Source organism: Periweissella beninensis (assembly GCF_016908275.1).
GTDB lineage: Bacteria > Bacillota > Bacilli > Lactobacillales > Lactobacillaceae > Periweissella > Periweissella beninensis.
Map to the genome: position 1 here is coordinate 1 of NZ_JAFBDN010000006.1, position 57,671 is coordinate 57,671.

General features: G+C 33.3%; 54 protein-coding genes, 9 tRNA genes and 1 pseudogene (1 of these 64 running past the window's edge). 59 read left to right on the forward strand and 5 right to left on the reverse strand.

Features of this window, described 5'->3' with window-relative positions; translation table 11 throughout:
- Positions 1 to 38: 38 nt before the first annotated feature.
- From JOC59_RS03460 to JOC59_RS03680, 45 genes are all read left to right on the forward strand, one after another.
- Positions 39 to 112, forward strand: a tRNA-Asp gene (locus JOC59_RS03460).
- Positions 113 to 116: 4 nt separating this feature from the next.
- Positions 117 to 189, forward strand: a tRNA-Phe gene (locus JOC59_RS03465).
- Positions 190 to 218: 29 nt separating this feature from the next.
- Positions 219 to 289: transfer RNA gene (locus tag JOC59_RS03470), tRNA-Gly, on the forward strand.
- A 6-nt stretch (positions 290 to 295) separates the two neighbouring features.
- Positions 296 to 369, forward strand: a tRNA-Ile gene (locus JOC59_RS03475).
- A gap of 36 nt (positions 370 to 405) precedes the next feature.
- Positions 406 to 493 (forward strand) — tRNA-Ser (locus JOC59_RS03480).
- Between the two features lie 38 nt (positions 494 to 531).
- Positions 532 to 603, forward strand: a tRNA-Glu gene (locus JOC59_RS03485).
- A 32-nt stretch (positions 604 to 635) separates the two neighbouring features.
- Positions 636 to 725, forward strand: a tRNA-Ser gene (locus tag JOC59_RS03490).
- A gap of 415 nt (positions 726 to 1,140) precedes the next feature.
- Positions 1,141 to 1,212, forward strand: a tRNA-Glu gene (locus tag JOC59_RS03495).
- A 169-nt stretch (positions 1,213 to 1,381) separates the two neighbouring features.
- Complete coding sequence (locus JOC59_RS03500; protein WP_205143413.1) at positions 1,382 to 2,164, forward strand: DUF4422 domain-containing protein; 783 nt, start codon at positions 1,382 to 1,384, stop codon at positions 2,162 to 2,164.
- Positions 2,164 to 4,074: an HAD family hydrolase gene (locus JOC59_RS03505; protein WP_205143414.1), complete on the forward strand. Its 1,911-nt coding sequence runs from the start codon at positions 2,164 to 2,166 to the stop codon at positions 4,072 to 4,074. Before JOC59_RS03500 ends, JOC59_RS03505 begins: the two co-directional genes overlap by 1 nt.
- A 12-nt stretch (positions 4,075 to 4,086) precedes the next feature.
- Positions 4,087 to 4,842, forward strand: coding sequence for a LicD family protein (locus tag JOC59_RS03510; protein WP_205143415.1), 756 nt, complete (start codon positions 4,087 to 4,089; stop codon positions 4,840 to 4,842).
- A gap of 22 nt (positions 4,843 to 4,864) precedes the next feature.
- Entirely contained in the window at positions 4,865 to 6,304 is a 1,440-nt protein-coding gene (locus JOC59_RS03515) for an oligosaccharide flippase family protein (protein WP_205143416.1), read from the forward strand.
- A 21-nt stretch (positions 6,305 to 6,325) separates the two neighbouring features.
- The gene (locus JOC59_RS03520; protein ID WP_205143417.1) at positions 6,326 to 7,114 is read left to right on the forward strand and encodes a RecX family transcriptional regulator; all 789 of its coding nucleotides are present in this window, start codon (positions 6,326 to 6,328) and stop codon (positions 7,112 to 7,114) included.
- Between the two features lie 107 nt (positions 7,115 to 7,221).
- Positions 7,222 to 7,773, forward strand: a complete 552-nt coding sequence (gene ntdP / locus JOC59_RS03525) for a nucleoside tri-diphosphate phosphatase (protein ID WP_205143501.1) — start codon at positions 7,222 to 7,224, stop codon at positions 7,771 to 7,773.
- A 76-nt stretch (positions 7,774 to 7,849) separates the two neighbouring features.
- The gene (locus JOC59_RS03530) at positions 7,850 to 8,653 is read left to right on the forward strand and encodes a LicD family protein (protein ID WP_205143418.1); all 804 of its coding nucleotides are present in this window, start codon (positions 7,850 to 7,852) and stop codon (positions 8,651 to 8,653) included.
- Between the two features lie 63 nt (positions 8,654 to 8,716).
- Positions 8,717 to 9,109, forward strand: coding sequence for a glycerol-3-phosphate cytidylyltransferase (gene tagD / locus JOC59_RS03535; protein WP_205143419.1), 393 nt, complete (start codon positions 8,717 to 8,719; stop codon positions 9,107 to 9,109).
- A gap of 335 nt (positions 9,110 to 9,444) precedes the next feature.
- Positions 9,445 to 10,374 carry a glycosyltransferase family 2 protein gene (locus tag JOC59_RS03540; protein WP_205143502.1) on the forward strand — a complete coding sequence of 310 codons (930 nt, stop codon included), beginning with the start codon at positions 9,445 to 9,447 and terminating at the stop codon, positions 10,372 to 10,374.
- A 102-nt stretch (positions 10,375 to 10,476) separates the two neighbouring features.
- Positions 10,477 to 11,631 carry a UDP-galactopyranose mutase gene (gene glf / locus JOC59_RS03545; RefSeq protein ID WP_205143420.1) on the forward strand — a complete coding sequence of 385 codons (1,155 nt, stop codon included), beginning with the start codon at positions 10,477 to 10,479 and terminating at the stop codon, positions 11,629 to 11,631.
- A 111-nt stretch (positions 11,632 to 11,742) separates the two neighbouring features.
- The gene (locus JOC59_RS03550) at positions 11,743 to 12,879 is read left to right on the forward strand and encodes a D-alanine--D-alanine ligase family protein (RefSeq protein ID WP_205143421.1); all 1,137 of its coding nucleotides are present in this window, start codon (positions 11,743 to 11,745) and stop codon (positions 12,877 to 12,879) included.
- Positions 12,880 to 12,965: 86 nt separating this feature from the next.
- The gene (gene cls / locus JOC59_RS03555) at positions 12,966 to 14,420 is read left to right on the forward strand and encodes a cardiolipin synthase (protein ID WP_205143422.1); all 1,455 of its coding nucleotides are present in this window, start codon (positions 12,966 to 12,968) and stop codon (positions 14,418 to 14,420) included.
- Between the two features lie 18 nt (positions 14,421 to 14,438).
- Positions 14,439 to 15,704: an EF-P 5-aminopentanol modification-associated protein YfmF gene (gene yfmF, locus JOC59_RS03560; protein ID WP_205143423.1), complete on the forward strand. Its 1,266-nt coding sequence runs from the start codon at positions 14,439 to 14,441 to the stop codon at positions 15,702 to 15,704.
- The gene (gene yfmH / locus JOC59_RS03565) at positions 15,691 to 16,962 is read left to right on the forward strand and encodes an EF-P 5-aminopentanol modification-associated protein YfmH (RefSeq protein WP_205143424.1); all 1,272 of its coding nucleotides are present in this window, start codon (positions 15,691 to 15,693) and stop codon (positions 16,960 to 16,962) included. The genes yfmF and yfmH overlap by 14 nt, the downstream gene beginning before the upstream one ends.
- Before the next feature lie 102 nt (positions 16,963 to 17,064).
- Complete coding sequence (locus tag JOC59_RS03570; RefSeq protein WP_205143425.1) at positions 17,065 to 17,955, forward strand: helix-turn-helix domain-containing protein; 891 nt, start codon at positions 17,065 to 17,067, stop codon at positions 17,953 to 17,955.
- A 1-nt stretch (position 17,956) separates the two neighbouring features.
- On the forward strand, positions 17,957 to 18,538 hold the full coding sequence (pgsA, locus tag JOC59_RS03575; RefSeq protein ID WP_205143426.1) for a CDP-diacylglycerol--glycerol-3-phosphate 3-phosphatidyltransferase: 582 nt from the start codon (positions 17,957 to 17,959) through the stop codon (positions 18,536 to 18,538).
- Positions 18,539 to 18,840: 302 nt separating this feature from the next.
- Positions 18,841 to 20,103: a competence/damage-inducible protein A gene (locus JOC59_RS03580; protein WP_205143427.1), complete on the forward strand. Its 1,263-nt coding sequence runs from the start codon at positions 18,841 to 18,843 to the stop codon at positions 20,101 to 20,103.
- A gap of 99 nt (positions 20,104 to 20,202) precedes the next feature.
- Positions 20,203 to 21,261 (forward strand): recombinase RecA, encoded by a 1,059-nt coding sequence (gene recA, locus JOC59_RS03585; RefSeq protein ID WP_205143428.1) that lies wholly within the window; start codon positions 20,203 to 20,205, stop codon positions 21,259 to 21,261.
- Positions 21,262 to 21,376: 115 nt separating this feature from the next.
- A complete protein-coding gene (locus JOC59_RS03590; RefSeq protein ID WP_205143429.1) occupies positions 21,377 to 22,237 on the forward strand; it encodes a bifunctional 5,10-methylenetetrahydrofolate dehydrogenase/5,10-methenyltetrahydrofolate cyclohydrolase in 861 nt (286 codons plus the stop codon).
- On the forward strand, positions 22,237 to 23,577 hold the full coding sequence (gene xseA, locus JOC59_RS03595; RefSeq protein ID WP_205143430.1) for an exodeoxyribonuclease VII large subunit: 1,341 nt from the start codon (positions 22,237 to 22,239) through the stop codon (positions 23,575 to 23,577). Before JOC59_RS03590 ends, xseA begins: the two co-directional genes overlap by 1 nt.
- A complete protein-coding gene (locus JOC59_RS03600; RefSeq protein ID WP_205143431.1) occupies positions 23,577 to 23,801 on the forward strand; it encodes an exodeoxyribonuclease VII small subunit in 225 nt (74 codons plus the stop codon). Before xseA ends, JOC59_RS03600 begins: the two co-directional genes overlap by 1 nt.
- Positions 23,801 to 24,664, forward strand: coding sequence for a polyprenyl synthetase family protein (locus JOC59_RS03605; protein ID WP_205143432.1), 864 nt, complete (start codon positions 23,801 to 23,803; stop codon positions 24,662 to 24,664). The genes JOC59_RS03600 and JOC59_RS03605 overlap by 1 nt, the downstream gene beginning before the upstream one ends.
- A gap of 4 nt (positions 24,665 to 24,668) precedes the next feature.
- Positions 24,669 to 25,493, forward strand: coding sequence for a TlyA family RNA methyltransferase (locus tag JOC59_RS03610; RefSeq protein WP_205143433.1), 825 nt, complete (start codon positions 24,669 to 24,671; stop codon positions 25,491 to 25,493).
- Between the two features lie 22 nt (positions 25,494 to 25,515).
- Positions 25,516 to 25,968: an arginine repressor gene (locus tag JOC59_RS03615; RefSeq protein WP_205143434.1), complete on the forward strand. Its 453-nt coding sequence runs from the start codon at positions 25,516 to 25,518 to the stop codon at positions 25,966 to 25,968.
- A 22-nt stretch (positions 25,969 to 25,990) separates the two neighbouring features.
- Positions 25,991 to 27,682 carry a DNA repair protein RecN gene (recN, locus tag JOC59_RS03620; RefSeq protein WP_205143435.1) on the forward strand — a complete coding sequence of 564 codons (1,692 nt, stop codon included), beginning with the start codon at positions 25,991 to 25,993 and terminating at the stop codon, positions 27,680 to 27,682.
- Positions 27,683 to 27,987: 305 nt separating this feature from the next.
- On the forward strand, positions 27,988 to 28,485 hold the full coding sequence (infC, locus tag JOC59_RS03625; RefSeq protein WP_205143503.1) for a translation initiation factor IF-3: 498 nt from the start codon (positions 27,988 to 27,990) through the stop codon (positions 28,483 to 28,485).
- Between the two features lie 58 nt (positions 28,486 to 28,543).
- A complete protein-coding gene (gene rpmI / locus JOC59_RS03630; RefSeq protein WP_205143436.1) occupies positions 28,544 to 28,741 on the forward strand; it encodes a 50S ribosomal protein L35 in 198 nt (65 codons plus the stop codon).
- A gap of 71 nt (positions 28,742 to 28,812) precedes the next feature.
- Positions 28,813 to 29,172 carry a 50S ribosomal protein L20 gene (gene rplT / locus JOC59_RS03635; protein ID WP_205143437.1) on the forward strand — a complete coding sequence of 120 codons (360 nt, stop codon included), beginning with the start codon at positions 28,813 to 28,815 and terminating at the stop codon, positions 29,170 to 29,172.
- 136 nt (positions 29,173 to 29,308) lie between these two features.
- Positions 29,309 to 29,839: a YqeG family HAD IIIA-type phosphatase gene (locus tag JOC59_RS03640; protein WP_205143438.1), complete on the forward strand. Its 531-nt coding sequence runs from the start codon at positions 29,309 to 29,311 to the stop codon at positions 29,837 to 29,839.
- Positions 29,832 to 30,968 (forward strand): ribosome biogenesis GTPase YqeH, encoded by a 1,137-nt coding sequence (gene yqeH, locus JOC59_RS03645; RefSeq protein ID WP_205143439.1) that lies wholly within the window; start codon positions 29,832 to 29,834, stop codon positions 30,966 to 30,968. The genes JOC59_RS03640 and yqeH overlap by 8 nt, the downstream gene beginning before the upstream one ends.
- A gap of 23 nt (positions 30,969 to 30,991) precedes the next feature.
- Positions 30,992 to 31,306: a ribosome assembly RNA-binding protein YhbY gene (gene yhbY, locus JOC59_RS03650; RefSeq protein WP_205143440.1), complete on the forward strand. Its 315-nt coding sequence runs from the start codon at positions 30,992 to 30,994 to the stop codon at positions 31,304 to 31,306.
- A 30-nt stretch (positions 31,307 to 31,336) separates the two neighbouring features.
- The gene (locus JOC59_RS03655; RefSeq protein ID WP_205143441.1) at positions 31,337 to 31,963 is read left to right on the forward strand and encodes a nicotinate-nucleotide adenylyltransferase; all 627 of its coding nucleotides are present in this window, start codon (positions 31,337 to 31,339) and stop codon (positions 31,961 to 31,963) included.
- Entirely contained in the window at positions 31,956 to 32,555 is a 600-nt protein-coding gene (gene yqeK / locus JOC59_RS03660; RefSeq protein WP_205143442.1) for a bis(5'-nucleosyl)-tetraphosphatase (symmetrical) YqeK, read from the forward strand. Before JOC59_RS03655 ends, yqeK begins: the two co-directional genes overlap by 8 nt.
- A gap of 68 nt (positions 32,556 to 32,623) precedes the next feature.
- Positions 32,624 to 32,983: a ribosome silencing factor gene (rsfS, locus tag JOC59_RS03665; protein ID WP_205143443.1), complete on the forward strand. Its 360-nt coding sequence runs from the start codon at positions 32,624 to 32,626 to the stop codon at positions 32,981 to 32,983.
- Positions 32,984 to 32,985: 2 nt separating this feature from the next.
- Positions 32,986 to 33,726 (forward strand): class I SAM-dependent DNA methyltransferase, encoded by a 741-nt coding sequence (locus JOC59_RS03670; RefSeq protein ID WP_205143444.1) that lies wholly within the window; start codon positions 32,986 to 32,988, stop codon positions 33,724 to 33,726.
- A 117-nt stretch (positions 33,727 to 33,843) separates the two neighbouring features.
- Positions 33,844 to 34,413, forward strand: coding sequence for a 3'-5' exonuclease (locus tag JOC59_RS03675; RefSeq protein ID WP_205143445.1), 570 nt, complete (start codon positions 33,844 to 33,846; stop codon positions 34,411 to 34,413).
- Positions 34,414 to 34,466: 53 nt separating this feature from the next.
- Positions 34,467 to 34,550, forward strand: a tRNA-Leu gene (locus tag JOC59_RS03680).
- Between the two features lie 159 nt (positions 34,551 to 34,709).
- Here the strand turns inward: JOC59_RS03680 and JOC59_RS03685 are convergent.
- Positions 34,710 to 35,885: a phosphoglycerate dehydrogenase gene (locus JOC59_RS03685; RefSeq protein WP_205143446.1), complete on the reverse strand. Its 1,176-nt coding sequence runs from the start codon at positions 35,883 to 35,885 to the stop codon at positions 34,710 to 34,712.
- Positions 35,886 to 35,897: 12 nt separating this feature from the next.
- Positions 35,898 to 36,977, reverse strand: coding sequence for a 3-phosphoserine/phosphohydroxythreonine transaminase (serC, locus tag JOC59_RS03690; RefSeq protein WP_205143447.1), 1,080 nt, complete (start codon positions 36,975 to 36,977; stop codon positions 35,898 to 35,900).
- Positions 36,978 to 37,288: 311 nt separating this feature from the next.
- Here serC and JOC59_RS03695 point away from each other — a divergent pair, with 311 nt between their 5' ends.
- Positions 37,289 to 37,921: a histidine phosphatase family protein gene (locus JOC59_RS03695; protein WP_205143448.1), complete on the forward strand. Its 633-nt coding sequence runs from the start codon at positions 37,289 to 37,291 to the stop codon at positions 37,919 to 37,921.
- Positions 37,922 to 38,029: 108 nt separating this feature from the next.
- Here the strand turns inward: JOC59_RS03695 and JOC59_RS03700 are convergent.
- Together JOC59_RS03700 and JOC59_RS03705 are read right to left on the reverse strand one after the other, a co-directional pair.
- Positions 38,030 to 39,403, reverse strand: a pseudogene (locus JOC59_RS03700) (glycoside-pentoside-hexuronide (GPH):cation symporter); the annotation flags it as partial.
- 84 nt (positions 39,404 to 39,487) lie between these two features.
- Positions 39,488 to 41,542 carry a beta-galactosidase gene (locus JOC59_RS03705; protein WP_205143449.1) on the reverse strand — a complete coding sequence of 685 codons (2,055 nt, stop codon included), beginning with the start codon at positions 41,540 to 41,542 and terminating at the stop codon, positions 39,488 to 39,490.
- A 240-nt stretch (positions 41,543 to 41,782) separates the two neighbouring features.
- Between JOC59_RS03705 and JOC59_RS03710 the strand changes: the two genes are divergently transcribed.
- Complete coding sequence (locus tag JOC59_RS03710; protein ID WP_205143450.1) at positions 41,783 to 42,790, forward strand: LacI family DNA-binding transcriptional regulator; 1,008 nt, start codon at positions 41,783 to 41,785, stop codon at positions 42,788 to 42,790.
- Positions 42,791 to 42,895: 105 nt separating this feature from the next.
- Here the strand turns inward: JOC59_RS03710 and JOC59_RS03715 are convergent, their stop codons facing one another.
- Positions 42,896 to 43,873, reverse strand: a complete 978-nt coding sequence (locus JOC59_RS03715) for a LacI family DNA-binding transcriptional regulator (protein ID WP_205143451.1) — start codon at positions 43,871 to 43,873, stop codon at positions 42,896 to 42,898.
- A gap of 405 nt (positions 43,874 to 44,278) precedes the next feature.
- Here JOC59_RS03715 and mutS point away from each other — a divergent pair, with 405 nt between their 5' ends.
- From mutS to JOC59_RS03775, 12 genes are all read left to right on the forward strand, one after another.
- Positions 44,279 to 46,897 carry a DNA mismatch repair protein MutS gene (gene mutS, locus JOC59_RS03720; protein WP_205143452.1) on the forward strand — a complete coding sequence of 873 codons (2,619 nt, stop codon included), beginning with the start codon at positions 44,279 to 44,281 and terminating at the stop codon, positions 46,895 to 46,897.
- A 16-nt stretch (positions 46,898 to 46,913) separates the two neighbouring features.
- Positions 46,914 to 48,935, forward strand: coding sequence for a DNA mismatch repair endonuclease MutL (mutL, locus tag JOC59_RS03725; RefSeq protein WP_205143453.1), 2,022 nt, complete (start codon positions 46,914 to 46,916; stop codon positions 48,933 to 48,935).
- Positions 48,936 to 48,951: 16 nt separating this feature from the next.
- Complete coding sequence (gene ruvA / locus JOC59_RS03730) at positions 48,952 to 49,554, forward strand: Holliday junction branch migration protein RuvA (protein WP_205143454.1); 603 nt, start codon at positions 48,952 to 48,954, stop codon at positions 49,552 to 49,554.
- Between the two features lie 32 nt (positions 49,555 to 49,586).
- On the forward strand, positions 49,587 to 50,606 hold the full coding sequence (gene ruvB, locus JOC59_RS03735; RefSeq protein WP_205143455.1) for a Holliday junction branch migration DNA helicase RuvB: 1,020 nt from the start codon (positions 49,587 to 49,589) through the stop codon (positions 50,604 to 50,606).
- A gap of 8 nt (positions 50,607 to 50,614) precedes the next feature.
- A complete protein-coding gene (gene queA, locus JOC59_RS03740; protein ID WP_205143456.1) occupies positions 50,615 to 51,649 on the forward strand; it encodes a tRNA preQ1(34) S-adenosylmethionine ribosyltransferase-isomerase QueA in 1,035 nt (344 codons plus the stop codon).
- 25 nt (positions 51,650 to 51,674) lie between these two features.
- Entirely contained in the window at positions 51,675 to 52,820 is a 1,146-nt protein-coding gene (gene tgt / locus JOC59_RS03745; RefSeq protein ID WP_205143457.1) for a tRNA guanosine(34) transglycosylase Tgt, read from the forward strand.
- A 98-nt stretch (positions 52,821 to 52,918) separates the two neighbouring features.
- On the forward strand, positions 52,919 to 53,290 hold the full coding sequence (gene yajC, locus JOC59_RS03750) for a preprotein translocase subunit YajC (protein WP_205143458.1): 372 nt from the start codon (positions 52,919 to 52,921) through the stop codon (positions 53,288 to 53,290).
- Between the two features lie 128 nt (positions 53,291 to 53,418).
- A complete protein-coding gene (gene dinB / locus JOC59_RS03755; RefSeq protein ID WP_205143459.1) occupies positions 53,419 to 54,495 on the forward strand; it encodes a DNA polymerase IV in 1,077 nt (358 codons plus the stop codon).
- Between the two features lie 75 nt (positions 54,496 to 54,570).
- Positions 54,571 to 55,533 carry a DHH family phosphoesterase gene (locus tag JOC59_RS03760; protein ID WP_205143460.1) on the forward strand — a complete coding sequence of 321 codons (963 nt, stop codon included), beginning with the start codon at positions 54,571 to 54,573 and terminating at the stop codon, positions 55,531 to 55,533.
- 4 nt (positions 55,534 to 55,537) lie between these two features.
- A complete protein-coding gene (locus JOC59_RS03765; RefSeq protein WP_205143461.1) occupies positions 55,538 to 56,899 on the forward strand; it encodes a DEAD/DEAH box helicase in 1,362 nt (453 codons plus the stop codon).
- A 71-nt stretch (positions 56,900 to 56,970) separates the two neighbouring features.
- Positions 56,971 to 57,537: an elongation factor P gene (efp, locus tag JOC59_RS03770; protein WP_205143462.1), complete on the forward strand. Its 567-nt coding sequence runs from the start codon at positions 56,971 to 56,973 to the stop codon at positions 57,535 to 57,537.
- 102 nt (positions 57,538 to 57,639) lie between these two features.
- A protein-coding gene (locus JOC59_RS03775; RefSeq protein ID WP_205143463.1) for an Asp23/Gls24 family envelope stress response protein crosses the window boundary here: on the forward strand, positions 57,640 to 57,671 show its start. The gene runs 412 nt beyond the window's last position; only the first 32 of its 444 coding nucleotides appear in the window; the start codon lies at positions 57,640 to 57,642; its stop codon lies beyond the right edge, outside the window.

A 57,671-nucleotide genomic window follows, 5' to 3' on the forward strand; every position in this document is an offset into this window, starting at 1 on the left:
AAGGTCGTTGGTTCAAATCCAGCTCCCGCAATAGCAATGGTCGCATGGTATAGTTGGTTATTACGCCCGCCTGTCACGCGGGAGATCACGGGTTCGAGTCCCGTTGTGACCGTTTTGGCTCAGTAGCTCAGTTGGTAGAGCAATGGATTGAAGCTCCATGTGTCGGCGGTTCGATTCCGTCCTGCGCCATAGATAGCAAAGCTATCGATTCAGAATATGCGAATGTAGTTCAATGGTAGAACGCTAGCCTTCCAAGCTCGATACGCGGGTTCGATTCCCGTCATTCGCTTTATATGGGCCTATAGCTCAGCTGGTTAGAGCGCACGCCTGATAAGCGTGAGGTCGATGGTTCGAGTCCATTTAGGCCCATGAATACTCTAATAAAGGGTATGAAGATTGGATTTTGGGGAAGTACTCAAGAGGCTGAAGAGGCGCCCCTGCTAAGGGTGTAGGTCGTGAAAGCGGCGCGAGGGTTCGAATCCCTCCTTCTCCGTAAGATCTGTTTAGTTTTTAAAATTTCTAATTAAATTTGTCCCGTTGGTCAAGTGGTTAAGACATCGCCCTTTCACGGCGGTATCACGAGTTCGAATCTCGTACGGGACATACTAAGTGAGAAGCTTAGTATTGTTTTTTGTGGAGGATTACCCAAGTCTGGCTGAAGGGAATGGTCTTGAAAACCATCAGGTCGTGAAAGCGGCGCGAGAGTTCGAATCTCTCATCCTCCTTATTAGTAATTACTAGTTAAGTTATTTGTATAAATATAATTTAATTAATAAGCATCGAATAAAAATCCAATTGAAAATGAAAAACATTTTCAATTGGATTTTTGGCTCTTTGTCAAATGGTACTGATAGACTAAATAATTAAATTAATTTATTAAGCAACTAATTCATAATTTGAATTAGTTATTTTTTTGTAATTTATCGCAAAATATGAATTTTTAAAGCTAATTAAAATACTCTTTAAAATAAGCTATCTTAAATTTTCAAAATTTCTAAAACCATATGCGATACGATCGATGACATTTGTGTTATTGTTTTCGATGAAATTGTTAAATTATAATTTTCGCTAATCTTTTGATAAATATATATAAAAAAGGTTGACTATTTTGTATATGATACTATAATTAATACTTGTAATGGCCTGTTGGTCAAGTGGTCAAGACGTCGCGTTCTCAGCGCGGAATCCTGAGTTCGATCCTCAGACAGGCTATAATGTTATATACCTAGTTAGTATAATGTAAAATATTAAATATGATTTACAAAGTAAAATGGTTGGGAAATTTATTTTTCCAGCCATTTTACTATTTTTTTAGATTATTTTGTATCAATTAAAAAATTTTTGATAAAATAATATTATGTAATTGAAACGAGGCAAAATAATGAAAGTAAAAGTATTAGTAGCTACACATAAAGCATACGCAATGCCAAAAGATAAAGAGTTATATGAACCAATTCAAGTTGGGAAAATCCTTCATCCAGAATTGAACTTAAAATGCATAGGTGATGATACAGGTGATAATATTTCTAATAAAAATCCTTCATATAATGAGTTAACAGCGTTATATTGGGCATGGAAAAATCTCACTGAATATGAGGCAATTGGTTTGGTGCATTATCGTCGATACTTATCTCTAAACCGAAAGAAAAGTTTGGTAACTATTTTAAATCAACAGCAAATTGAAACATTATTTCAAGAAGCAGATATTATTTTACCGAAAAAAAGACGATATTACATTGAATCAAACTATTCACACTATGCGCATGCGCATCACATAGAGCCCTTAGATCTTACAAGAGATATCTTGGCAAGCAAGTATCCGACGTATCTAGCCACATTTGATATTGTAATGAATAGGAAATCAGCGCACATGTTCAATATGTTTATTATGAAGAAAAATAAATTTGATCAATATGCAGAATGGCTCTTTGACATTCTTAATGATGTGGAAAAGCAAATCGATACTACTAATTGGTCTACTTATGAACAACGCGTATATGGGTTTATTAGTGAACGATTACTTGATGTATGGCTAGAAACAAATCATTATGCTTATAAAGAAGTGAATTATGTGCATATGGAAAAACAAAACTGGCCTAAAAAAATTGGAAGTTTTCTATGGCGAAAATTTAGAAAGCCAAGTAAAGAATTGGGAGCAAAATAATGGTGCTTAGCCAACTTAAAACGTATATCAATACATATCCCCAAATTAATTATGAAAACGTAGTTAATAGGTTAGTTAGTAGTGAATATATTAGTTTTGACATATTTGATACTTTATTAAAGCGTGATGTCAAGCATGTTCAGGACGTGTTCTTTTTTGTAGAAAAAAAATGGAATGAAAAAAATCCTAACAATCAAATTAAAAACTTTACAAAAAAACGTATTAATGCGGAAAAGAAAGCATATGAAAAGTATGGCAAGAGTACAACAATAGAAAATATTTATGAATTTTTAAATGTTGATACGGCAGTTAAAAATTTAGAAATGAAAATAGAATATGACTTGAATATTGCTAATCAACCATTTTTGGAAATATTTAAAGAATTAATTGCTTTAAAAAAGAAAGTATATCTTATTTCAGATATGTATTTACCAAAACAGGTAATAAAAAAAATGCTAGATAAAGCTGGCTTTATCGGCTATCAAGCGCTGTTTGTTTCTTGTGAAATGAGTAAGGATAAAATTAGTGGTGACTTATTTAAATACGTAATTAAACATGAGAATATAAACGTTAGAAATTTAATTCATGTAGGTGATTCATGGAAGGCTGATTGGTTGGGTGCTAAAAAAATAGGTCTTAAAACTTATCATATTCCTAAGTATGTGGTGAATATTAAAAAATATACTACTAAGAAGAGCTTACTTGATGATACTATAGATAGCTTCATAAATAATCGTATTGAAAATTATGAATATGATAAATATCAAAAATTTGGCTATCAAGTATTTGGACCAGTACTATTAGGATTTATACAATGGCTAAATGAAAGCTTAGATGAAAATAAAAAACTTTACTTCTTAGCACGTGATGGCTATATCGTAAAGTTAGCTTATGAATTATTATTTTCTAATCAAAATAGTGGTACATATCTTTATGGTTCAAGGCGTGCTTTTAAGGTTCCCTTATTGCAATATGCGCAAACATTAAAGGAAATTGCTGAAGTAATCAATTTACCTAGTACCTATACAGCTGATGAACTATTAGATGCAGTTGGGTTAGCTAAATATGAAATTAAACATCAATTGGGATCAATGGTTTATACAGAGTTTTATTTTGAAAATATTCCGGAATTGAAGCAATTAATACAAAATAATTTAGCATTAATTAAGAAAAATTCTAAACTAGAAGGTCATAATTTATTACAATATTTAAAACAAGTAGAATTTGAAGGTGAGATAAATATTGTTGATATTGGTTGGCGCGGTAGTATGCAAGCATACTTAGAAGAGTTTACTAAGTTGAATCAAGTGAATGTTAAGCTTCACGGTCTATATGTTGGTTTGACCGCGGATGCACAACAATATGGTATCAACGCACAAGGATATTGGTTTGATATGCTTAAAAATACAACGGATATTGATCTAGCAACACCATTTAAAGGTTTATTAGAATTTTTATTTTCGGCAAATCATGGAACTACTTTATATTTTGAAAATAAAACCTCTTTAGTTGAACCTAAATTAGCACCATATGAATACGATGGTACGCATAATTTAAAAATTCAAGGTGAATTATTAAACTCAATTCGAGGTGCTGCTTTGCAATTTATTAAAGATTTTAAAGAAAGTGGCCTAAATAATAATTTAATTATCGATGTTAAAACTGCATTTAATAGATTAGAGGACGTTGGATTAAAACCAACAATGGTCGACGTTAATTATTTAGGTGATTTTATCTTTGTTGATCAAAATATAAATGCCTTAGCTAAACCAAAAAGGTTAATCTACTATATGGTACATCCTAAGCGTTTAAAATATGATCTATTGGCTTCACGCTGGAAAATTGGTTTTATGAAACGTCTTGTAAAATGCCCAATTAATTATTATTATCTCTATAAAATGTTAAAATAGGAAGAATAAAATATGAATAGCATGCAGGAAGCTAATTTAAAATTGTTTCAAGAAATTATCATATTATGTGAACAGTATCAGATACCGTACATTCTATTGGGTGGAACCTTATTAGGTGCTGTTAGACATGCGGGATTCATTCCATGGGATGATGATATGGATATTGGCTTTACTAGGAAAAATTATGAAAAATTTTTAGATTGTGCCGAAAAATACTTTGAAAATACACATTATAATGTGCAAAGAGATGGCACCGATGCAATTCATTTTGGTTTTAGTAGAATTGTTAATACACACTTTAAAATAAAAGCAAAAGATCATTCTGCTAATAATTTGTTTATCGATATTTTTCCGTTAGATCAGTTACCGAATAAGCCAAAATTAGCGTTTAATAAATTTCGCTTTATAAATATTGCTATTAACAATCGCTGTAAAGTGGCACTACATCAATCTGTAAAAAGAGCTATAATTGCTAATTTGATTGGTTTAACAACGATGTTTTTGTCAGTTAAACAACTTAAAAAAATTAGATATAACCTAATGACAAAATATCAAGGCAATAATACGGATAAATATTATAATTTAGCATCACCATATCAATTTGGAACTGAATATTTTAACGGTAATGAATTAGAAAAGTTTAAAAATGCTCGTTTTGAAGAAGTACAAATAAAGATTCCAGTTGGAGCTAAATCTTTTTTAAAAAGATTATATGGTGAATGGCAAAAAGAACCATCATTAGCACAAAGAAGAACTCACTTGGAATAAAGTTAGGAGAAAATAAAAATTTATGAAAGTTATTCGAAATTACTTTATAAATTTAGGTTATCAATTATTAATATTAATGGCACCGCTACTGACAATTCCTTATGTATCAAGAGTTTTGGGACCTGAAAATGTAGGAATCAATGCATACACTAATTCAGTAATGACTTATTTATTAATTTTTGCTACATTTGGTTTAAATATGTATGGCACAAATAAAATTAAGCAAGAAACTAAAGCTGATAGAAGAGCTAAATTATTTTGGGAAATTGAGCTATTACAGGTTTTAATGGTTGTGATTGCCCTTTCGCTTTATATGATATTGACATCTTTTGCAGCCCGATTTAGACCATATTTTTGGGCTCAAGGTATTTCAATTTTAGCAGTTGCATTTGATATCTCATGGTATTTTACAGGGACCAATGAATATCGAAAAACATTGTTTAGAAATACCATAATTAGAGTTTTAGGAATTGTTTTTATTTTAGTATTAGTAAAAACAAGTAGTGATTTATTACTATATATTCTAGTTACTGCCTTAGCTGGTTTATTGGGTAATCTATCACTATGGCCAGCACTAAAAGATCATTTAGTTAAAATTAATATGGGAACATTAATATTTTTACCACATGTTAAGCCAGCCTTTTTGCTATTGTTGCCCACGGTAGCAAGTCAAATTTATTTAATGATTAATCGCACATTGTTAGGTAAGTTAGATGCAATTAGTGCTTCCGGTTATTTTGATTATGGTTCAAAGTTAGTTATGGTTTTGATAGCGATGGTAACAGCATTAGGCTATGTTATGTTACCGGTAGCATATAAAAGTGCAAAAAAAGGGAATGATGCACTATTGTATGAACAATTAAAAACAAGCATGGATATTACGACCAGTCTAGGTACTGGGTTAGCATTTGGAATTGCGGCAATTGCTAGTCAAATGTCAACATGGCTTTTAGGTAGTGGGTATGAACCGGTAACACCATTATTAATGATTATTGCACCGGCGGTGTTATTAATTGGTTGGAGTAATGTATTAGGCCAACAGTATATGATTTTAAAAAGGAAAACAACTGTATATACGGCTATTTTATGGGCTGGGGTAGTATTAAATATTAGTTTTGATTTTCTTTTAATTCCTTGGTTTGGATTAAACGGAGCAGCGATGGGATTGGTTATTTCGGAAATAATTATTGTAATATGGCAACTGGCAGTCTTACAAAAAGAGGTGGCCATTGGTGGCTTATTTGCTGAAATTTGGAAATATCTATTTTCGGGAGTCGTTATGTTTGGAATTGTTTTTTATTTAAATAATACTCAGTTTAAAAACGCGCATCATTTACTATTGCAAATAATTTTAGGGATTATTATTTATGGTGGATTGTTAATTTTCTTTGAAACTCCAATTGTCCGTAGAGCACGCCAAATCCTTAAGGATGCAATGATTGAACCAGAAATTAGAGCCTAATAATAAAGGAGCCAAGTATAATTGATAAAAATTACTAAAGTTAAACGACAGGCAAAAAAAACAAGATATAATTTATATGAAAAAAATGAAATATTTATCTGTGCCGTTGCAGAAACAACTTTAATTAAATTTAATCTATTTGTAGGTACAGAATTAACATCTGAGAAATTGGCAGAAATAATTACGAGTGATACCCAAGTAAGGGCCTATCAAAGTGCCTTAAATTATTTAAGTTATGCAATTAAATCTGAATATGAAATTAAAAAAAAATTATTGGATCTGGGATTTACAACTAATATAACTGATTCAGTGATTAATAAATTAAAAGATAAAAATTTATTGAATGATTTAGTTTATGCTAAGGAGTACGTTCGAACAAAAACTTTAATGGGGACTGATGGCCCAATTAAGTTAAGAAATGCTTTGATGAAAAAACAAATAGCAACAGTAGACATCGAAGATGCTTTGGCTAAATACCCAGTAGCAAAACAATTGGACAATGGGAAGGCATTGGTTGAAAAACTAAATTATCGATATCGAAAAGAGGCTGTATTAAAGAAACGGCAAAAAATTTATCAACAACTTATTATGAAAGGATATCCAGCCAATATTATTGATAAGTTATTAGTAATGATTGATCAGGACGAAAGTAATGCTGAACTGAATAATTTGCTAACACAAGCAAATAAATTATGGACACGTAATCAAAAATATGCCGATAATGAACGACGATTGAAAACAAAGCTAATGTTAGCTAATCGTGGCTTTAAATTTGATATGATTGAAGAAGTGTTAGATAAGTTAAATTAATTATAATTAGAAATAAAAATTATTTGCTTAGATAATTCACACAACTAAGTTTTTTGAGTGTATAATGAATAATGAAATTCGATGTTGATTCAGAAAGTTGGTTGGTTATGGTCAAGGAACGCGGACCGCGGGAGGGCGACTTTATTACCATCAAAAGCTATAAGCATGACGGGAGTTTACATCGAACTTGGCGTGATACCATGGTGCTTAAAACAAGTGAAAATGCAATAATTGGTGTTAATGACCATACTTTAGTTACAGAGGATGATGGTCGAAGATGGGTGACTCGTGAGCCAGCAATTGTTTATTTTCACAAGCATTATTGGTTCAACATTATCGCAATGATTCGAGATAATGGTGTTTCATATTACTGTAACTTGGCATCACCATTTGTTTTAGATAAAGAGGCTTTGAAATATATCGATTATGATTTGGATGTTAAAGTTTATCCAGATGGTGAAAAACGATTGTTGGATGTAGATGAATATGAAGCCCATGGTAATCAATGGCATTATTCTAAGGAAATTGATAAAATTTTAAAAGAAAATGTCAAAGTCTTAGTTGATTGGATTAATAACGGTAAAGGGCCTTTTTCAAAGGAGTATGTAGACCTTTGGTATAATAGATATCAAGAGTTGTCTCGTCGTGCAGACAGCTAAGTCGCTGTAGATATATAAAGGGCGGAAGACTGTAAAGTTTCCGTCTTTTATTTTTATTTAAATAAAGGATTATAAAATGAAAGAATATTTGACACTCCAAGAAATTCAAGCGCGAATGCTAGAAATAATCAAAGACATAGCAAAATTTGCGATTGAAAATAATCTTAAATTTGTTTTGACAGGAGGCTCAGCCTTAGGCGCAGTTAGACATCAAGGCTTTATTCCATGGGATGATGATGCAGATTTAGCATTACCTAGAGAGCAGTATGAATTTTTTTTAGCAAATTATCAACCTAAAATAAAAGATGTGGAACTACTATGGCATACTACTGATAGGGAATGGAATTATCCATATGCGCGAATTGCTGATACGCTGACAGCACCAGAAATAATTTATGCACAAGTTAAAAATGGTATTTTTGTGGATGTTTTCCCAATTGATCATATGAGTGATAATAAATTTATGCAAAAAGTCGAATACTATCAATTAAAAACAATTGATATTTTACGAAACATGGTGCGTAAGCAACATTGGAATCCGAATGAACCAGGTTTAAAAATTAAAAAATTAATTGCTCCAATTGCAAAATTAAAATCAGTTGGTTTTTATGCAAAATTAATGAACGCTAAAGCCTATCAGATTAATAAAAAGCACCAGTCTTCAAAAACAGCGGGATTGCTAACAGTTATTGGGGTAAATGGTATGCGCGAATTTGGCGTTGCTAAGTGGTATACAAGTACAATTTGGGTGCCTTTTTGTGATACTAAATTACCTATAGTTAAACAGTATGATGCGTATTTAACTAAAATGTATGGTGATTATTTACAAGAACCACCAGTTGAAAGTCGAAAACATCATTGGAATATTTATCGATTATAATAGTGTGTTATAATTATTGTTTGTGGTACAACTATTAATGTTAAAAAACAAGGAAATTTAAAAATGAAAAAAGTAATTACGTATGGAACATTTGATTTATTGCATAAAGGCCATATTAACCTTTTGAAACGAGCAAAAGCATTAGGAGATCATTTAACTGTGGTAGTTTCAACTGATGAATTTAATGCAATTAAAGGTAAAAAGGCCTATACACCATTTGTTGATCGTAAATATATCTTAGAAGCAATTCGCTATGTTGATGAGGTATTACCTGAAAACAATTGGGAACAAAAAATTGATGATGTTAAAAATAACAATATTGATACGTTTGTGATGGGTGATGATTGGCAAGGAAAGTTTGATTTTTTGGCCGATTACTGCGAGGTTGTTTACTTACCAAGAACAGAAGGTATTTCAACAACTAAAATCAAAAATGATTTAGGAATGAATAAATAAAGCACTAAGTATTACTAAATTAAATAATTTAGTAATACAATTAAGCAATTGTAATAAGTAACGGTGGTTATAAGATTTATTATCTAATTTTTGTAAGCATAAAAAGGGCCGGATTTTGCAAAATCCGGTCTTTTTTATGCTTTTTATCACAAATTTGATTGGCCGTTTGGTAGTTAATTGCAATTCAAAGGAAAACCATTTCAATTGATTAGCATAATTAAGATGAGTAATTATTTTTTAGGAAAGATTTAGCATAATGTGTTAAAAAGGGTAGTTAAAAAGTTAAAATAAGAAATGGTATGATAAAATAAATAGGAAATTTACTTTGGAGGAAAATTAGTTTGAAATTATCAATAATAGTTCCCTCGTATAATGAAGAAGAAACAATAATGCTTTTTTATGATGCACTTGAAGAAGTACATAAAAGTTTAACTGATATTGAATATGAATACTGGTTCATCGATGATGGATCAACCGATAAGACGCTTGAAATTTTAAATAATTTACATAATATAGATGAACATGTACATTATATTAGCTTTTCAAGAAATTTTGGGAAAGAAGCAGCCTTATATGCAGGGTTAGAGAATGCGACAGGTGACTTAATAACAGTGATGGATGCAGATTTACAAGATCCACCAACACTATTACCAGAGATGATTGCTGGAGTTAGATCAGGTGAGTGGGACTCAATTGGTACTAGACGAATTAGTCGCGATGGTGAGTCAAAAATTCGATCATTATTTGCTAAAACGTTTTATTGGCTGATTAATAAAATATCATCTGTAGAAATGGTTGATGGGGCTCGTGATTTTCGGGTGATGTCACGCCAAATGGTAACGGCAGTGTTAGCAATGCCTGAATATAACCGTTTTTCAAAAGGAATTTTTAGTTGGGTGGGCTTTAGAACTAAATATTTGGAATATAAAAATATTGAGCGTGTTGCGGGAAACACATCATGGTCATTTTGGCAATTATGTAAATATGCAATCGAAGGAATTGTTACTTTTTCAGAAATACCCTTAGTTATTGCATCATCATTAGGGGCATTCATGGCTATTTTTTCAGGTCTTTCATTATTAGTAGTTGTTTTACGGGCTTTAATTAATAATACGAGTGTTGCTGGTTGGCCATCAATGGTGGCAATCTTTTTATTTATTGGCGGAATTCAATTATTTGTATTGGGGATTATCGGACGCTATATTGGCAACATTTATCTTGAAGTAAAGAAACGGCCAATATATTTAGCAAAAGAGCGTGTTTGATAGACTAGTAAATTGATATAATAGTAAAAGAAATTTTATATTAATTGAAAAATAGTAACAGCTATTTGAAATTTAGCATGATTTAAAAGAAAAGGTAATACGATGACAAATCAAAAGAAATATGATTATTTAGTTGTTGGTGCAGGACCGTTTGGGGCAATCTTTGCACATGAAGCAGCGCGGTTAGGAAAACGTATTTTAGTTATTGAAAAGCGACCATTTATTGGCGGTAATTTACATACACATGAGCAATATGGTATCCATATTCATGATTTTGGAGCCCATATATTCCACACAGATAATAAGGAAGTTTGGCAATATATTAATCAGTTTGCTGAATTTAATAGTTATACTAATCAAGTTATTGCTAATTATAAAGGCGAATTGTATAATCTACCATTTAATATGAACACTTTTTATCAAATGTGGGGAGTAAAGACGCCCTTGGAAGCGCAACAAAAAATTGAACAACAAAAACAAGCAAGTGGTATTACCGGGACACCTAAAAATTTACAAGAACAAGCAATTTCATTGATAGGAACTGATATTTACGAAAAATTAATCAAAGGTTATACTGAAAAACAATGGGGTCGTTTAGCCACAGAATTGCCGGCGTTCATCATAAAAAGATTACCCGTTCGTTTTACATTTGATAATAATTATTTTGATCACCGATATCAAGGGGTACCAATTGGTGGTTATACCCAAATATTTGATAATTTACTAGCTAATGAATTAATTGATGTTCAACTTAATACTGACTTTTTGGCAAATAAAGTAAAATATTTAGCAGAATTCCCGAAAATCATTTATACAGGGATGATTGATCAATTTTATGATTACTCATATGGTGAACTAGAATATCGTTCATTAAAATTTGAAACTGAAGTTTTAAACATGGATAATTATCAAGGTAATGCTGTTATAAATTATACCGAGCGTAAAGTACCATATACCCGGGTGATGGAATGGAAACATTTTGAATTTGGCAAAGGGCAACAAGATAAGACCATTATTACACGTGAGTTTCCACAAAATTGGGATCGAACAAAGGAAGCATATTATCCAATTAATGATCAAAAAAATACGGAGCTTTATAAAAAATATCGCCAACAAGCACAAACTGATCAACAAATTTTATTTGGTGGTCGATTAGGAAAGTATCGCTATTATGACATGGACCAAGTAATTCATGATGTCCTATTAACTATAAAAAAAGAATTTAGCTTACCAGATAATTATCAGTTTGTCAGATAATATTTAAAGGCGAAAGCATGTTAATTTCAAACGTTATGCTATAATTAATTAGTTAGTAGACTAATTCTTTAGTGCTAATATAATTCAATAATAAAAGGATGGAATTAAAACATGGCGAAAAAAACTCACGTAGCCTTGCTATTTGGTGGTAATTCTTCAGAGCATGATGTTTCAAAGCGATCAGCTCATAATGTCTTCGATGCCCTAGATAAAGAAAAATATGAAATTAGTATTTTTATGTTTTCTAAAGATGGTATTTTATTAGGAAACCAACCTTCACAAAGAATTTTTGATGGTGAATCGGAGGAAGTTGTTGTTGCTGAAGAAATGGAAAAAATGGATTTGAGTAATCCATTAGCCCCAATTGCAGCTTTAAGTGAAGTTAGGGATATTGATATTTTTTGGCCGGTTATCCATGGTAATTTAGGTGAAGATGGAACGGTACAAGGGTTATTCAAGCTCTTAAACAAACCATTTATTGGAGCCCCTCAAACTGCTTCAGGAATGGCGTTTGATAAAGAACTAACAAAAAGAATTTTAAATCAAGCGGGCGTTAGAAATACTGAATATGTATTAGTAACACCTGAAAATAGAGCTAATTTTCCTTATGAACAAGTTGCTAAAAAGCTAGGTGAAGTATTATTTATTAAACCTGCTAAACAAGGATCATCTGTAGGAATGGCTAAGGTTAAAACAGCTAGTGAATATGATCAAGCATTAACTGAAGCACTCCGTTATGATTTTAAAGTTTTGGTAGAAAAAACAATTAAAAATCCACGTGAAATTGAAATTTCAATTTTAGGGAATGAAGAACCGAAAGCGTCGAAACTAGGGGAAGTTATTGTACCGTCAAATGATGAATTTTATGATTACAATAATAAATTTGTTGATGCTTCAGGCGTTGTTTTTGATTTACCAGCTGTGGTCGAACCGCAGTTAGCCCAAGAAATTACACAAATGTCATTAAAAGCATATGAAGCATTAGAACTAAAAGGGCTAACCAGAATTGACTTTTTAGTTGATGAAAATAATGTGCCTTACTTAGGGGAACCAAATACGTTACCAGGGATGACTAATATTTCATTATATCCACAGATGTGGGAAGTATCTGGTATCAGTTATTCTCAACTTTTAGATGAAATTATTAAGTATGGTTTTGCTGAATTTGATAGAAATTCAAAAATTAGTTATGCGTTCCAATCATTAGGTGAGGAGCATGTTGGGGAAAAACGGTATACACAAGATTAATAATTAAAGAGGGACTAGTAATAGTCCTTTTTTTTGTTATTATGAATAGATGAAGATTAATAATATTAATTAAAGGGAAGTTACTTATGGATATAACTATTATAGTTGAAATTATTTCAATAATAGTCATCTTAAATGCTGTGGGGGCGATTATTACTGTATTTCATGAAAAAAGAGATATTGCAGCTATTTGGGCATGGCTAGTATTATTAATTGTTTTTCCAGTAATCGGATTTATGATATTTGCAATTTTTGGCCGAAAATTAACTAATAAGAAAATTTTTAATGTTAAAACCCAAATTCGATTAGGAATTGATACAATTGTCAGTAATCAAAAAGAGCGATTAAAACATGGTGATTTGCCGGTTGCTAATGAAATTACTAATAATGCTAAGGAAATGGTCAATATGTTTTTACGTACAGACAAAGCAGTTTTGACGCATAAAAATGATGTTCAGATTTATACTGATGGTAAGCAAAAATTTGCGGCTTTAATTAACGATATGCAAAAAGCACAACATCATATTAATGTTGAATACTTTTCAATTATGGACGATGAAATTGGTAATAAAATTGTTAGTGTGTTGGAAGAAAGAGCAGCAGCAGGAATTCATGTACGGGTTATATATGATCAATTTGGTTCACATGGTAAGAATAAAAAGTTATTTCAACGTCTTGTTGAATTAGGGGGCCAAGTTGAACCATTTTTAGCAAATCGTTTTCAGATTTTAACTTTTAGAGTTAATTTTAGAGATCATCGTAAAATGGTAATTATTGATGGAAATATTGGATATATCGGTGGCTTTAATGTCGGGGATCAATACTTGGGAAATTCTAAAAAATTTGGTTATTGGCGTGATACGCATTTAAAAATTCAAGGGGATGCAGTTTTAGCATTGCAGTCACGTTTTTTTATGGACTGGAATGCAACGCATAAAATTGGAACCGTTGAATTTAGCAAGGATTATTTTCCAAATCCAAATATTCAAGGAACCACTGCAATGCAAATTGTTTCATCTGGGCCAGACAGTGATTTAGAACAAATAAAACGAGGATATATGCAAATGATTGCCACGGCGCGCAAATCAATTTTGATTCAAACACCATACTTTATTCCTGACAGTGGTATGTTAGAGGTGTTGCAAAATGCAGCGTTAGCAGGTATAAAGGTACATTTAATGATTCCTAGTATGCCTGATCATCCATTTGTTTATCAAGCAACAAAATACTATGCGAAAGAATTACTAGCCCGGGGTGGTAAGGTTTCGACATATGATAATGGTTTTTTGCATGCTAAAATGATGGTTGTCGATGGTAAAATTGCTTCTGTTGGTTCTGCTAATTTAGATATTCGTTCATTTAAATTAAATTTTGAAGCAAATGCATTTATGTATGATAAAGAACTTGCACAAAAATTAGAACATATCTTCAAAGAAGATTTAAAACACTCATCTAGTTTGACATTAATGACATATGCTAAGCAGTCTTTATGGCAGACTATGAAACAAAAATTTAGTCGGCTACTTAGTCCGATATTATAAAAGAAAGAGGAAGAATTGTTGGATTACAGTTTACGGCCAGGAGTAAAATTACATATTATTCCAACTAATCAATTTAAAACAACCCAAATTGTCGTTAATTTAACAACGAAACATGAAAAAAAGAGTAGTACTTACCGGTCATTACTAGCAAATGTTTTAGAATTAGCATCGATGAAATATCCAGATCAAAATAAAATTGCCAAACAAATGGCGTATCTGTATGGTGCTAGATTTGGAACTGATTTGGAAAAGTACGGCCAAGTACACTGCTTTAGGTATATGTTGCGCTTACCTAATGAAAGATACATTGACGCTGATCAATCATTAGTAGTAGCAGGTTTTGACTTTTTAAAGGAAATTATTTTTAATCCATTAAAAAATGGAGACCAGTTTAATAAAGCACTGTTTATACGTGAAAAAAATAATATGATTGCTGATTTTAAAAGTATAAAAGAAGACCGCCAAACCCATGCAATGCAACAGTTAGTAGATTTGTATTTTAATAATGAACAAGCAACTCCCAGTTATGGACAATTAGATGAACTAAAAAAAATAACTAATCAATCATTAACAAGATATCATCAAAAAATGCTAGCAGAGGATCAAGTCGATATTTTTGTGCTAGGAAATGTTGACAAAGAAGTCATTATTGCTAAAGCATCTGAATTACCATTTATGGAAAGAACCGGTGAAAATTTAAAACTATTTTATCAACAAGCTTTGAAGGATGAAGTTTTGGTAAAAACGGAACAAGCCAATTTAACACAGGCTAAGTACAATCTAGCGTATCACTTTGATGTTAATCAACAAAGTGATGAAAAATATGCAGCAATTGTTTTTAATGCACTATTAGGTGCGACACCACTATCAAAATTATTTGTAAATGTCCGAGAAAAAGCCAGTTTGGCATATTATGCATCTAGTAACTATAGTCCAACAAATCAATTGCTAACGATTCAAACAGGAATTGATAATACTAACTTAGTAAAAGCTAAAAAAATTATTTTGCAACAAATTACTGATATTCAAGCTGGAAAGTTTAGTGATTTAGAGTTAAATAGTGTAAAAAAGTATTTAGTAAATACTTTTGAAGCCTCATTAGACTCACCACGTGCAATCTTAAATAAAGCAATTTTAAATGCATTATTAGGTAGAAATGCAAACCAATTAGAATGGATCAAAAAGGTTAAAGATGTAACAAAAATAGATGTAATTAATATTGCTAAAAAACTAAATTTACAAGCAACATTTTTATTAGCAGGAGAACCTGATGGAAAAAATTGAATATAAAAAATTGGAAGAAGTTCGGTATCAAGAAACACTAAGTAATGGGCTAGACATTAATTTGTTACCAAAAAACGACTTTCATAAAACATATGCAGTTTTAACAGTTGATTATGGGGCGACGGATTTAACTTTTAAGCAGAACGGAAAACTAAAAACACTACCAGCTGGCCTTGCCCATTTTTTGGAGCACAAGTTATTTGAAAAAGCTGATTATGATGCATTTGAGCTTTTTGGTAAGTATGGTGCAAGTGCAAATGCTTATACTAGCTATACAAAGACGAGCTATTTATTTTCAACAACTAGTAATTTTGATGAAAATTTAGAAATCTTACTAGATTTTGTACAAAAGCCATTTTTTGATAAAAAATCGGTTATTAAGGAACAAGGGATAATTGGGCAAGAAATTAAAATGTATCAGGATGAACCGCATTGGCAACTTTATACTGAATTACTTGGCACAATGTATCCTAAACAACCATTAGCACAAGATATTGCCGGAACGATTGATTCAATTACTAAAATTTCCGCAGAATTATTATACGAAAGTTATAACTATTTTTATCGACCAAATAATATGAATTTATTTATTGTCGGTAAATTTGATCCAACAGATGTGATAACAAAAATTAAAAATAATCAAAGTAACAAAGTGTTTGAAAATGCAAAAATTGTGCATCAACCTATGCAACCAACGAATGTTGAGAAACCACATAAACTATCTTTAGATGTAGAACGCCCAAAAGTAGCCTTTGGTATTAAGGGAATGGATCAACGACCACAAGGAGTGGAAGGATTAAAGTATAGTTTAGCTATTAGTATGGCTCTTGACTTGATATTTGGTGATACTGAGCCGCGGTACCTAAGGTTGTATAACGAAGGAATTATTGATGATAGTTTTAGCTTTGATTTTGAGTTACAACGTAATTATCATTTTGCTACGATTACAGTAGAAACAGACGAGCCACAAAGTTTTATTAATGAGATTCAGGTTGTTTTGAATAATGCTAATTTGGCATTACTTGCAAGTGAGTCAAGTTTTGAATTAATTAAAAGGGAAACAATTGGTGCGACAATTGGGATGCTAAATTCACTGGAAGGCATTGCTAATCAATACGATGGTGATTTATTTGATGGTGCAACATTGCTTGATGAACTAGCAATATTAGAAAATATATCTTTTGACGATATTAAAAGATATTTTAATAACTTTATTAGGGTTGCACAAATTACATATGTTTGTGCTGAAAATCAATAAGTTAAGAGAGTTTAAATCAATTTTTTTAAAGCGTGATAGCACTATGGAATATGATATACTGTAGAAAGTATTTGTAAATGATGATGGAGAAAATTTAATAATATGAGTGAACAACGTAATATTGAAATTGGCGAAAAGTTACGTGCTGCTCGTCAAGCTAAAGGTTTTACTTTAGACGACTTACAACAAAAAACGAAGATTCAAAAAAGATATTTAAATGCGATTGAAAATGGTGATTTTAAGCAGTTACCGGGTGATTTTTATGTGCGTGCTTTTACAAAACAATTTGCGATGGCCGTTGATATTAACCCGGATGAGCTATTAGCAAATGCTCCAGAAAAGGTTATTGAACCAACAACCGATTTAAGTAATTCTCGGACAGATGCAGACAATGTTACTCGGACAGGCATTGATAATGAAGTAACATCAACCGATAAATTACAAGCAATTGTACCTAAGGTCATTATTGGGATATTAGTAATAGTTGTGTTGGTGGTTGTTTGGTTTATTGCTCAGTCAGTATCACCAAATACAAGCAGTCAAAAAAGTGCCAATTCTTCAAATGTCTCAGTCTCAAGTAATAAAGTTACTAAAAAAGCCAAGGTAACAAAAAGCACTGCTACTAAAAAGAAAGAAAACCAATCCCCAAAAACTAAGACAGTTAAAACAACAATTGGAACAGGGACAACTAGTGGTACTACTACTAGTTTTACGGTAACTACCGCTAATAAAGCACGTAAGGTTAAAATTAGTTCAAAGTATCGTACATGGTTAACAGTTACAAACAATGCTGGTTCTACATTAGCTAGTGAAATGATGCAAGCAAATTCAACAAAAACAATAACTGTCGCTAAGGATGTAACTACACTAACTATTAGATCAGGGTATGCTTTAGGGACTACGATAACGATTAATAAGGTCGCTGCTAATATTCCAACAAGTACCTTAACAACACGTAATTATCAATTTAATTTTGAAAAGAGTGCTAAATAAGATGAATTTACCAAATAAATTAACTGTTTTTCGAATGTTATTGATTCCGATATTTATTATTTTATTAGTAATACCTACCTATTCAGCTGTTAATATAATGGGAGCAATAGTCCCAATAACTCATGTATTGGCTGCAATTGTTTTTATTATTGCATCTTTAACTGATTTACTTGATGGTAAAATTGCTCGTGCGCGTCATTTGGTTACTAATTTTGGCAAATTTGCGGATCCGTTAGCTGATAAATTATTAGTGATGACCGCCTTAATTTTTTTAGTACAATTTAACAAAGCACCAGCTTGGATAATTGCAATTATTGTCATTCGAGAATTAGCAATTACTGGATTACGATTATTAATCGTTGAAAATAATGGAAAAGTGTTGGCTGCTGCATATCCAGGCAAAATAAAAACCACCACGCAAATGATTGCAATCATTTTCTTTTATTTAAATGATGCTTTTTTTAGTCCGTTGCATGTACCATTTGCAACTATTATGTTGTGGATTGCCTTAATCTTCACGATATATTCAGGAATTGATTATTTTGTTCAAAACAGATCAGTATTTTCAGATGGTTTTAAATAAGTGATTGTATTAAAGAAAACAGTATAAAAGTTGCTCGTCGTTGAGGAATAGCTACTTTTATAGTAGGTGGTTATGATCAAAATAAGGTTTAAAAGATATACATAATAAAATTAGAAAGGGCTGGATTTTTTTAAATTCAGCCCTTTCTAATTTTATCAGCGCTATAATTAACTATTATCGGATCTTACTGTTATTTGTATATTAAATAAGCATCTTTTATCCCAATGACTAATGTTTTTTGCTAGAATAAAAAGAAGATACATACTAGTAAGTACGTATAATATATTTAGGGGGCATGAGCCATGCAAGCTGAAATCATCGCTGTAGGAACAGAGTTACTTTTGGGACAAATAATTGATACTAATAGTCCGAAAGTGGCACAAAAATTAGCAGAATTAGATATTAACGTATTTTATCAAACAACGGTTGGTGATAATGAACCCCGCCTAATTGATGCATTACAAATTGCTAGTGAAAGAGCCGATTTAATAATAACAATTGGTGGATTAGGACCAACTGTTGATGATTTAACTAAACAAACAGTTGCGAAATTTTTAAAACAAGAATTAGCTGCTGATGAACAAGCATTGAAAAAAATAATTGACTATCATGATACTACAAGTAAACCAATGTCAGAAAATAATAAATTACAAGCTTTGTACTTGGCAGCGGGGCAGTCTCTAAAAAATGATAATGGTTTTGCTGTTGGGTCCTTCTATAAAAATCCTAATGGACCTGATGTGTTACTTTTACCTGGACCACCATGGGAATTAGAACCAATGCTAACTAATTATACAGTGCCCGTATTACAAAAAGAATATAAAAACACTGGAATGTTGATATCAAGAGTTTTACGTTTTTTTGGAATTGGGGAATCTCGTTTAGCAACTAAACTAGCTGATTTAATCGATGAGCAATCTAATCCAACAATTGCCCCCTATGCTAAAAAGCATGAAGTAACTTTACGATTAACTGCGCAAGCTGATAATCGCGAAAGTGCAATTAAAATGTTGGATCTTGCTGAAGATAAAATAATGGAACGTGTTGGTATTTATTTTTATGGTTATGGTGATGATAATTCACTAGTAAAATGTTTAGCCAATTTACTAATTGGCCAGCAGTTAACAATATCAGCTGCTGAGAGTTTGACTGCTGGATTATTTCAAAGCACATTAGCGACGTTTCCTGGCATTTCAACGGTTTTTCCGGGAGGAGTTGTTACTTATAACCCAACTGCAAAAAATAAATTAGCTAAGGTACCTGTTGATGTTATCGATACATATGGTGTAGTTAGTCGGGAAACTGCCATTGAAATGGCAAAGGGAATTAAGGAGCGGCTAAGTACAAATATTGCAATTAGCTTTACTGGTGTGGCATCTGGTGAATTAGAGGGGCATAAGGCAGGCATGGTTTGGATCGGTTTAGCTTATGAAGATCAGCCAGTTGAGGCTTATTTATATCAATTTGGGCAAGATCGACAAAAAAATAGAGAAAGGGCTGTTTTAACTGGATTAGACTTGATTCGACGTAAAATTTTAAATCAAACAATTCCAGAACAAATATAAACAGAAACACATGTTCGTGTTTTTGTTGCATATTGGTAGTAAAAATAGTATGATTACTGATACAGAATTGTTCGGTTAAACCCTTAAGGAGGATTAGAATTGGCAGATGAACGGAAAGCAGCTTTAGATGCTGCACTTAAGAAAATTGAAAAAAACTTTGGTAAAGGTTCGATAATGCGTTTAGGGGAAAATGCACAAACGCAAGTTTCCACAGTTCCTTCTGGTTCTTTAAAATTAGATATTGCTTTAGGCGTGGGAGGCTATCCTAAGGGAAGAATTATTGAGGTCTATGGGCCAGAGTCTTCTGGTAAAACAACGCTAGCATTACATGCGGTAGCTGAAATTCAAAAGTTAGGTGGAACAGCTGCCTATATCGATGCTGAAAATGCCTTAGATTCAAAATATGCTGCAAATTTAGGTGTTAATATTGATGACCTATTGCTCTCGCAACCAGATACTGGTGAACAAGGTTTAGAAATTGCCGATGCTTTGGTTTCTTCTGGGGCAATTGATGTATTAGTGGTTGATTCTGTAGCTGCTTTAGTACCAAGAGCTGAAATTGAGGGTGATATGGGTGATTCGCACGTTGGATTGCAAGCGCGACTTATGTCACAAGCACTTCGTAAATTATCAGGATCTATCAATAAGACAGGAACAATTGCGATTTTTATTAACCAAATTCGTGAAAAGGTCGGGGTTATGTTTGGAAATCCCGAAACTACCCCCGGCGGACGAGCACTTAAATTCTATGCGACTGTTCGATTAGAAGTAAGACGTGCGACTCAAATTAAAGATGGTACTGATGTTATTGGAAATAACACGAAAATAAAAGTTGTTAAAAATAAAGTTGCGCCACCATTTAAGGTAGCTGAAGTTGATATTATGTATGGTGAAGGGGTTTCCCAAACGGGCGAATTAATTGACTTAGCGGTAGAACAAGAAATTGTCGATAAGTCAGGTTCTTGGTTTGCTTATAATGGTGAACGAATTGGCCAAGGTCGTGAAAATGTCAAAAAGTATCTTGATAGTGAAGAACATGCAGCAATGCGACAAGAAATATACGACCGTGTTAGAAATGCGTATGGGATTGGTGATGGCACAGATGAACCAAGTGCTACAACGATGAGTGAAAAAGAAGCGTCAGATGACGTAGAATAAGAATTAAATTAAAAACTGGATACTTGTCCAGTTTTTTTAATATCATTATTCTGGTAAAATGGGCATTAGCAGATAAAAAGATAATGAAACTAAATTAATTAACGAGGATTAAAAAATGACAATGATTGATGGACAAATGGTAGCAACACAAATTAAACAACAAATTGCTAAACAAGTGAATGAATTAGCTGAGTTAGGAGTAACACCAGGTTTAGCAGTAATTATGGTCGGAAACGATGCTGCGTCTGAAATTTATGTCAAAAATAAACAACAAGTAGCAACGGATTTAGGTATCGAAGCAAATACAATAAAAATGCCAGCTGATACTACTGAGTTAGCGATTATTAAAAAAATCCAAATCTTAAATGCAGACCCAGCTGTTGATGCAATTTTAGTACAATCACCAATGCCAACACATATTAATGAACAAAATATTCAAGCCGCAATTGATCCAAGTAAAGATGTTGATGGCTTTCATCCATATAATTTAGGACAGCTGGTAACGGATGCTAATGAATATTACCCAGTTGCTAATACACCAAGGGGAATTATGCGACTTTTGAAATGGTATGATGTCAAGACAACAGGTAAACTTGCACTCGTTATTGGCCGTTCAATTTTAGTCGGGAAACCAATGGCCGCTATGTTAACGAATGCTGACGCAACAGTAATTACTGCTAATAGCCAGACTAAAAACCTAGATGAATTAATAGCCATCGCAGATATTGTAGTGGTGGCCATGGGTAAAGCAAATGCGATTGACGCACAAAAAATGAAGGCAGGGGCAACTTTAATTGATGTTGGAATTAATCGTTTAGCAGACGGTACACTAGTTGGTGATGTTGCTAATAAAAATAATACTAATTTGGCTTTTGCAACACCAGTTCCTGGTGGTGTAGGGCCAATGACAATTGCGACATTAATGGAAACGACCGTTGAATTAGCACAACAACATGTGGCTCATGGAAATGACTAATGGTACAAGAAGACAGTTATTTGACAGTAACGGCACTAACTAAATATTTGAAAAGAAAATTTGATGTTGATCCTTATTTAGAACGGGTATATTTAACTGGTGAAATATCTAATTGGCGTAAACGGCCTAATCATCAATATTTTAGTTTAAAAGATAATGGTGCCAAAATTAGTGTGACGATGTTTAAAACGGCTTTTGCTAAAATTAAGTTTGAACCAGAAGAAGGAATGAAAGTTTTAGTAACTGGTAGAGTAAGTTTGTATGAACCGCAAGGGACATATCAAATCATAATTGATAGTATGCAACCTGATGGGGTTGGTGCATTGTACCAAGCATTTGAGCAATTGAAAAACAAATTAGCCAAAGAAGGATTATTTGATAGAGTAAAAAAGGCTATACCAAAGTATCCTAAACGAATAGCAGTAATTACTTCGGCAAGTGGTGCAGTAATTAGAGATATTATAACAACTAGTAAACGACGGTATCCATTGGTTGAAATTGTTTTATTTCCAGCCGTTGTACAAGGTAACCAAGCTGCTGTAAGCTTGGTAAAACGACTCCAACAAGTGAATAGTGGTGATTTTGATACGATCATTATCGGGCGTGGTGGGGGCTCAATTGAAGATTTATGGCCATTTAATGAAGAAAATGTGGTGCGTCAGATGGCAGCAATGGAGATACCAATTATTAGTTCAGTTGGTCATGAAACTGATATAACAATTGCTGATATGGTTGCTGATGTCCGAGCAGCCACGCCAACTGCCGCAGCAGAATTAGCGACCCCTAAGCTAGATGATTTGATGATTAAGATAGAGCAACTCAAAGATCATTTAATAACTAGTACACAAAATAAAATAGCGTTAGTACAAGCACAGCTAGCTAAACAATTGAATAGTTATGTGCTTACACAACCCAATCGCTTATATGAAGGTTATTTACAACGTGTTGATCAAGCGACTAATCGCTTAATTGAAAATCAACGTCAATTAATTAATAATAAACGGCATACGGTAAGTCTAGTAACACAACGGTTACCGTTACATCTTTATGAGGCAAAACTAGAACAAAAAACGCAAAAATTGCAGCAGTTAGAGGATATATTAAACAAAGCGATGCAACAATTGATACTTAAAAAACAACAAGAGCTGCAGACCTTAGCTAAGAATTTACAATTAGTGTCTCCTTTAGACGTTTTAACACGTGGTTATTCGATCACAAAAACTGAAAAGCATGTTATTAAATCAATTAATGATGTTTCCTTGAATCAAAACATTACAATTAAATTAGTAGATGGTACGATTGAGGCGAAAGTCATTGGTAAGAAGGATGGAGGAAGATAATGGAAGAACCGACATTTGAAGAAAATTTAGCACAACTTGAAGAAATTGTTAAACACTTAGAGAGTGGTAATGTACCTTTAGAAGAAGCGTTAGAGCAATTTAAAGTTGGCGTCGGATTGAGTAATAAATTACAAAAGACATTGCGTAATGCTGAAAATTCTTTAACAAAAATAATTGATGATAATAACCAAGAATTACCTTTTAAACCAGAGGAAGGTAAGTAATGGATAAAACAAAATATAATAGTTTTATTGAACAGTGGCAACCAATTATTGAGGAAAATTTAGTTTTAAATATTAATAACAGTGTTACTAATGCAGAATTACAAAAGATAATGATTTATGCCGCAACAGCTGGTGGAAAAAGACTAAGGCCTTTATTAACATTAGCGTTTTACCAAGCATTTGGTGGCACGATATCTGATGAAACTGTGAAAGTTGCTAATGCATTGGAGCTCATTCACACTTATTCATTGATTCATGATGATTTACCGGCAATGGATAATGATAATTACCGGCGAGGTAAATTAACTAGTCATAAAAAATTTGGCGAAGCTAATGCAATCCTAGCTGGTGATGCGTTCCTAACATTAGCTTTTAGTTGGTTAACTGAAAATGATCTAAAGCCAGAGTTAAAGGTGGCACTAATTAGCAAATTAGCGTTAGCAGCTGGAGCTAATGGGATGGTATCAGGTCAAATCTTAGACATGTTAGGTAATAATCAACAATATACTATAAGCCAATTAAAGTTGGTTCATAGAAAAAAAACAGGAGATTTAATCAGTTATGCGTGTATTGCAGGTGGTATTTTAGCCAATGTAGATGATATGACGATTGATCTTTTGACCAAATTTGGTTATGACTATGGCATTGCATTTCAAATTAAAGATGACTTATTAGATGATGGAGATCAAGTTGATACGATTAAGAATACTTATCCACATTTATTAGGGATGCAACAGGCACAAATTGAATTGAAAAACACAGTTAAGATAGCACGTAACTTATTAATAGATTTGAATAAACTTAATAAAAAATTTGATTTTCAATTAATTGAGGGCTTTCTAACATATTTTGAAAGGGATTAGAAAAATGGCTGAAAAAGAACGTGTTGACATATTACTGGTTCAACAAGGAGTTTTTCAAACACGCGAACAGGCAAAACGGGCTATCATGGCTGGTCAAATTTTAGGAATCAATGAAGAAAGATTAGATAAGCCAGGTGTTAAAATACCAGTGACAACTGAACTACATTTAAAGGGTAAGCCGATGCCCTATGTTTCAAGAGGTGGTTTTAAATTAGCAAAGGCGTTAGATGTTTTTGAGATTGATGTTAAGGATGCAATCGTTTTGGATATAGGCTCATCTACGGGTGGTTTTACAGATGTAGTCTTACAAAATGGGGCGAAACAGTCCTATGCTTTGGATGTAGGAACTAATCAATTAGCTTGGAAATTACGATCTGATGAACGTGTGATTGTTATGGAAAATACTAATTTTAGATATGCAAAATTAGCTGATTTTACGCAAGGGCGGCCTACTTTTGCAACGATAGATGTTTCATTTATTTCACTCCATTTAATTTTACCACCGTTACGTTCAATTCTTGCGGACAATGGTGAAGTCGTGGCTTTAATAAAACCGCAATTTGAAGCTGGTAGAGAAAATGTAGGTAAGCATGGAATCGTGAAAAATAGTGCTGTGCATCAGCAAGTTTTGCAAGATATTATAAAATTTTCAATAGATACAGGTTTTAGTGTTAAACATTTGAGTTTTTCACCGATAAAAGGTGGGGAAGGTAATATTGAGTTTTTGATCCACTTACAAGCAACAAGTGAAGCAACAGTTGCCCCTAGTGTTGATGTAGCCGGTGTTCAAGAATCAGCCTACCAACAGTTAAATCGAAAAGAAAATTAGTACACAGGGAGACAATGTAGTAATGAGAAAAGCAGAGCGACATGAATTAATTCGACGATTAGTCCGCAGTCAAACTTTTGAACGACAAGATCAGTTAGTAAGTGCGATTGAAGAAAAAGCTGGAAAAAAAATAACCCAAGCAACGATTAGTCGGGATTTAAAAGAGATGCATTTGGTAAAAGTACGACTTAAGGATGGTGGCTTTGCTTATCAATACTCATTGAATGATTTTTCTATTGATGAGACACGGTTATCAAGATTATTAAAAAGAAATATTGAATCACTTGCAATCCAAGATACTTTAGTAATGATAAAAGTGGTTCCAGGTACTGGTGAAGTAATTGGTAATTTACTTGAAGCAATGGAATTCGAAGAAGTTTTTGGTGTGTTAGTTAATGATGCTAAAATAATGCTGTTTATTAAAGATGATTTTAATGGGCAAGAGTTAGCAGTTAAGATTAGAGAGCTACTTTAATTAGCCTGTAAGGAGGGGGAATATGTTGCGAGAACTTGTAATTGATAATTTTGCAATTATTGCACATTTACAGTTAGCATTTAATGAAGGTATGTCCGTGTTATCTGGTGAAACAGGTGCTGGTAAATCAATTATTATTGATGCAGTAGGCTTGTTGGCTGGTGGGCGAGGTTCTCAAGAATTTATTCGTACAGGTAGTGACAAGGCGATTTTACAGGGCTTATTTGAAATTAATGCGGAAAATGCTGGCCTAATTTTTGATTTAAATGCATTAGGAATTAATTTTGAAGATTGGCAATTGATTATTCAACGGGAAATGCATCGTAATGGCCGCAATATTATTCGTGTTAATGGGACTTTGATTAATTTAGCAACATTAAAAAAAATTGGAAGTTGGTTAGTTGATATTCATGGTCAAAATGAGCACCAAGAATTAATGCAGACTGAAAAACATTTAGGTTTACTTGATGCATATGGCGGCTCAGGGATTGAGCAAAAGATCAAAGAGTATCAAATTATTTATGCGGAATATAGTGTAATAAAAAAGCAACTAGTGCAACAACAAAGTGGTGAACAACAATGGGCTCAACGACTAGACATGTTGCAATTTCAAGTTGAAGAATTGGAAAATGCTAATTTAGATGTTAATGAAGAAGAAGTGTTACTAGTTGAACGAGAGCGATTAAATAATTTTCAAAAAATTAGTGCTGCTTTAGCAACTGCTAATCAATGCTTGACTAGTAGTGATAATAGTGTGATTGATAACTTAGGGCGTGCTTTACAAGCACTACAGCTAGTAGAACATATTGATGCTAACTTAGGTGAATTAAGTACTAATTTAGGAAATATTTACTACACTTTACAAGATTTAGCTCAGGATGTTGAACGTGAAAGTGACTTATTGGAATATGATGAGCAACGCTTAAATGAAATAGAAGAACGTTTAAATTTAATACAACAGCTTAAACGTAAATACGGAACAACAGTACGAGAAATTTTGATATATTTTGAAAAAATTAAAGTTGAGTATCGAAAAATGCAAGCCAATACTAATTCTAGTGAAGATATTAGTCAAAAATTAGGAGCCCTACAAGACAAACTTAAATTAAAAGCGACTGAATTACATGTTTTAAGAAACAAAAATAGTGAAAAGCTAGTAATAGAAATTCATGAACAGTTAAAAGAATTATATATGGATAAAGCAATTTTTTCCGTTAAATTTAATGAAACTTCCCAATTTACAAAAAATGGAACTGACAATATTGAATTTTATATTCAAACAAATCCTGGGGAAAATGCTAAACCGCTAGCAAAGGTAGCGTCAGGCGGTGAATTGTCACGAATAATGTTGGCTTTAAAGACAATCTTTGCAAAAAATCAAGGGATAACATCTATTATTTTTGATGAAGTAGATACTGGCGTTTCCGGACGTGTTGCACAAGCAATTGCCGAAAAAATTGCCAAAATAGCTAGTTATTCGCAAGTATTGACGATCACTCATTTACCACAAGTGGCTGCTATCGCTGATAATCATTTTTTAATTGTCAAAAATGTAATTGATGGTCGGACGAAGACAAGGGTAAACCTATTATCAGCAAAGGATCGAATACATGAATTAGCACGGATGCTTAGTGGGACCACAATCACTGAACTTGCATTAGCTAATGCACAAGAAATGTTAAAATTATCAAGAGAAATTAAAGTAAAACTGTAGTAAATAATAATGTAGTGTAATTAATAAATAAATGTGGTAAAATTGATTTTATTGGTTGTAAAAAGTTAATTTAGGTTGACTTAATTACCAAAAAGCGTTATCATATTATTTGTTGAGAAAACAAAGTAGGAGCTCCCGCTTCTCGCCTCAGTAATAAAAGATTGCTAGGCTAGATATTTTAAAACCATGATGAATGATTTTATAAGCGGGTTTACGTGTTTTTAAAAGACGTAAACCTCTTTTGTTTTCACTAAAAATAAAATTTGGAGGACAAAACCATAGCACAAGCTCGACCACAACAAGATTTGGTAAATGACAAGATTCGCGCACGTGAGGTTCGTTTAATTACTGATGCTGGTGATCAAGGTGTAATTTCAACATCTAAAGCCTTAGAATTAGCAACTGAACAAGACTTGGACCTAGTATTAGTACAAGCTAATGCAAAGCCACCAGTAGCCAAAATTATGGATTATGGTAAGTTTAAGTTTGACGCTCAAAAACGTCAACGTGAAGCTCGCAAAAATCAAAAAATTGTTACTGTTAAAGAAGTTCGTCTTTCACCAGTTATTGATGAGAATGATTTTAATACCCGTTTAAGAGCAGCTAAGAAGTTCTTAGGTCAAGGTAATAAAGTTAAGGCATCAATTCGTTTTAAGGGACGTGCAATTACCCACAAAGAAATTGGACGTGCAGTCTTGGATCGTTTAGCTGAAGCCACTGAAGACATTGCTAAGGTGGAACAACGGGCTAAGATGGACGGTCGGAGCATGTTCTTGGTGCTTGCACCCAAAGATAACAAGTAGAGTTGCGTCTACTCTTTTAATTAAACAAGCTATTAAATTATTCGGAGGAAATTCTATTATGCCTAAGCAAAAGACACACCGCGCTTCAGCAAAGCGTTTTAAGAAAACTGCTAACGGTGGTTTGAAATCAGCAAACGCCTATACTTCACACCGTTTTCACGGTAAAACTAAGAAGCAACGTCGTCAACTTCGTGGTACTTCAATGATGAATCGCACTACTTTGAAGACTTACAACAAGCTTCTTTCAAACATTTAATAGAAAATTGCAGTAAGCAATATAACAAGACAAGTAATTATATCAAGATAGTATTTTAGGAGGAACTTCCCATGCGTGTTAAGGGTGGAACAGTGACGCGTGCTCGTCGCAAAAAAATGATTAAGTTGGCTAAGGGTTATCGTGGTCAACGTCACATCAACTTTAAGGTTGCTAAGCAATCAGTAATGCAATCATACTACTACGCATTCCGTGATCGTCGTAAGACTAAGAGTAACTTCCGTAAGTTATGGATTGCACGGATTAATGCTGCTGCACGTTTGAACGGTATGTCATACAGCAAGTTTATGCACGGTTTGGCACTTACTGGTTCAACATTGAATCGAAAGATGTTAGCAGATCTTGCAGTTAGTGATGAAGCATCATTTGCTAAGTTAGCTGATGCAGCTAAAAAAGCTATTGAAGCTAAGTAATTAAAAAGAGTTGCAGTTATTTTTAACTGCAACTCTTTTTAATTAACATGCTAAAATGGATAAGAACTTTGTCAAAAAAGAAACTTGAATTTATGCTATATTAAAGATAATAAAAAATTTTTAAAAGGAAAAAAGTATGTTAAATAAATTTAAACCAACTTGGATGGTTAATGTAATTTATAATGTCACACCTGAACAATTAAAAATTCAGGGAATTAAAGCAGTCTTAGCTGATTTAGATAACACTTTAATTGCTTGGAATAATCCTGAGGGTTCACCTGAACTAAAAAAATGGTTAGCAGATTTAAATGCTGCAGGGATTCCTTTATTAGTTGTTTCAAATAATTCACATGCTAGAATTGGTCGTGCAGTGGCGCCATTAAACGTGTCCTTTGTGTCTAGAGCATTTAAACCATTGACTCGAGGAATAGATAAAGCAGCTAAAAAATTAGCTGTAGACAAATCAGAGATTGTTATGATTGGAGATCAATTAATGACTGATATTTGGGCAGCAAATAATGCTGGAGTACGTAGTATTTTAGTCAAACCGCTTTTAGAAACAGATCAATGGAACACACGCGTTAATCGTTTTATTGAAAAACCTGTAAAAAAAGCAATGCTCAAGAATAACCCAAAATTAAAATGGATGGATAATATTAATGACTGATGATGAAATAAAAAAAGAATTACTAGATGGTATTTTTTGTGTTGGTTGTGGAGCCCAAATTCAAACTAATGCTAAAAATGAATTAGGATATACTCCGATGAGTGCCTTAAAAAAAGGCCTCGAAACGGATGAGGTTTATTGTCAACGTTGTTTTAGATTACGGCACTACAATGAAATTCAACCAGTTTCGTTAACTGATGATGATTTTAGGCGGTTATTAGGGCAAATTGCTGATACTAAAGCATTAATTGTATATGTTGTAGATATTTTTGATTTTACGGGTTCACTAATTCCCGGATTGCATCGATTTGTTGGTGATAACCCTGTACTTCTTGTTGGTAATAAGGCCGATGTTATGCCTAAGTCTTTAAAACGCACAAAGTTAACGAATTGGATGCGACAACAAGCAAATATTAATGGGATTCGGCCAATCGACGTGACACTTGTATCTGCCAAAAAAGGTCATTCAGTGGCTGACTTAATGAGCAAAATTGATAATTATCGTCAAAATCGGGATGTATATGTTGTTGGTGTGACTAATGTTGGCAAATCAACGCTAATTAATGCGATTATTAATTCGCAAACGGGCATTCATAATTTAATAACGACATCTCGCTTTCCAGGAACAACCTTGGATAAGATTGAAATACCGTTTAATGATGGGGCAAAATTAATTGACACGCCAGGAATTATCCATCAAGATCAAATGGCTCATTATTTAGGAGCTAAGGAATTAAAGTATGTTTCACCACAAAAAGAAGTGAAACCAATTGTTTATCAATTAAATGAACAACAAACACTATTTATGGGTGGATTAGCAAGATTTGATTTTATTCAAGGTGATAAAAGTTCATTTGTCTTATATTTTGAAAATAATCTAATGTTGCATCGAACAAAATTGGAAAAGGCAGATACTTTTTACCTTAAGCATGCAGGAACATTGTTAGTGCCACCAACAAGTGAAGCAATGGAGCAGTTTCCCGAACTACAAAGGCATGAATTTCGAACTAGAGAAAAGTCTGATGTGGTAATTAATGGTCTTGGATGGATAACTGTACCAGCTAATGTAACTATTGCTGGATGGGCACCTAAGGGTGTATCAGTGATAATTCGTACAGCAATGATTTAATTATGAGAAAATAGGAAGATGATATGACAACTTTACGTGGAAAACAAAAACGCTATTTAAGAGCACAAGCACATACTATGAATCCCATTTTTAGTGTTGGGAAAAATGGTTTATCAAAAGTATGGTTAAATCAATTGACAGATGCAATTGAAAAACGCGAGTTATTTAAAATCTCGTTACAACAGAATGCTGATGTTGATGTAGCAGAGGTAAAAGAATATATAGAAAATAATTCAGCACTTACAGTCGTTCAAACAATTGGGCACGTGTTGGTTATTTACAAACGTTCAGATAATCCGGAAAATCGTAAATTCTCACTAACAATTGATGAAATTTAACTAAGGTAATATGAGTTGAGGAAATTGGTAATGGAAAAGGTACAAGTATTAACGGCAACAACACGCGATTTAGAAGCTACGAATATTAAAAGAATTGGTATTATGGGCGGAACATTTAATCCTATTCATAATGGCCATTTAATTATTGCTGAGCAAGTAGCTAGTCAATTAGCTTTAGATCAAGTACTTTTTCTTCCTAACAATATTCCACCGCATGTTGATAAAAAAAAAGCTATTGAGGGTAACGTGCGTGCAGAAATGGTCAATTTGGCAATTGAAGATAATTCACATTTTAAATTAGAGACCATTGAGTTAGCAAAGGGTGGAGTAAGTTATTCATATAATACTGTTTTAGCGCTTAAAAAAAAGTATCCAGCAACGAGCTTTTACTTTATCATTGGGGCCGATGAGGTTGAATATTTACCAAAATGGTACCAAATTGATGAGTTGATAAAAGAAGTTATTTTTGTGGCTGTGCGACGTCATGGTTATCAAGGAAAAACAAAATACCAAGTCATTTGGGTTGATGCACCACTAATTGAAATATCATCAACTGACATTAGAAAACGTATTGAGCAACACACATCAATTAAATATCTTGTACCACAAAAAGTTGCCAACTTTATTGAAGACAGGAGATTATATCAAAATGATTGAAATTAACTATACTAATCATTATTTTAATTTAAGTCGCGAAAAATTATTAGAAGTATTAAAAAATAAGCTTTCTAATTTTAGATTCAATCATGTTTTACGTGTGGAGAAAAAAGCCTTAGAATTGGCTACTAGGTATCAATATGAAAATATAGAGCAGGTTTCGATTGCGGCGTTGGTGCATGATTACGCGAAAGAATTTGATGATGAGTTATTTATAAATAAGATTAAAGATAAAGCATTAGATCCTGATTTATTAAATTGGGGTAATATGATTTGGCATGGAGTTGTTGGCGCTGAATTTATACATGATGATCTAAAAATAACTGACGAAGATATTTTAAATGCCGTTAGACATCATACGGTTGGGGCAACATATATGACGTTATTAGATAAAATTATTTATATGGCTGATTATATTGAAGATGGTCGTGATTTCCCTGAAGTTGCTAAGGTTCGTGAAATTACTTTTAAAAATATCGATGAGGGTGTTGCTTGGCAAACACTACATACGATAGAATATCTATTGAATAAAAAAGTTCCAATTTATCCACAAACAATAAATACCTATAATGTATGGGTAGCTAAAAAATAAAATAGAAAATAGTTGGGATTTTGCGCTGCTGATTTAAGTATTCAAAATTACAATTAGGAGAAATAATAATGGATTCACAAAAAATGTTAGAAATTGCGGTAATGGCCGCTGATTCAAAAAGAGCTGAAGATATTGTTGCTTTAGATGTACAGTCAGTATCATTGCTGGCAGATTACTTTGTTATTATGCATGCTAGTTCAAAACGACAAGTAAAAGCGATTGTTGATGAAATTGAAGATAAGTTGAATGAAAATCAGATTTTTGTTAAACGTATTGAAGGTAAAGTCGAAGGAAGTTGGGTTTTAATGGACTTTGGTGATATTATTGTTCATATTTTTGATGAAGATAGTCGTGCCCATTATAATTTAGAAAAATTATGGGGTGATGCACCATACGTTGATTTAACAGATATTTTAGTTGAGGAATAAAGATGAGTAATTATCAAACATTTGCAAAATTATATGATGAGTTGTTTGATGAAACTATGTATGAACAATGGTATCAATATGTTAAACAAAACATCAAAAATACCAATGGGAAAATCTTAGAATTGGCTGGCGGTGCAGGGCGATTGGCTGTTTTATTAGCACAAGGAGGGTATGATATTTCGGTTTTTGATTTATCACCTGAGATGCTAACACTAGCAATGCAACATGCACAAGCAGCAAAAGTAAACCTCCCTTTAATTGAAGGCGATATGACGGAATGGTCAGATTTAACAGTTAAGTATCAGACGATTACTTGTTTTGCTGATTCATTAAACTATTTAAGAAATCAAGCGGATATTGAAGCAACATTTCAACAGGTATATGATCATCTAGTTGATAATGGCCAGTTTATGTTTGATGTCATTACACCTTATCAGGCCAATGAAGTTTATCCCGGCTATATGTATAATTGGCATGATGATGAAACGGCCTTTATGTGGACATCATATTTTGGTCCAACGGCTGATTCAGTTGAGCATGAATTAACTTTTTTTATTTATCAAGAAGATATTGACGGCTATCGCCAAATACAAGAGGTTCATTTAGAGCAAACCTATAATTTAGCAGTTTATAAAAAATTACTGGCAAAAATAGGCTTTAATGATATTAAGATAACTGCTGATTTTGGTAATGCAGATATCAATGAACAAACGACACGTTGGTTCTTTGATGTTACTAAATGATTCATAATTAAGTGTAATTTTTTAGAACCTTAATTAAATAAAGTTTTGACATTGAAATGATTATCAAAATATTGATAATCATTTTTATATATTTTGTATATATGTCAGGGGGAAGCAATGATTAATGATTTTGTAGCACTAGACTTTGAATTTGGTGAAGTAAAAAAAGATAGAATTTCAATTGTGGAAGTTGGTATGCAAAAGGTTCAGGATCAAAAATTGACTGATAAGTTGTCAATGCTAATTAATCCAGAATCTAACATTGATAGCTATGCTTCAGATAATATTCATCATATTTATCAAAGTGATGTCGTTGCGGCACCAAAATTTGGGGATGCTTGGGCGATCATTACAAACTTTATTGATGATAACCATGTTGTTGTGCATGATGCTAAAAATGAAGGTAGGGCAATTTTATCAAATGCTACTTTTTATAATTTAAAGGTAGATAATTTAGTTATATACGATACTTTAAAATTAGCTAAATGTATATTGCCACAGCATCAAAAGTATAACATTGCAGCTTTATCAAAATATTTTGATTTACCCAAATTGATTGCACATGATGCTTTAGATGATGCTCAAGAAACAGCACAGTTATTTATTAAAATGCAAAACTTAATATTTGAAAAGCAATTGCAGTATCATCAAATAATGCATAATGTAAAAATAAATGTTAATTTTTAAACGATAAGTCTTTATATTTCTATATAAAAGTAGTAAAATAATAAATGTTTATTGCCTACATGGCGGAATTGGCAGACGCGCTACGTTCAGGTCGTAGTGAGAGTGATCTCGTGCAGGTTCAAGTCCTGTTGTAGGCATTAATATTTTTGATGTGCTAGGGTGTGTGATATAGTACAATGATCGCGTAATAAAAAAGGGTGCAACTGGAAATGGGTTTCATTTCTGGCTACACCTTTTTTAGTTATTCATATTCAGGCCAAAGTCACTGATACAACAAACATCTTAGCTGTAATTAATTATTTAGGGTTATCTAAGAGTCGGACCCGATAAATGGCGGGAATAGCCATTAATGTAGCTAAAATCTTATCTTTCGGCAGTAATAGTGTTTTATTAATATCAATAATGGTGTAGGCAACCGCTCCCCGAGCATTATTCGCCATCCCTTCAATATTGATATTATGTTGAGCAAGATAGGTCGTAATTTGGCCGACCATATTAGGAATATTTTCGTGAATTATTGTTAGGCGATAGTCACTATTAAAAGGAACTTGCATATTGGGTAAATTTACAGAATTAATAACATTACCAGTTTCTAAAAAAGTCATTAAGGTATGAGCTGCTTGTCGGGCGCCATTGACCTCAGCTTCTAATGTTGAACCACCTAAGTGCGGTGTAATGATTACATCATCTCTATTTAAAAGTGCCTCCTCACCAAAATCAGTTAAATATAATTTGAGTTGTTTAGCATTTAAAGCGGTTAAAATAGCACTATTATCAACAATTCCAGCACGGGCAAAATTAAGTAAGATCGTATTGTCTTTTAAGTGAGTAAGAGCATCAGCATCAATTAAGTTTAAAGTATGTTCATTTTTAGGAACGTGAACTGTGACATAATCAGCATTTTCAAGTGCAGTTGCTAAACTATCAGCACGTTTGACATCAGTAGAAATTTGCCAAGCTGCATCAGCTGATAAGAATGGATCGTAGCCAATAACTTGCATTCCTAAACTTAGGGCAGCATTAGCAACTAAGGAGCCAACATGGCCAACCCCAATAACTGCTAAATGTTTATTAATTAATTCACTACCATTAAATTGTGTTTTGTCATTTTCGGTACGTAATGAAATATCAGCGCCACTATTATTGGCAGCATACGTAGTTGCAGTAAATAAATTACGAGAAGCAGCAATTAGCATACCAATAACTAGTTCTTTAACAGCATTCGCATTACTACCAGGAGTTGTAAAAACAGCAATACCATTATTAGTAGCGCTAGCTAAAGGAATATTATTAAAGCCTGCCCCAGCGCGAGCGATTGCTTTAAGTGATGTGGGCCATTGATGATGATGTAAATCAACGGACCGAATAATATAACCATCTGGTTGTGTATGCTCATTATTAATTTGATAATTATGAGTAAAATCAGCCAAACCAACGGGGGCAATGGCGTTAAAAGTTTTAATGTTATACATTTAAAAACGCTCCTATCTGTTATTTTCTTCAAAAGTAGTTAAAAAATCAATTAATGCTAATACACCTTCTAAAGGCATTGCATTATATAAACTAGCTCGTAATCCACCAAAACTTCGATGACCTTTTAGGTTTAAGCAACCAGCAGCTGTTGCAGCTTGTATAACCTTTTCATCAAGACTAGAGGACCCAGTCGTAAAGGTAATATTTGTTAATGAACGGTCTTTTTTATTAATGTTATTAGTATAAAATTTAGAATTATCGATAAATTGATATAAAAGCTGTGCTTTCTTTAGATTTTTTTCATAGATAGCTGCAACTCCCCCTTGAGCTTTAAGCCATTTTAAAACTAAACCAACGGTGTAAATAGCAAAGACTGGTGGGGTATTAAACATCGAATTTTTCTGGGCCGTTAAATGATAATTCATGACACTGGTAATATTAGAGTATGATACTAGGAGCCTTTTTTTAATAATTACCACACTAACACCAGCTGGTCCCAAATTTTTTTGTGCTCCAGCATATACAAGGTCAAAGTCGTTAATGTTATACGGTTCTGCTAGAAAATTTGATGACATATCGGCGACTAATGGTATTTTAAGGTTGTTAGGTATTGCATGTATGCTGAGGCCTTCAATTGTACTATTAGTAGTTAAGTGAAGATAAGCATAATCATCTAAGGGAGTCGATATGTCTAATTTTGGAATATTTGTATAGTTTTGTTTTTGACTTGAGGCTAAAATAGCGGTAGTAAAGCCTAGTGTCTGTGCTTCTTGAATTGCCCGCATTGACCAGTAACCTGAATCAATAAAAGCAATTTTTTTTGAATGGGTTACTAAATTTAATGGCACGGCGGCAAATTGTGCAGTACCGCCACCTTGCATAAATAAAATTTCGTAATCAGATGAAATATTAAGTAAAGCACGTAAATCTGCTTTAGCAGTATTCAAAATATTTTCAAATAGTTTTGTACGATGAGATATTTCTAAAATACTCATACCACTATTGGCGAGAGAAGGTAATTCTGCTTGAATTTGGGTAATAACTTCGGGCGGTAACATAGCTGGACCAGCTGAAAAATTATAAATAGGCATAAAGAATCTCACTTTCAATAATCAAATAAAAAACCCACAATTTAGACTCAAATTGTGGGTTTGTCGGTGAATTAATTAGAAGACTGTGCCCCACAATCGGTATAAACCATGTGAGAACACAACAAAGTTGATCTACATGGAGTATCGTGTAGACCCAAAGGAAGAATTAAAGTGGTTATTTAAAAATGTCATAATTAAATACATCTCCTTTTAATTTAATCGAAGTTTAACAATTTTTAGAATGAATGTCAATACTAGACATTTTGAATTTAGATATGCGATAATGACTAAAAAATATATGAGGTAATTTAATGACAGATTTTTATTTAATTCGTCATGGTCAAACTGCTGCTAACGCAGCAGGGTTGAAGCAGGGAATAATCAATACCGAAATTACAAAATTAAATAAGTTGGGAATTAAGCAAGTAGAATCTTTGCAAGCTGTATTTGATATTTCCTTTGCTAATCAAATTATTGCGAGTCCCCTAGATCGAACGCAACACACAGCTAACATCTTAAATAAAAGTGCAATGTTGCCTTTTACGACAGACGAACGATTGTTAGAAATTTCATATGGTAGTTGGGACGGAAGGCCTAATCAGGAGCTTGAAAAGGCTTATCCTCAAGTATTTGATAGGACGTTACATGATGTTTTGCCTACCTATGTCACTATTGCTAGTGATGGTGAAACATTTGAGATGGTAATGAAACGTATCCAAACATTATTGCTAGAATTAACTAAGAAATACCCAACGCAAAAAATTATTTTAGTAACACATGGCTTTACAATTAAAGCCGCAACTTTAGTTTGTTTAGCAATGACGAATAAATTGATGACGTTACCAGAACCAAATAATGCAAGTGTTACTAAAATTAGTGTTAATCCGCAGACGAAAGAAGCCTATCTTTGGTATTACAATCAAAATGCAAATAATCAGTTTTGATGGTTTGAGATATGGAATAAGATATTAAAACAGCACCCTTAAGTTAACTTAAGGGTGCTGTTTTAATATCTTAGGATCGCATTGAGTTAATAATAAATTAGGTTATTCTTTATTATTAACTAATTTGAGGTTAAGTTCTTCAACAATTTCAGCATGTTTCTTTTCAGTTAGTTTAACTTTAAATAAAAATATGAATAAGGAAATAACAGACAGGGTGAGTGGCGTATAAAAAGCAAATAATTCAAAAGTATGAATATTTTTAGCTGTCATATCAGCGGCTGTGGCACTTCCAGTCATACCTGCTAATAAAGCAATTGAGCCAACAATCCCATTTGAAAGTGCACCTGAAATTTTATCGATCATGGGCCGAATGGTTAAAGTAACAGCTTCATTACGATTACCATTTTTTAATTGACCATATTCAATCGCGTCAGTTAGTGTTAAAACAGTCACTAATTGAGCAAAAGTAAAGTTAAATAATACGAGACCAATAATAATTAAAGTGATATTTGCTTGGCCAAAGATAAACAAAACATATGATAAAATCATTGAAATTTGACCAACAGTAAAGAGAACTTTTCTAGTAATAAATTTATTTAGAATAGGATAAAGGGGGGCGGTTGCAAAGCCAACAATAGTGGCAACTAAGCCAGCTATCCAAAATTCACCAGGTTTACCAAGCACAAATTTGAAAAGATAGAAAAGGACACCATTAGTTGCAACATACGCAATAGAATACATTAGATAAGCTAAACTTGCCCAAAGAATTTGATCATTATGCGCAATTCCAAGGAACACATCTTTAATTGTTGTTTTTTCATTAGCAGCTTCTCGAATTATATTATGCTTTTCAGTTGTACCCATGGCAACTATTAGGGCAGAAAGGAGTGCAACAATGGCAACGAGTATACCAAATGCAAGCCAACCTTGTGGCCCTTGTTCATGTTTACCGGTTGCAGTGTATGTGAAATAAGTTGTTACTGGAACCACAATCATAGCAAGTCCATTCCATCCAATCGAGCCAGTAAATGAACCAAGAGCTGTAAAAATACCACGCTCACGACTATCAGCACTAATAGCAGGCACCATTCCCCAATATGACACATCAACTAGTGAATAGACTATATCAAGGATAACAAACAAAATGACAAAGATAATTGCAAATAGCAACCAATTAGTTTTTGCTAAACCAAAAATCCCAGTAAACAAAATGATTAATAGTAATGAACTAATAATTCCACCAAAAACTTGCCATGGCTTAAACTTGCCCCAACGAGTATTGGTATTATCGACAATATTACCTAAAATAGGGTCAATAACAACCTCGGCTAGTCTGATAATAACAACTAGGCCAGTTATAATACCAATTAATTTATTGGCAGTTTGAGTAGGGACACCAGCAAACATACCACTAGTCACATAGACAATAAAATAAGTACTCAAAGCCCCATAAAAAGCTGAGTGTCCTAAATTACCTAACATAAATGATATCCGCTCAATCCATTGATTTTTACTAATGTGTTTTGAACCGATTTCTTGTATATTTTCCATAATCGATCTCCATTGTTATTTATTTTCTTTTAAAATTTTGACAGCGTAGGCGTCTAGTGTATATTTACCAGCTAAAAGATCATGTTCCGCATTAATGTCAAATAAAGTTTTTTGAGTTTTTATAGTCTGGGGTGTTTCACTAAAATTGATTATAAAATAATAAGTAGCATTACTATCTGACCGTGTCTGGATAGAAATTTCGCTATTATCTTTATGAATTGGTAGGGAATTAACTAACTTGTAGTCATTTACGATATCTTGATAAAAAATACTTAGAAAATCAGTATTTGTGCGAGCAGCTAAATAAAATGCGTAGCCTTGGCCTAACCTATTTTTAGTGATACTTGGTGTATTCGTGTAAAAACAATCACTGTACGTTGCCAAGACTTGGGCAGAATGTAATTTGATAACATCACAATAATCACTTGTTTTGTATGAGATGTCTTTATATATAAAGTGATTATTTTGTTCTGGATAAAGAGTATCTGTCTCAATAAAATCAATACCGTAAATATCTTGAAGTGCCTTTGGCCATCCTCCTAGATAGGCCAAAAAATTTTCATCAACGCGTCCTGTTAAGTATGTTCCAATAAGTATGCCACCTGCAGTAACAAAATGTTTAAGTTTATCAGCAAATTGTTGATTCATCATAAAATGTAGAGGATCAATTACTAATTGATAATTAGTAAGACAATCTTGAGTGCTAATCAAATCAACTGGGATATCATGTTCCCAAAAAAATTGATAATGATTTTGAATGGTTTGCCAATATTTTTTGGTTTCATTAGCATAATTACGAGCATCATCTAAGGCCCACATATTATCATAATCATAAACAATCGCCACTTTCGCTAATTGATGGTTAGCATGAAGAGCTGGTTTTAATTTTTTTAAGGTATCTCCAACTGCAGAAACTTCTTTAAAAACGCGAGTTTGATCGCTAAGACTATGGTCAATTACAGCACCATGAAACATTTCTGAAGAGCCACGGGATTGATGCAATTGAAAATAATTAACTGAATTAGCACCATGAGCAATCTGTTGTAGACTACCCATAAGATGCATACCAGGTAATTTTGGTCGATTAAAAGGATGCCAGTTAACTTGTGAAGGGGTACTTTCCATGATTAAATAATTTTGATTTTTTAAGCTACGCATGACATCATTCATTAGAGCAGTTTTCATTGCAAGTTTTTTAGTGGATTCATAGCCATTACCCCAGTTAGGATAAGAATCCCAACTAATAATATCAACGTGCTTAGCAAATTTTTGATAGTCTAAATCATAATGAACATGGGATTCAGGGGGATTTCCACCCATGAAATTAGTTGTAATTGGAATGTTAGGGGTCAATTTTCGTAATGGGTTTGTCTCATTTTCATAAAAGTCGATTGTTTGATCAGTTACAAAACGATGCCAATCTAAATTGAGCCCTAATAGATTACTATCTCCTTGCGGTGCTGGAGAATGTACTTGTTGCCAGTCAGTATAAGTATGACTCCAAAAATCAGCCCAGTAAGCGTGGTTTAAATTAGCAAGAGTTTTATATTTTTCTTTTAGCCAATCACGAAAAGCTGCCTGGCATAAATCACAATAGCAAGCACCACCAAATTCATTTGAAATGTGCCATAAAATTAAGCTACTTTTTTTACCGTATCGTTCAGCAAGTTTTTGATTGATAATTTGAACTTTTTTACGATAGATTGGTGAAGTGAAACAGTGATTATGACGTTCACCGAAGATATTTCTTTGGCCATTTGCTTCAACGCGTAAAGTTTCAGGATATTTTTCAGCTAACCAACGGGGTTTAGCACCACTGGGGGTAGCTAAAATGACATGACCATTTTGTTTTTCCATGCGCTTGAAAATATCATCAAGCCAAGTGAAGTCAAAATGACCTTCAGTTGGTTCTAATTTTGCCCATGAGAAAATACCAATGGTAATGTTGTTAATATTAGCTTTTTTAAAATAATTAAAATCTAAATCAATAATATGTGGATTATCAAGCCATTGTTCAGGATTATAATCACCACCATGTAAAAATTCTGTAACAGGTAAAGATTTTTGCATATTAAAGCCTACTTTCATAGAGTTAATCAAGAATTCTTAATGGCTTAATAATACCTTATATTCAGATTTTTGTAAGCGTTTTCTTTTGGTAAATTACTAAATGTTGGTAAACAAAAGTTACAGTTGTTTAGATAATTTAGTTAAATTTGAAATAAAACTATGTATATAAGTAAAATTTATGCTAGGATTAATGAAAGCGGTATCATTTTAGAGAATTTATGTATGAAAGGAGTGAGCCATATGACGACTATTAGAGAAATAGCTACTAAAGCAGGCTTTTCGCCGGCAACAGTTTCTCGCCTTTTAAATAATGATCCAACATTTTCAGTTTCTGAAGTGACACGTAAAAAAATTTTGACCGTTGCTCGTAATCTTAATTATTATCAGCAAAATAAGCAATCTGGTACCCAATATGAAATAGCAGTTATTTTTTCGGTACAACCACGGAAAGAATTGGAAGATATTTATTATACTAACTTGCGTGAAAGTATTATGAATGCAGGAAAAATTGCTAATATGGTACTAAAATTTTATCGTGAAATTGATGATATCTCACCACGAACAAATGGCTATATTGCGATTGGTTACTTCAATGATTCTCAAATTAAGCAACTTAGTAGGTTAACTTCTAACGGAATCTTTGTTGACTCAAATCCTAATCCTAGATTATTTAACTCAGTTCAGCCCAATCTAGAAGCGATGACACAACAAGCAATCGAGCTATTTCGAAAAAAAGGAATTGATAAAATTGGCTTTGTAGGTGGTAGATATTGGAATACCAAAACTAATCAGCTTAATGAACAAATAGATGATGCACGAAAAAAATATTTTGAAAGTCATATGCGCGAATTAAATATTTATGATGCAGAAAAAGTATTTATTGGTGATACATTTTCAGTTGAAAGTGGCTATCAAATGGGACATCAAATATTTATGAATAGCAATGGTAAAAAAGAATTACCACAGGCTTTACTAATTGCTTCTGATGCATTAGCTGTAGGTGTTTTACAAGCATTTAATGAAGAACGTGTGATTGTACCAGATGATGTTGAAATTATCAGTATTAATGACATTGAATTAGCTAAATATGTCGCACCACCGTTGACAACGTTCAGAATAAATGTCAATGAGTTGGGACGTGTCGCAATCAACACATTACGGGATACAATTCTATTTCCAGATCATAGTAAGCAAATGATTTTATTAAATTGTGAATTAATATATCGTAAAAGCTTTACTCAACCGTAAGTGAAAATTAATTACAAATTAATAGTGAAAAAGCGTGAGATTAAGGACACTAAGTTGTCGATAGATCACGCTTTTTATTTACGATTTATGAAAGTCGTATCAACACTATTTTAATGAATTGCCAGTGATTAATACACTTGGCACGATAATATGACTGTTGCTATTTAATCGAGGGCTAGTAATGTTTTGATGAAGTAATTTTGCCGCTATGAAGCCAATCTTAGTAGGGTCTTGTTGAATTTTTTCAATTTTTGGAAATGTAAAATTAGTCCAATTCCAATCATCAAAAGTGGCCATACCAATATTATTTGGAATGTTAAAATTATGGGCATGAAAAAAAGCTAGTGTTTTTAAGACATCAGGTCCTTTTAACACAAAAATGGCTGTTTTGGGTGATTGTATTAAAAGTTTTAGCAAATGTTGAAGGTCATCATCAGTATAGAAGATGGTTGTTTTAATATTATTTTGCAAAGCAACATCATTGATCGCTTGAATTCGTAGGTCTCGCGCACTATTACTATTTTTTTGATGCAAAATAATAAATTGATGATAACCAAAAGTAACAACTTTTTGCGCTAATTCTTGAGATTTAAGATAATTATCAGTAACAACTTGAGCAAGATGGGAACTAGCTAACGGACGATCAATAAATACTGTTGGAATGGTAATTGATTCATAATATGGTGTATTTTTTGTAACTGGTTGAATTAAAAGGCCATCAACTTGAAATTGGAGAAGTTGCGAGATGTTTTTTTGTTCTTGTAGGGCATCTTCATTTGAATTAAGCATAATAATTTGATAATTGAAGGAACTGAATAAATCAGCAACACCTTTAAAAACCAATGAGGCATAAAAATTTGTTACATCAGCCATAACTAAACCAATTAAATGGGTACGATTTGTTTTTAAAGCACGAGCTGATTGATTTACTTGATAATTTAATTGTTTAATAGCTTGTTCAATTGTCAACTTAGTTGCTAGGGACATTTTACTATAGTTTTGATTTAAATATCTTGAAACAGTTGTTCTAGAAACGTTGGCCAGTTGAGCTACGTCTAAAATAGTTGGCTTTTTTTTAGTCATAAATATTTTCCCTTACGTTATCTTAAATATACTGGCATTTAGTTTAACATGAAATGAGACAACTAAGATATTTTTTAGTTTTAGGTTTAACGTTAAACTTAAAGTTAAAAAATGTGGTAGACTTACAATGTAAGCGAAATCAAAAAAGATAGCCAAGTTTCTTTTTTGAAGTAAACCCCCGACATTGGACCAAAATTCAATATCGGGGGTTTACTTCATTTTTACTTTTTTCGGATACCCATGTAACATGTTCATTGATAATGAAGATAATTTATCGTAATTTTTAGTTAGATGATATTTGAACAATTAAACTGGTCACTTGGTTACTAATTATCAGTAGCTGAAAAAATTAAAAAAAAATGCTAAAATAGTATGGATTAAATTTGAACGAAAAGGCAGTAAACAATGGTAAAAAAAGCAAAAGAAACTCCAATGATGCAACAATATAATGCAATAAAAGCACAATATCCGGATGCTTTTTTATTTTATCGTTTAGGTGATTTTTATGAATTATTTAATGATGATGCCATCAAAGGCTCGCAATTACTGGAACTAACGCTCACAACTCGAAATAAAAATGCTGAAAACCCAATTCCGATGGCAGGAGTACCACACCATGCTGCACAAAATTATATTGATATTTTAGTTGATCAAGGATATAAGGTTGCAATTGTTGAACAATTAGAAGATCCCAAGCAAACTGATGGTATGGTTAAACGTGATGTTGTTCAATTAGTAACACCTGGAACTAAGTTGGAAAATAAAACAACGGATGCTAAAAATAACAATTATATTGCTACAATTATATATGAGAATCAACAATTTGGTTTCGCATATGCTGATTTATCAACCGGTGAACAAAAAGCAACTGTGTTGGCTAATGAAGATCAAGTTTTGAATGAAATTTTAAACTTACAGACTAAAGAAATTATTACTAATGATACATTGACAATATCATTTATGGAAAAGTTAAAAAAAATTGGTATTATGATTTCAAAACAGTTAAAAATTGTAAAGACAGCAGAACTTAGTTTCCTTAGTCAACATGTTGAGAATAAATTGGTAAAAACAGTAGTGGGCTATTTAGTCACATATTTGACGATAACCCAAAAACGAGCTCTCGATCATCTACAACAGGTAGTGGTTTATGAGCCATCGCGTTTTTTAAAATTAGATCATAATAGTCGCTATAATTTGGAATTAACACAAAATATTCGAACTGGTAAGAAAAAGGGGACACTTCTATGGGTGCTTGATCAAACAAAAACAGCTATGGGTGGCCGGTTACTGAAACAATGGCTTGATCGGCCATTGATTAGTGCTGAGTTAATTAAGGCTCGTCAAACCAAAGTACGTGCTTTACTAGAAGATTTTTTTATTAGAAATACACTACAAGACCATTTGATTAAAGTATACGATTTAGAACGACTTGCAGGGCGAGTTGCTTTTGGAGCCGTAAATGGTAGGGATTTAATTCAATTGAAAACAAGTTTATCAGAAGTGCCAGCAATAAAGCAGACAATTTTACAATTAAATAGTGAAATCTTTAAAGTGACTAATGAGCAATTAGATCCAGTTGCTGACGTAGCACAATTGATTGAAAAAGCCATTGTTGATGAACCACCATTATCGGTTACTGAAGGTGGTGTAATTAAAAACGGTTACAATCAGCAACTTGATCAATATCGCGATGTGATGAAAAATGTCAAACAATGGTTGGCTGAGTTAGAAGCTAAAGAGCGTGAGGTCACTGGAATTAATGGTTTAAAAATTGGCTATAACCGGGTTTTTGGATACTATATAGAGGTCACTAAAGCAAATATAGCTAAATTAGATCCTAATCGATATGAACGGAAGCAAACGCTAACTAATGCAGAAAGATTTAGTACACCAGAATTAAAACAACGAGAGGCTTTAATACTAGAAGCACAAGAAAAATCGACTATACTAGAGTATTCGCTTTTTACTGAAATTCGCGATACTGTTAAAAATAATATTAAACGTTTACAGTCTCTATCACAAGCAATTGCCCAACTAGATGTTTTACAAAGTTTTGCTGTAGTTGCCCAAGATAATCATTTTATTGAACCAACTTTTAATGATAATCATCAATTAAAGATTGAAAATGGTCGGCATCCAGTTGTAGAAAAGGTTTTAGGGAAACAAAGCTACGTGCCTAACGATATTGTCATGCCGCAAAATGAAAATATCATGTTGATTACGGGACCAAATATGTCTGGGAAGTCAACTTATATGCGTCAACTAGCGTTAACTATTATTATGGCGCAAATTGGTTCATTTGTACCAGCAAATAATGCAACCTTGCCAATTTTTGATCAAATATTTACACGAATTGGTGCAGCCGATGATTTAATTTCTGGTAATTCAACTTTTATGGTTGAAATGGCTGAAGCCAACAATGCTTTACAACATGCAACTGCTAATTCTTTGATTTTATTTGATGAATTAGGCCGGGGAACAGCAACTTATGATGGTATGGCACTAGCGCAAGCAATTATTGAATATGTGCATAATAATATTCATGCTAAAACATTATTTAGTACGCATTATCATGAATTAACCACTTTAAGTACTGAATTATCAGAGTTGACAAATATGCATGTGGGCGCAATTGAACAAGATGGCGAATTAGTATTTCTGCATAAAATGGAAGCAGGAGCCGCGGATCAAAGCTATGGAATTAATGTTGCTAAACTAGCAGGAATGCCACTTAACCTATTAAATCGGGCTGATTCAATTCTAAAAAATTTGGAAGCACACAGCCAAACAGTAATATCAACTAAATTAGATAGTGACGTGACCAAAGAAGGTTCAAAACGTACTGAGCAGAAGTTAAGTAAAGTTGGGCAAGCAAGTCAGAATCAATTAGATTTATTTAGTTCGGAAAGCACTTTAACGGCTAATGAACTAGCAGTAATTACGCAATTAAAAGCTGTCAATTTAGCGGAAACAACGCCATTAGCTGCGCTTAATTATTTATCCGAACTACAGAAAAAAATATAGTAAAACAGGAGGTTGTATGCAAAAAATTCATGAATTAACGACAATTTTAGCGGATCAAATTGCTGCAGGTGAAGTAATTGAACGCCCCGCCTCAGTCGTTAAGGAGCTGATGGAAAATGCAATTGATGCACATGCTACGCAGATTGATATTTTATTAGAAGAAGCAGGTATTAAAAAAATTGAAATCATAGATAATGGCTTTGGAATTAGTCAAGATGAAGTTGAATTAGCATTTCGACGGCATGCAACATCTAAAATTGTCAATCGTACTGATTTATTTAAGATTAAAACGTTAGGGTTTAGAGGTGAAGCACTACCAAGTATTGCGGCAATTGCTGATGTAACTATGACGACGGCAGTAAAAGATAAACCAGGGATGCTTATTAATATTAAGGGTGGACAAATAATAATAAAAAAAAGTGCACCCGCACGTGTTGGAACAGCCATCGTAGTTAAGAATCTTTTCTTTAATACGCCTGCAAGATTAAAATATTTGAAGACACCGAATACGGAATTAAGCAAAATTGTAGATATTGTTAATCGCTTGGCATTAAGTTATCCTAATATAGCCTTTAATTTAAAACATGAAGATCATCAATTATTAAAAACAGCGGGTAATGGAAATGTACAGCAAGTAATAGCTAATATTTATGGATTAAAAAATGCACAAAAAATGTTGACAATTGAAACTGAAAATATAGACTTCAAAGTAAGTGGCTTTATTTCACTTCCAGAATTAACACGGGCTTCCAGAGAATATATTTCGATTTTAATTAATGGCCGCTATATTAAAAATTATCAATTAGTTAAAGCCCTATTAACTGGCTATGGATCAAGGTTAATGGTTGGGCGTTATCCGCTGGCTGTGATTTCGATAAACATGGATCCGTTATTAGTTGATGTCAATGTGCATCCTACTAAACAAGAAGTACGGCTGAGTCAAGAAAGTCAATTAATGGAATTATTGACAAGCGTAGTGCAAGAACGTTTGGCAACATTGAATTTAATGCCTGATGGCTATCAAAATTTAAAACAAGCAACAAGTCCGAAAAATGATATAACGTTTATTGAAAGATTAAATCAAGTTTCACAGCATCATCAAATAACGGTGTCTGATGAAAATGATTTAAAACAATCAGAAAAAAAGGATGAACAATGGCAAGCAACAAATTCGATATTAACCAGTGATACTAAACCAGTGCAACCTATTATTATAAAAACAATTGCTGATTTGGAACGAACAGAAGTAAAAGCTTTTAAAAAGCGTTATCAAGTACCCTTAAATCAGCAAATGGCAACAAATAAAGCCTCAGTTAAATCAATTGTAACTGACTTGAAAACAAAACAGCTTACTTTAAATGAAGATATTGACTCAATTGGAATGCTTAACAATAATGAATTAGCACAAGTTGAAAAATTTCCGAATTTACGCTTTATTGGACAAATGTTTGGCACCTTTTTATTTGCGGAAGGGCCGGCTGGGTTATATCTAATTGATCAACACGCAGCTCAGGAACGAATTAATTACGAGTACTATCGTGAAGAAATTATTCATCAAGGAAATGCACAACAAAAACTTTTAGTTCCACTTGTATTAGACTATCCATTAGTAGATGCTTTAAAAATCAAGCAAAAGTTAACCGAATTAGCACAAGTTGGCCTAATAATTGAAGATTTTGGTGATAATAGTTTTGTGGTACATCAGCACCCGATGTGGTTCGTTGCTGGACAGGAAGAAGCAACAATTCGTGAGATGATTGATTGGTTATTACGGGATGGCAATATTGATCTTACTAAGTTTAGAGAAAAAGCAGCAATTATGATGAGTTGCAAGCGTGCTATTAAAGCAAACACACATTTAGATGATGCCCAAGCAATTGCGCTAATTGAAAAATTAAAAAGTACGAAGAATCCATTTAATTGTCCCCATGGTCGCCCAGTTGTAGTGACTTTATCCCTTAAGGATATGGAAAAAATGTTTAAACGGATCCAAGATTCCCATAGTTCATGGCTAGATTATGATAGTCATCCATATTAAAAAGTGAGGAAAGAATTTGTACGATTATTTAAAGGGAATAATAACAATTGTGACACCAACACATGTTGTTATTGAAGTAAATGATATTGGCTATAAAATTTTTACAGTTAATCCATTTGAATTTAATGAACAAGAAAAAGTAACACTTTACGTAGAACAAATTGTCCGAGAAAATGAAATTTCATTATATGGTTTTACCAATATTACAGCTAAAATGCTTTTTAACAAACTTTTAAATGTTTCTGGAATTGGCCCAAAATCAGCTTTAGCGATTTTAGCAAATACTGATCATACTGCCTTAATTACTGCTATTGAAAGCGAAAACATTGAGTATTTAGTGAAATTTCCAGGAATTGGTAAAAAAACAGCTAAGCAAATTGCGTTAGATTTAAAGGGAAAGTTAACTGAGATGCCAGGTATTTCACCAGATTTATTTAGTACTTCGATTAATGCACCTGTTAATAGTGAAAATGTGCAATTACAGGATGCTTTAGCAGCTTTGAGTGCGTTGGGGTATGGGAAAGTAGATATTAAACGTGTGGAAAAACAATTAATAAAAGAGCCAAAGGCAGATACACAAGCATATTTAAGTTTAGGATTAAAATTATTAATTGGTTAAGTTAATAATTTGAAGAAAGGAGGTGGTAATTTATGAACACTGAAGAAGAGGCCATTTTAATGCAACAGGTTTCAGATTTAACAGAACAATCAGTTGAAAAAACGTTACGACCACAATTGTTGAACGAATATATTGGGCAAGCTGCACTAAAAAAAGAATTACGAGTTTATATTAAAGCTGCTAAAACGCGCCAAGAATCACTTGATCATGTCTTGCTTTATGGACCACCTGGGTTAGGTAAAACGACATTAGCAATGATAATTGCTAATGAAATGGAAGTTGGGTTAAAAACAACCTCTGGACCAGCGATTGAAAAAACAGGTGATTTATTAGCCTTATTGAACGAATTAGAACCAGGTGATATTTTGTTTATCGATGAAATACATCGACTACCTACCCAAGTTGAAGAAATGTTATATTCGGCGATGGAGGATTTTTTTGTGGATATTGTGATTGGTCAAGGACCAACAGCACATCCTGTTCATTTTCCATTGCCACCCTTTACGCTAATTGGAGCAACTACCAGAGCTGGTATGTTGTCTGCACCACTAAGGGATCGATTTGGTATTATGGCGCATATGGAATATTATCAAGCTGCTGACTTAAAAGAAATTGTACGGAGAACAGCGAATATTTTTCACACATCAATTATTGAAAATGGTGCCTATGAAATTGCGCTAAGATCACGCGGCACACCACGGATTGCGAATCGATTATTTAGACGAGTACGTGATTTTGCACAGGTTGCTAGTAAGGAAGCTATTGATAAGCATATTGTTGATGAAGCATTAAAAATTTTACATGTTGACAAGGTGGGGTTGGATATTATTGATGTTAAATTATTAACTACCATGATAGTGCAATATCAAGGTGGACCTGTTGGAATTAATACATTGGCAGCAAATATTGGTGAAGAAGTTGAAACGTTAGAAACAATGTATGAACCATATTTAATGCAAACTGGCTTTATTCAACGAACAGCAAGAGGCCGAATTGCAACTGACCTAGCTTATAGGCATTTAGGTTACACGCAACAAAACATGAAAGAATGAGAAAAAATATGGGATACCAATTAGAAGATTTTGATTATGAATTACCACATGAATTAATTGCACAAACACCATTAAAACAACGTGATGCTTCCCGCTTATTAGTTTTAGATCATAAAACTGGTCAGTATGAAGATCACCATTTTTATGAAATAATTGATCAATTAAACCCAGGGGATGCCGTGGTAATGAATAATTCACGTGTTTTACCAGCACGTTTACATGGCCAAAAAAGTGATACTAAAGGACATGTTGAAGTTTTATTATTGAAAAATGTTGAAGGTGACACATGGGAAACGTTGGTAAAACCAGCGCGTAAACTGTTAGTAGGCCAAGAAATTAGTTTTGGAAATGGTGAATTAAAAGCCGTTATTACTGAAGAACTTGAGCATGGTGGTCGAATGGTTAAGTTTAGTTATCAAGGTATTTTTCTAGAAGTGCTTGAACAGTTAGGTGAAATGCCTTTACCACCATACATTAAAGAAAAATTAAATGATCAAGAACGCTATCAAACAGTTTATTCAAAGGTTAATGGCTCAGCAGCAGCGCCAACCGCTGGGTTACATTGGACACCAGAACTATTAGCTAAAGTGGAAGCAAAAGGGGTTAGTTTGGTAGAATTAACACTGCATGTTGGGCTAGGGACATTTAGACCAGTTGAAGAGGCTAATATTGAAGATCATAAAATGCATAGTGAATTTTACCAGCTGTCACAAGAAGCAGCTGATACGCTTAATAGCGTAAAAGCTAAGGGTGGTAGGATAATTGCTACAGGAACCACATCAATTAGAACACTTGAAACAATTGGTAGTAAGTTTGCAGGTGAATTAAAAGCAGATTCTGGTTGGACTGACATTTTCATTAAACCAGGCTATAATTGGACAGTTGTTGATGGCTTTATTACTAATTTCCATTTACCAAAATCGACATTAGTAATGTTAGTGGCTGCGTTTACAGGACGTGATAATATCTTAAATGCATATCACCATGCAATTGAAGAAAAGTATCGTTTCTTTAGTTTTGGGGATGCAATGTTTATTAAATAAAAAGTAGAGATAATGAGGTTATACAATGACAGAACCAGCGATTAAGTATCGTTTGATTCATCAAGATAAGCATACCGGTGCACGACTTGGTGAAATTATTACTCCCCATGGTACATATCCAACACCAATGTTTATGCCTGTTGGGACCCAAGCATCAGTTAAAAATATTTCAACACGGGAGTTGAAAGAAATGGGTGCGGAATTTATTTTGGGCAATACGTATCATCTGTGGTTACGCCCTGGGGATGAATTAATTGCACAAGCAGGTGGTTTACATAAATTTATGAATTGGGATCAGCCAATTCTGACTGATTCAGGTGGTTTTCAGGTCTTTTCATTAGCAGGTAATCGCAAACTTACCGAAGAAGGCGTAACTTTTAGAAATCATTTGAATGGTGATGTGATGTTTTTATCACCTGAAAAAGCAATGAGTATTGAAAATAATTTAGGCTCAGATGTTATGATGAGCTTAGATGAGGCGATTCCTTATTTTGAAACCTATGATTATGTAAAAAAATCAGTTGAAAGGACATCAAGATGGGCTGAACGTGGGTTAAAAGCGCATCGCCGGCCAAATGATCAAGGTCTCTTTGGTATTGTGCAAGGAGCAGGTTTTGAAAAACTACGTAAGCAATCAGCACATGATTTAGTAAGTTTAGACTTTCCGGGCTATGCAGTTGGTGGTCTATCAGTTGGTGAATCAAAGATTGAAATGAATCGCGTTTTAGATTTTACAACGCCATTACTACCACCTACTAAGCCACGTTATTTAATGGGGGTTGGCTCAGTTGACTCATTAATTGATGGAGCAATACGTGGTATTGATATGTTTGATTGTGTATTACCAACTAGAATTGGCCGTAAGGGAACAGTAATGACTCATAAGGGTCGATTGGTAATCAAAAATGGTAAATATAAAGCTGATTTTACCCCGCTTGATGAAGACTGTGATTGCTATGTTTGCCAAAATTATACGCGAGCATATATTCGACATTTATTTAATGCAAATGAATTATTAGCACAAAATTTTGCATCGTATCATAATTTATACTTTTTATTAAAAATGATGGAAGAGTTGCGAGTAGCAATTGCGCACGATGCTGTTTTGGAATTTAAAGAAAAAGTTTTTAGTGAATACGGCTTTAATGCAAGTAATGCTAAGAATTTTTAGATTAGGCTAAATTATTTAAGTTGAGATGACACATAGTTAGTATTTTAAGGTACAATTAAAGTAGTATAGTAATTAATAAATAGAAAAGGAAAAAAATAATGAGCGGAAATTTTAATTTAATCTTTTTGGTTGTAATCATGATTGTAATGTTTTTCATGATGAATCGTTCACAAAAAAAGCAACGTTCTAATCGTGAAAGTATGATGAGTAAACTTCAACCAGGAGCACATGTAGTGACGATTGGTCGGCTACATGGTGTTGTGGATTCAGTAAACCAAACTGAAAAAACTTTCACGTTAGATGCGGATGGTGTTTATCTTGTATTTGACTTAGATGCGATTGCGCGTGTAATTGATGATGGAGTTGATCAAGCGGTTAAACCAACTAAAGAAGCAACAACTACAACAGAGACTAATGTGATAGACAAGACAAAAACGGTGTTACCAAAGGATGAAAATACGGAAAAATAGCTTTAAATTTTTTGAAACTGATAGTAATGCTGTTATTTAAGTGTGGTTGTAATACATGAGGAAGTGGTTAATTCTTTAAGAATTAGCCGCTTCTTTGCATATTAGATAAAAACTAGGGGGGTGAGAAAATGCGAAAAATAATTCATGTTGATATGGATGCATTTTATGCACAAGTAGAAATGCGCGATAATCCAAATTTAAAAAATGTACCACTAGTGTTAGCTAAAGATCCAAGACTAACCAATGGTCATGGGGTGGTAGCAACGGCTAATTATTTAGCACGAGAGTTAGGTATTCATTCAGCAATGAGTGCCAATGAGGCTAAAAAATTGGCACCACATGCTATTTTTTTGACACCCAATTTTGCAAAATATCAAAAAGTATCGCAACAAGTTCATGATATTTTTCAGCATTATACTGATATGATTGAACCGATTGCTTTTGATGAAGCTTACTTAGACGTCACGAATAATAAGTTGGATATCGTTAATGAAGTTAATTTAGCAAGAAGGTTACAAGACGAAATTTGGCAACAACTAGCACTAACTTGTTCTTTAGGAATTAGCTATAATAAATTTATTGCTAAACTAGCTTCAGAATATAATAAGCCTGTTGGTACTGTAATTATTCATCCAAACGATGCCATTGAATTTTTGCAACAATTACCTATTGAGGATTTTAGAGGTGTTGGTAAAAAAACATTATTAAGTATGTATCAGGAGAAAATCTATACGGGAGCTGATTTATATCATAAACAGTTAGGCTGGCTCACAAATAAGTTTGGGCGTTTAGGTTATGAATTATATCAACATGTTCGAGGAATTGATGAACGCCCTGTAATGTGGCAACGTGAACGAAAATCAATTGGTAAGGAGTTAACATTTACGCTAGCGATAACAAGTCAGCAACGAGCTAATGATGTTTTAAACCAATTGGTCACAAAACTAGTTTATTTACTAAAGCAATACGAAAAACATGGTAGAACAATTGTTATGAAAATTCGGTATCATGACTTTGAAACAGTCACGAAACGTGTTACCAAACCAGATTTTTATAAACTAGATGAAACAATAATCTTGGCAGAAGTACTAATACTTTTTAATGAATTAGGTGGCTTAAAGAAGCCAATTAGATTATTAGGAATAACATTTACTAATTTAGCACCAATTAGCTTTGAAAATATTAATTTGCCACTTTTTGACTAAAATACGTTATACTAGAATGTCAGTATAGATAAGTAGGACGAATCACAATACAAATAAAAAGAAGAGAGATGTAGCATGACAGTGCAAGCACAAATTATTGAGAAAATTAAAGCGTATGACACGATTATTATTCATCGCCATCAACGACCTGATCCTGATGCTTTTGGGTCACAAATGGGGTTAGCAGAAATCCTGAGAACTAGTTTTCCACACAAAAAAATATATATTGTGGGGAAAAATGTTCCAGGGTTGGCATGGATTGCTAGTATGGAAGAAATTCCAGATGACGTGTATCAAAATGCGCTAGTAATTGTGACTGATACGGCTAATGCCCCACGTATTGATGATCGACGTTTTGATTTAGGTAAGGAATTAATTAAAATTGATCATCATCCTAATGATGAACCATACGGTGACTTACAATGGGTAATTGCGGGAGCTAGTTCTACATCTAGCTTAATTTATAAGTTAGTTGAATTGTCTAATGGTTTACTTAAATTAAATGCTAATGCAGCCCGTGTTCTGTACGCTGGTATTGTTGGTGACACAGGCCGCTTCCTGTATTCAGTGGATAGTGAGACGATGCGCGTTGTTTCTGAACTATTTAAGTATGATTTTGATGTGATAGCAGTTAATCAAGCAATGGATAGTATTAGTGAAGCTGCTGCTAAACTATCAGGGTATGTTCTAGAAAATGTTAATATTTTAGACTCTGGTGTGGCTTATATGATACTTACCAACGAAATTGTGACTTCATTTGATTTAGGGGATGCTGGAACTGCATTTGTGATACCACTTCCTGGACGAATTAATACTGTTAAAACATGGGTTATTTTTGAAGAACAAGATGATCATTCCTATCGTGTTCGCTTACGATCAAAACAAATTATTATTAATGGCCTTGCAAGGAATCATGGTGGTGGCGGGCATCCCTTAGCATCAGGGGCTCGTGCACGCGATAAAGACGAAGTAAATGATATTATCGATGAATTAGATCGATTAGTACGGAAAAGTACGTATGGATATGGAAAGGAATAATAATATGACAGAACAATTTACTGATTTTAATTTAAAACCAGAAATTATGACTGCCCTTGATGAATTAAAATTTAAAACACCAACTGCGGTACAGGCACGCTTAATTCCAACTGTACTAAAGGGACGTTCAGTTGTTGGTCAATCACAAACAGGATCAGGTAAAACACATACATTTTTATTACCAATTTTTAATGAATTGCAGCCAAATCTTGAACAAGTACAAGCAGTCATTACTACCCCATCTAGAGAATTAGCTCAACAAATTTATAGTGCTGCTAAACAAATTGCTAAGCATTTTAAAAGTGAAATTAGAATTGGTAATTATGTTGGTGGAACAGATAAAGAACGCCAAATCAAACAATTACAAAATCATCAACCACAGATTGTAATTGGGACGCCTGGTAGAATTGCTGATTTATTAAAGCAACAAGTGTTAGATATTCATTTAACAAAAACCCTTGTTGTTGATGAAGCTGATATGACATTGGATTTAGGATTTTTACCTGAAGTTGATGTAGTGGCTGGTACCATGCCAGCGGATTTACAGATGTTAGTGTTTTCGGCAACAATTCCACAAAAATTACAACCATTTTTACGAAAATATTTAAATAATCCAGTCATTGAAGAAATTCCAGTTACGACGGTAATTTCACCAACGATTGATAATTGGCTTGTTTCAACAAAGGGATCTAATAAAAATGATGTTATTTTTAATTTATTAACGATTGGGCAACCATATTTAGCATTGATTTTTGCTAATACTAAAGAACGTGCTGAAGAGTTAACACGCTTTTTAAGAAGTCAAAATCTCAAAGTTGCAATGATTCATGGTGGTGTGGCACCACGTGAAAGAAAACGTGTTATGAAACAAGTGCAAAATTTAGAATTTCAGTATGTTGTAGCAACTGATTTAGCAGCACGAGGAATTGATATTGAAGGCGTTTCACATGTAATCAATGATGGAATACCAAATGATTTAGATTTCTTTATTCACCGTGTGGGACGAACTGGTCGTAAGGGAATGAGTGGAATCGCCATTACCCTCTATACACCAGATGATGATTCACAGGTTGCACAATTAGAGCAGTTAGGAGTTCAATTTAAGCCTAAAGCTGTTAATAAAGGTGAACTTGTGGACACCTTTGACCGGAAACGACGAGTTAAACGAAATAAAACACAAAAGAAACTTGATCCAACGATGATTGGTTTAATTAAGAAAAAAAAGAAAAAAATAAAACCTGGTTATAAGCATCAGATTAACCAAGCTATTAAGCGTAAAAATCAAATGGATCGACGTATTGAGCAACGCATGGAAGGACGGGCACAAAGGAAAGCTAATAAGTTAGCTGGGAAGGAAAACAGCTAATAATTAACTTGTCGTACGTTAAAGTTACTGCTAAAATGGATAAGAAGTACTTAATTTAAGGAGATATCAAGATGGCACTTACACCCAATGATTTAAAAACTGGTTTGACAATTGAATATAATAACGCAATTTGGAGAGTTATTGAATTCCAACACGTTAAACCTGGTAAGGGATCAGCTTTCGTGCGTTCAAAATTAAAAAATTTACGCACTGGTGCAGTTAATGAAATTACATTTAGTAATACATCTGAAAAATTGCAACAAGCAGAAATCTTAACTCAAAAGGCAACTTACTTGTATGCTGAAGGTGATCAACATGTCTTTATGAATGTTGAAACATATGATCAATTTTCATTACCAGAAGAAAATATTAAAGATGCTTTGAAGTTTATGCTTGAAGGAATGGAAGTTACTGTTACTACCTATGGTAATGAAGTTTTAGGCGTTGAAGTACCTAAGGTCGTTACTTTAGAAGTTAAGGAAACGCAACCATCAATTAAAGGGGCAACTGCTAATGGTGGTGGTAAGCCAGCTACTATGGAAACAGGTCTTGTGATTCAAGTACCTGACTTTATTAATGCAGGCGACAAACTTGTTATCAATACTGATGACGGTGGTGCTTACAAATCACGTGCCTAATAATGATAGGTTAAATGAAAGTCGTCTGTGTATACAGCCGGCTTTTTTGTTATAATTAGGTAGATAGTTATTGACTAGTAATTAGTCCAATGGAGGAGAACTATGGCAGAAGAGACAAATATTGTACTTACCAA

Excerpts from the sequence above, each read along its gene's own strand:
- JOC59_RS03580 (WP_205143427.1), top strand. The coding sequence starts at position 18,841 with ATGCAAGCTGAAATCATCGCTGTAGGAACAGAGTTACTTTTGGGACAA.
- JOC59_RS03695 (WP_205143448.1), top strand. The coding sequence starts at position 37,289 with ATGACAGATTTTTATTTAATTCGTCATGGTCAAACTGCTGCTAACGCA.
- JOC59_RS03530 (WP_205143418.1), top strand. The coding sequence starts at position 7,850 with ATGAAAGAATATTTGACACTCCAAGAAATTCAAGCGCGAATGCTAGAA.
- cls (WP_205143422.1), top strand. The coding sequence starts at position 12,966 with ATGGATATAACTATTATAGTTGAAATTATTTCAATAATAGTCATCTTA.
- JOC59_RS03655 (WP_205143441.1), top strand. The coding sequence starts at position 31,337 with ATGGAAAAGGTACAAGTATTAACGGCAACAACACGCGATTTAGAAGCT.
- mutL (WP_205143453.1), top strand. The coding sequence starts at position 46,914 with ATGCAAAAAATTCATGAATTAACGACAATTTTAGCGGATCAAATTGCT.
- JOC59_RS03640 (WP_205143438.1), top strand. The coding sequence starts at position 29,309 with ATGTTAAATAAATTTAAACCAACTTGGATGGTTAATGTAATTTATAAT.
- JOC59_RS03715 (WP_205143451.1), bottom strand. The coding sequence starts at position 43,873 with ATGACTAAAAAAAAGCCAACTATTTTAGACGTAGCTCAACTGGCCAAC.
- JOC59_RS03685 (WP_205143446.1), bottom strand. The coding sequence starts at position 35,885 with ATGTATAACATTAAAACTTTTAACGCCATTGCCCCCGTTGGTTTGGCT.
- JOC59_RS03550 (WP_205143421.1), top strand. The coding sequence starts at position 11,743 with ATGGCGAAAAAAACTCACGTAGCCTTGCTATTTGGTGGTAATTCTTCA.
- recN (WP_205143435.1), top strand. The coding sequence starts at position 25,991 with ATGTTGCGAGAACTTGTAATTGATAATTTTGCAATTATTGCACATTTA.
- JOC59_RS03605 (WP_205143432.1), top strand. The coding sequence starts at position 23,801 with ATGGATAAAACAAAATATAATAGTTTTATTGAACAGTGGCAACCAATT.
- rpmI (WP_205143436.1), top strand. The coding sequence starts at position 28,544 with ATGCCTAAGCAAAAGACACACCGCGCTTCAGCAAAGCGTTTTAAGAAA.
- pgsA (WP_205143426.1), top strand. The coding sequence starts at position 17,957 with ATGAATTTACCAAATAAATTAACTGTTTTTCGAATGTTATTGATTCCG.
- efp (WP_205143462.1), top strand. The coding sequence starts at position 56,971 with ATGGCACTTACACCCAATGATTTAAAAACTGGTTTGACAATTGAATAT.
- JOC59_RS03615 (WP_205143434.1), top strand. The coding sequence starts at position 25,516 with ATGAGAAAAGCAGAGCGACATGAATTAATTCGACGATTAGTCCGCAGT.
- JOC59_RS03710 (WP_205143450.1), top strand. The coding sequence starts at position 41,783 with ATGACGACTATTAGAGAAATAGCTACTAAAGCAGGCTTTTCGCCGGCA.
- JOC59_RS03515 (WP_205143416.1), top strand. The coding sequence starts at position 4,865 with ATGAAAGTTATTCGAAATTACTTTATAAATTTAGGTTATCAATTATTA.
- ntdP (WP_205143501.1), top strand. The coding sequence starts at position 7,222 with ATGGTCAAGGAACGCGGACCGCGGGAGGGCGACTTTATTACCATCAAA.
- JOC59_RS03600 (WP_205143431.1), top strand. The coding sequence starts at position 23,577 with ATGGAAGAACCGACATTTGAAGAAAATTTAGCACAACTTGAAGAAATT.
- yqeK (WP_205143442.1), top strand. The coding sequence starts at position 31,956 with ATGATTGAAATTAACTATACTAATCATTATTTTAATTTAAGTCGCGAA.
- queA (WP_205143456.1), top strand. The coding sequence starts at position 50,615 with ATGGGATACCAATTAGAAGATTTTGATTATGAATTACCACATGAATTA.
- glf (WP_205143420.1), top strand. The coding sequence starts at position 10,477 with ATGACAAATCAAAAGAAATATGATTATTTAGTTGTTGGTGCAGGACCG.
- JOC59_RS03670 (WP_205143444.1), top strand. The coding sequence starts at position 32,986 with ATGAGTAATTATCAAACATTTGCAAAATTATATGATGAGTTGTTTGAT.
- JOC59_RS03505 (WP_205143414.1), top strand. The coding sequence starts at position 2,164 with ATGGTGCTTAGCCAACTTAAAACGTATATCAATACATATCCCCAAATT.
- JOC59_RS03510 (WP_205143415.1), top strand. The coding sequence starts at position 4,087 with ATGAATAGCATGCAGGAAGCTAATTTAAAATTGTTTCAAGAAATTATC.
- yhbY (WP_205143440.1), top strand. The coding sequence starts at position 30,992 with ATGACAACTTTACGTGGAAAACAAAAACGCTATTTAAGAGCACAAGCA.
- JOC59_RS03610 (WP_205143433.1), top strand. The coding sequence starts at position 24,669 with ATGGCTGAAAAAGAACGTGTTGACATATTACTGGTTCAACAAGGAGTT.
- JOC59_RS03760 (WP_205143460.1), top strand. The coding sequence starts at position 54,571 with ATGACAGTGCAAGCACAAATTATTGAGAAAATTAAAGCGTATGACACG.
- JOC59_RS03500 (WP_205143413.1), top strand. The coding sequence starts at position 1,382 with ATGAAAGTAAAAGTATTAGTAGCTACACATAAAGCATACGCAATGCCA.
- tgt (WP_205143457.1), top strand. The coding sequence starts at position 51,675 with ATGACAGAACCAGCGATTAAGTATCGTTTGATTCATCAAGATAAGCAT.
- yfmH (WP_205143424.1), top strand. The coding sequence starts at position 15,691 with ATGGAAAAAATTGAATATAAAAAATTGGAAGAAGTTCGGTATCAAGAA.
- JOC59_RS03675 (WP_205143445.1), top strand. The coding sequence starts at position 33,844 with ATGATTAATGATTTTGTAGCACTAGACTTTGAATTTGGTGAAGTAAAA.
- yajC (WP_205143458.1), top strand. The coding sequence starts at position 52,919 with ATGAGCGGAAATTTTAATTTAATCTTTTTGGTTGTAATCATGATTGTA.
- JOC59_RS03570 (WP_205143425.1), top strand. The coding sequence starts at position 17,065 with ATGAGTGAACAACGTAATATTGAAATTGGCGAAAAGTTACGTGCTGCT.
- JOC59_RS03590 (WP_205143429.1), top strand. The coding sequence starts at position 21,377 with ATGACAATGATTGATGGACAAATGGTAGCAACACAAATTAAACAACAA.
- yqeH (WP_205143439.1), top strand. The coding sequence starts at position 29,832 with ATGACTGATGATGAAATAAAAAAAGAATTACTAGATGGTATTTTTTGT.
- serC (WP_205143447.1), bottom strand. The coding sequence starts at position 36,977 with ATGCCTATTTATAATTTTTCAGCTGGTCCAGCTATGTTACCGCCCGAA.
- rplT (WP_205143437.1), top strand. The coding sequence starts at position 28,813 with ATGCGTGTTAAGGGTGGAACAGTGACGCGTGCTCGTCGCAAAAAAATG.
- ruvB (WP_205143455.1), top strand. The coding sequence starts at position 49,587 with ATGAACACTGAAGAAGAGGCCATTTTAATGCAACAGGTTTCAGATTTA.
- dinB (WP_205143459.1), top strand. The coding sequence starts at position 53,419 with ATGCGAAAAATAATTCATGTTGATATGGATGCATTTTATGCACAAGTA.
- JOC59_RS03705 (WP_205143449.1), bottom strand. The coding sequence starts at position 41,542 with ATGCAAAAATCTTTACCTGTTACAGAATTTTTACATGGTGGTGATTAT.
- JOC59_RS03765 (WP_205143461.1), top strand. The coding sequence starts at position 55,538 with ATGACAGAACAATTTACTGATTTTAATTTAAAACCAGAAATTATGACT.
- mutS (WP_205143452.1), top strand. The coding sequence starts at position 44,279 with ATGGTAAAAAAAGCAAAAGAAACTCCAATGATGCAACAATATAATGCA.
- tagD (WP_205143419.1), top strand. The coding sequence starts at position 8,717 with ATGAAAAAAGTAATTACGTATGGAACATTTGATTTATTGCATAAAGGC.
- xseA (WP_205143430.1), top strand. The coding sequence starts at position 22,237 with ATGGTACAAGAAGACAGTTATTTGACAGTAACGGCACTAACTAAATAT.
- rsfS (WP_205143443.1), top strand. The coding sequence starts at position 32,624 with ATGGATTCACAAAAAATGTTAGAAATTGCGGTAATGGCCGCTGATTCA.